A 57,671-nucleotide genomic window follows, 5' to 3' on the forward strand; every position below is an offset into this window, starting at 1 on the left:
AATTAAATTGCAAAAGCCCTGTAGAAGACCTAAATGTCAGTATACTCCAGGAGTACATATTTTCAAGGATACTAGGCATCTCAGACCCTCGTACCGATCCTGCTATTGATTTTATGCCAGGCCCATTACCAATTAATGATCTGATCAGTAAGGTTGATCAGAATGAGTTTGCACTTGCATTTACATTATTCCCAACAAGCATTCAACAATTGATCAGGGTTGCTGACGAAGGTGAGGTAATGCCACCTAAATCAACCTGGTTTGAACCTAAATTTGATGTAGGTCTACTGATACATCAAATCAACTAATACTTTAATCCAGCTGATAAGTTTCTCCTTTTTCAGCGATAACTACAGCATAATTTTCTTCACTTAAGGCCTCTTTCAAAGCTTCCATTGCGTTAATTTCTCCATGTACCAGGAATACCTTTTTAACTTGCCCAGGATTTTGTTGTTTAACGAAATTGACTAAATCTGTATGGTCTCCATGCCCGCTGAAAAGATCGGTTTGTTTAATAGTTGCAAATACTGATAGTTCACGGTGTCTTAGATTAATAACAGGGTCACCACGCAATAGCCGATGACCTAGTGTTCCTTTGGCGCAATAACCAATAAAAAGTATTGTGCAGTAATAATTTGAAATATTGTAATATAAATGATCCTGAATACGACCTCCTTCGAGCATGCCGGCAGAAGAAATAATAATACATGGTTCATAATAATTGGATATGGCCTTGCTGGCATTCATATCCTGAATATAGTCGAGGTTTTCAAATTCAAACTCATCCCCAAGCTGATTATAAAAATCCTGTGCCTCATCATTTAGCAATGCATGATGTTTTCTGAAAATATCGGTGGCATAACCGGCAAGCGGACTGTCTACAAATACCTTTATTCGTGGAAGGAGCCCTTTACTAAATATTCTGTTTAAGGAATATACCAGAGCCTGGGTTCTTCCAACACTGAAAGCTGGTATAATTAGTCTTCCGGAGGATTTAATACAAGCTTCATTAACGGTTTCTGTCAATAATTCTTCGACCGTTTGTGTAGATTTATGATTACGCCCCCCGTATGTTGATTCACAAACCAGATAATCCACTTCCGGAAGGGATTCCGGGTCTTGTAAAACCGGATAATTCTTTCTGCCGATATCACCGCTAAAAGCAATGGTTTTCGTATTCCCATGCTCTTCAATACTTAATACAGCTGCCGCAGCACCTAAAAGATGGCCAACCGGAATAAAAGTGAGACTTATTTGCCCATTGATTCGAAAGGATTTATTAAATCCAATAGTCACAAAACGATCCACAGTCTCCATTACATGTTTCTGAAGATAAAGGGGCTTTGGCCCTTCAGAAAACCCACGTTTCCCTCTGCGTTTTTTTCGCTGTTTACTCAGAAAAATATTTACCGAATCTAACAAGAGTAACTCCGTGAGGTCGGCAGTAGCTGGTGTACATAAAATTTGTCCCTCAAAGCCAAAACGGATCAGGGTTGGCAAATTGCCGGAATGATCAATATGTGCATGAGTGAGAATAACAAGATCAATATCAGTAGGAGAGAATGGGAAAGCCTCATTCTCCTCAAGCCAGGTATCCTTTTCATAATCCAAACCGCAATCTACAAGAATATTATAGTTGTTTGTTTGAAGCAGATGCATACTTCCCGTTACCTGCCGGGCAGCACCCCATATAGTTAATTTCATAAATGTCTAAAAGGCTCGCTCTTTAAAAATAGATTGCAGATTAAATATCAATTTTTTCTTCGGGTTCATGAATCTCAAGTTGCAACTGACTAAGGTAACGATATAGTCCCCCTTCATTTTTCATCAATTCAGAATGCTTTCCACTCTCAATAACTTTGCCCTTCTCCAGAACTATAATTTTATCAGCTTCGCGAATAGTTGAAAGCCTGTGAGCAATTATAATCGAAGTTCGATTCTTCATTAATTCTTCAAGGGCTTCCTGTACCAGACGTTCAGATTCTGAATCAAGTGATGAAGTAGCTTCATCCAGTATTAATAATACCGGATCTTTTAATAGGGCACGTGCTATTGCTATTCGCTGACGTTGTCCGCCAGAAAGTTTAACCCCTCGTTCACCAACTAGTGTATCGTATCTTTCAGGAAATCCGCTAATAAATTCATGCGCATTTGCACGCCTTGCAGCCATCAGTATATCTTCTTCACTCGCATTTAATCGGCCATAAGCAATGTTTTCACGAATGGTACCACCAAATAATAAGACATCCTGAGGAACAATTGCAACCTGATTCCGAATATCAGTCAGCGAAAATTCAGTCGATGGAATACCATCAAACAATAATGAACCCGATTGAGTTTCATAAAAACGCAGGATTAAGCCTGCAATAGTAGATTTTCCTGCACCGCTGGGCCCAATGATGGCTACTTTTTCTCCTTTTTTTGCTTCAAATGATACTCCGTTTAAAACGGTAATTTCTTTCCTGGAAGGATAGGAGAATACAACATTTTGAAAATCCAGATTTCCATGTATCCTTTGATGAATAGCATTTTTCTCCTGATCCATTGAAATAGGTTCATTCTCTTCGGCAAGTATTTCCAAAACCCGCTCACTTGCTCCAAAGGCCTTTTGCATTGTAGCATACAATTCTGGGAAACTTCCCATCGCTGCTCCTACAAAAGTTGAAAGCAAGATAAAGGTAAACATACTTGCGATGCTGATTTCACCAGTCTGAACCAGGTGAGACCCATACCAAACCACTGAAACAATGGTCCCAAACAGACAAAAAACTATAAATGAAGCAAATATACCCCTGAATTTTGCCCCACGCATAGCGATCTTAACAACCTCTCGTACACTTTTATTATATCTGCCTACTTCAAAGGATTCATTTACAAATGCCTTTACATTAGAAATACCCTGTAGTGTTTCTTCGACGATAGTATTTGACTCAGCCAGTTTATCCTGCGCCTGCCTCGAAATTTTCCTGATAAACTTCCCAAAGGTAACTGCAATTACTACCAGGATTGGGAGTACCGCTAAAAGCATAAGCGTCAGTTTACCGGAAACCAGAATCAGAAAAGTAATTCCGCCGATAAAAATGATAATTTGCCTGATCATTTCAGCCAGAGTGGTAGTTATAGCGTCTTGTATTTGAGAAAGATCAGATGAAAGGCGACTATTCAACTCTCCAACTCGCCTCTGAGAGAAAAAATTCATGGGTAGCGTGATGAGCCTATGATAGGTATCCCGGCGAATATCCGCAAGACCTTTTTCTGCCACTTCAACAAACCAATTGATCCTGAAATATGAAAAGATCGCCTGAATAAACAATACTGCCAATAGGGTAAGGGCTACTGTGTTAATATCAGTTGGGAAAACATCCAGAATCTCATTTGGAACCATCTTTCCGCCCTGTTCTGCCTGGGCACCGGTGCCAATCAATCTTCCCATTAATAGTGGAAACAAAAATGAACTGGCACTCGAAAGTATCAGACATGCTAATCCGAGAAAAAATTTTGTTCGATAAGGTTTGAGATAACTTAATAATCTCATTACCTGCTTAATACTTTCTTTGTTGATTTTTGCCTTGGGGAGTTCTTCAGCCTGAGCGTTTCCGCTGTTTAATCGAGCACGTGCCATCTTTTCGTAGTAGTAATTCCTCCTTAAAGAGGATTCGCAAAATTAGCTTTATTTAAGCATTATTTTTGCCGTGCATATCAATCTTAGGTAATTTTTTCAGTTTGAATATATACCATATTGACACAAATAGTGAGATAATAAGTATTAGCAAATAAATAGTTTGCTTTTCATAATCGGCAATATTTTTCTCTGCCTCGGCCCTTAATTTTTCATTTTCATGTTGAAGACCTGTAATTGTGGTTTGAAATCTATCAATGCGTCCCTCAACTGTTTCTGCCCTTGTCTCAACCTGTTGCTTTTCAAAATCCTTATAGTCAAGGAGTATCTTGAGTTCAGAAAAAATATCGTTGTCTGTCAATACTATTTGCCGAAGGATGTCATTTGAAAACTGCATATCCTTCTTGGTTTTTAACCCGAATATTCCGCTTCGTTTTCCCAGACTGCTTTCATATTGCCCAAATCTGCTGCTTCGCTCGTCAAGAAGTTGATTAATTTTTTTTCGTTGTGTTTCATACGCTGAACTATCACTCTGAGCTGAAACCGGAGTAATTCCGAAAGTCAGAATAATTGTGATGAACCAAATAAGCTTCATAATGATTAATATTAACTGGAAATCAAACTCCAGGCTTCTGCTTTTTCAGAAAACAGAGGTTTTACTTTAGACCAGGTGTTCTTAAACAAATAGGATTGTCTGTATGCATTCAGATCCTCCTCACTATTCCAGAAACTCAACGTGAAAAATACACATTCATTATTCAGATCCCTCATTAAATCAACCCGATTACATCCCTCAAACGCACGTATTAGCTTTTGGGAAGCATAGAAAATCTCTTTAAAACCCTGTACGCTTTCAGGCTTAAAAGTCATTTTAACTACTCTGGTAATCATGATTTGAATTCGATTCTGACAATATCATTCAGATTCAGCCCTAGCAAGCCGCTGGCATTTCCCTTGTTGATAGCTATTTCAAGATGGTTACTTATCCCAAAAAGACAAAGCTTTTCACCTTCCGGAACTTCGTTATAGTGCCAGCTTAGTTGAGTGATTGACTCATTTCTTTTAAAATAAAGCGTAAAACCACGATTCTGTTGAACCCTGGTAAATACTTCCTTAGTGATATTGGTAATAATATTTTGAAAAGAGTCGATATAAATCACACTTCCCCGAATGATATCCCTTTCGATTACGGGTTGGAGCGTCATCTTTTCTTCTACACCTGATACCGGGATTCCAATATCCTGCAATTTGCCGCCTTTTGCCAGGTGACTTGCCGCTTTTGGAAAAATATCAGAAAGTGGAAAATGCAGGTACTTTAGATCCTGCATAATATTTAGTTCCACAATTTCTGAAGGCTCCTCATCGAACAGTAATGAAAAAATACCATTGTCAGAACCTACAAAATAATGATCCCGATACTTTAAAGCAAGATATTTTGTCTTTTCGTTAAATACCGAATCTATACCAATCAGGTGTACTGTTCCCTTTGGAAAATAGTGAAATGAATTCTTTAATATGAACGCAGCCTGAGGAATATTAAAGGCTGAAATGTCATGACTGATATCCACAATATTGGCTGTCGCAAACTGGCTAAGTATACTTCCTTTAAGAGCAGCCTGATAAAAATCTTTATACCCTAAATCGGTAGTTAAAGTAATTATTGCCATTTAAAATGTGAATATTTATTGTTATTCTTGCGATAGATAATAACGGTACAAATATTGAATTTTAATCTCAAATAATCACTCTCTGTACTAAAAATAAGCACAACTTGAACGAACTGAATCTGAGCATCGAAAATATTGACCCTGTTGTTATATGGGGAGCAAATAATGAATATTTTGAAATATTCAAAAAGCATTTCCCTAAAATAAAAATTGTAGCAAGAGGCAATGAGGTCAAAGTACTTGGTGACGACAGGGAGTTGAATCTTTTTTCACAAAAGTTCCAGGAGATAATTAATCATGTTGATAAATTCCAAACCCTTACTGTGAGCAATCTTGAACAGCTTTTAGGAACCAGTATTCAGGTCATTTCAGATTCAGAGAATGCAGCAGCAAAAAGCGGTGCTGGTGCTGAGGCTATTGTCTTTGGTCCGAATGGCATTGTGGTTAAAGCAAGAACTGCTAATCAGCGTAAGATGGTTGGTAGTATCAATAAAAATGACATCATTTTTGCAATCGGACCAGCTGGAACCGGGAAAACATATACTGCAGTTGCATTAGCTGTTAGAGCACTTAAAAACAAGGAGATAAAGCGTATTATATTAACAAGACCTGCAGTTGAAGCAGGGGAGAACCTTGGTTTTCTTCCCGGAGACCTAAAGGAAAAAATTGATCCTTATCTGCGTCCGCTTTATGATGCACTTGACGATATGATTCCTGCCGATAAACTAAAAGTTTTTCTCGAAAACAGGACTATTGAGATCGCCCCTCTCGCATTTATGCGCGGTCGGACACTGGATAATTGCTTTGTGATTCTGGATGAAGCTCAAAATGCAACTGATCTTCAATTAAAAATGTTCTTGACCCGTATGGGCCCAACTGCCAAATTCATAGTCACAGGTGACGTAACTCAGATTGATTTACCCAGAAAACAGCAATCTGGTCTTAATACAGCATTGAGGATTCTTGGAGAGATCAAGGGTATAGAAATTATTTATCTTAACGGAGATGATGTGGTAAGGCATAAACTTGTTAAAAACATTCTGAGAGCCTACGGAGATATCCAATAATAATTTTCCTGGCTTAGTTCTATTTTCAGACCTTTACAATCAAATCAAATCAAATAAGCTACCTAAATGAGTGCTATCAAAGAAACACACTTTAATTTGCCTGGTCAAAGCAAATTTTATAAAGGAAAAGTCCGTGATGTTTATACAATCGAAGATAAGTTCCTGGTAATGGTTGTTACCGACAGGATTTCAGCATTCGATGTAGTACTTCCTGAACCTATTCCTTTTAAAGGCCAGGTTCTAAATCAAATTGCAGCTAAATTCCTGACTGCTACTCAGGATATTGTTCCCAACTGGGTGCTTGATGTACCCGATCCCAATGTAACAATTGGGAAAATATGTGATCCATTTAAAGTGGAAATGGTTATAAGAGGTTATCTTGCCGGGCATGCATGGCGTGAATACCAATCAGGTAAGCGTTCTGTTTGCGGGGTTAGTCTTCCGGAAGGACTTAAAGAAAATGATAAATTACCTGCACCAATTATTACGCCCACTACCAAAGCTTCAGTAGGACATGATGAAGATATTTCTAGAGAAGAAATTCTGAGTAGAAATATTGTATCTGAGGAGGACTATATTCAACTTGAAAAATATACCCGTGCATTGTTCCAGAGAGGAACCGAAATGGCTTCAGACCAGGGATTAATACTCGTTGATACAAAATACGAATTTGGTAAGTCGGGTGGTAAAATTCATCTCATCGATGAAATCCATACTCCAGATTCTTCACGTTATTTTTATAGGGAAGGTTACGAAGAACGTCAGAAAAACAATGAACAGCAAAAGCAGTTATCAAAGGAGTTTGTGCGTAAATGGCTGATTGATAATGGTTTTCAAGGTAAAGAAGATCAATTAATCCCAAAAATGACACCTGAGTTTGTTAAATCTATCTCGGATAGATATATTGAACTATACGAACAAATTACCGGCGATAAATTCATTAAACACGATCATTCAAATGCGCTTAAAAGAGTTGAGAACAACATAATTGAAGCCATTAAGCGATTGAGTTAATTATTTATTGTAAATAGCTATTGTTTAATTAACTTTAAGATTATGAAATTCACTGTCGATAAACACGAAAAATACGTTTTAATCAAACTGAATGAGAATAAATTAAACAGTTTAATCTCACCTCAGCTTAAATCTGAGCTTATTCTAAGTAACACCGAAGGTCAGAGAAATATCATTCTGGATCTTTCAAATGTCAAATACTCAGATTCTTCCGGTTTGAGCAGTTTGCTGGTTGGACATAGAATTTGTAAAAACTCAGATGGTATTTTTATTCTGACAGGAATCAATGAAAATATTTCCAGATTAATTGCTATTTCTCAGCTTGAGAATATTCTGAATATCGTTGGATCTGTAGATGAAGGTATTGATCTTATTTTTATGGAGGAGATTGAAAAGGAATTAAAAAGGAACTGAAAGAATACGATCAATAAAACTGCTCATGAAATTTGAAGTCACTATTTTGGGCAGCAGTTCTTCCACACCGATATTCAATCGGAATCCATCAGCCCAATTATTAAATGTTAATGAGAAGTATATTCTCATTGATTGCGGAGAAGCCACACAAAATCAATTACTAAACTTCGGTCTTAAGGCAAATAGAATAGACCAGATTTTTATCAGCCATTTACATGGTGACCATTACCTTGGCCTGGTGGGTCTTTTGTCGTCCCTGCATTTAAACGGGCGTACTAAGCCAATGGATATTTTTGGACCTGCTGAATTAAAGGAAATCATTGATCTGCAATTCAAACATTCTCAGACAACACTCAGATATCCAATAAACTTCAAGCCAACCGCCGATAATAATAGATACAGAATATTTGAAAGTTATGATGTAGTAGTAGACAGCTTTCCATTAGATCATCGGATACCATGTACCGGATTTTTATTTACTGAAAAGCAAAGGCTAAGAAAAATGATCAAATCAAAGATCGAGGATCTGTCGATACCCTCAGATATGATAGCACTGATTAAAAAAGGCCAAAATTTTACTGACAAGAAGGGTAAAGTACATTCAGCAGAAGAATTAACTACTGAAGCTGATCAGCCTAAAACCTATGCTTATTGCTCTGATACAATTTGCAGCTGGAAATATTTGGAATATATTTCCAATGTAGATATGCTATATCACGAAGCAACTTTTATGAATGATATGCTAGAGAGGGCAGAGGAAACATTTCATACAACGGCACTTCAGGCCGGTAAAATTGCGTTAAAAGCAAATGTAAAAAAACTTCTTGTCGGTCATTTTTCAGCACGTTATCGCGAACTGGAACCTATACTGGAAGAAGCTAAAAGCGTATTTCCTGAAACTTTACTCGCAGTTGAAGGACAAACCTTTCAAATTTAATTTCTATTTAATCTTTCTTTCCTCCGAAAACTGAAAAACTCACATAGCGTTTCGGGTTTGCTTTCAGGTCGATCATTAATTTATCCAGATTTGCAGCGGCATTGTTCAGATTATTATACATCCGCTCATCATTGATTAACTGACCTAATGTACCGTTTCCTGAATTTACTTTATTTATAACTGTCTGAAGATCAGCAACTGCTTTATTTGCTTCAGTGATAGTTTGGGCGAAATTAGCCTTGGCAACATCATCTGAAATCCTTTCAAAATTAGTAACAATTTTAGTAATGCTTTCGTTGTTGCTCTTGAAGTTGGAAGAAATAGATTCAAGATTAGTCATAATGCCGGATATTTTCGAACTCTGATTGGTTACCAGACCATCTACCGTACGTGTGGTTTTCTCTAATGTTTCCAGTGTCCTGGCGATACTTGCAAAACTCCGGTCAAAATTCCTTTGAAATTCCGGATTTAGAGTATTGTTAACTGAAGTTAATACCGAATCCATTCTGGCAATGATCTGTTCAGCTTTTTTCTGTACTGGTTCAACCTGATCCATTAAATCCCTTTTGACATTGGCGTTTAGCGTATCTCCATCTGCGGCAAAATCACTACCGCTCCCAAGTTCAAAAACAATTACTTTTCCTCCAAGAAGATCAGTACTCTCTAATTTCGCTATAGTATTTTTTGGGATTGCGTATTCCGGGTTGACTTTAAATTGAACTAGTATTCTCCCGTCAGGCTGCAGCGTCAAATTTGAAACCCGACCAATCTGGTATCCATTTACCAACACAGGCTTTGATACTGTCAAACCGTCAACACGGGTGTAAATGGCATAAAATTCATTCTCACGTGAAAATACATCATTGCCTTTCAGGAAGCTATAACCTACAATTAATACGGTTATGGCTACCGCTGCCAATACACCTACTTTGGTTTCGTTTGTAATTTTCATTAATCTTTTATTGTTTTATCCGGCTCAAATCTTACCAGGATATGTAATAATATTCAGATGACCATCATTTGAATGTACCTGATTTCAAAATATCGATTATTCAAGCTCAGCTTGTTTTTTATACGTCTGAATTGCTTTCAATAAGTTTGCAACAATTTCATTTTGTCCTAATTCAGAATTTATGTATTCTTCCTCCTCAGGATTTGAAACAAAACCAATTTCTGTTAGAACTGCCGGCATTCCAGCCTTGGCCAATACAGCCAGACTTTGCTCCTTAACCCCCCTGTCAATTCTACCACTCAGAATATACTCATCCTGCATAAAAGATGCCAATTTTATACTTTGCTCTCTGAAAGCATTTTTCATCAAAGATAATAGAATTATACTTTCCGGATCTTTCGGGTCATAACCTTCATAATTGTCCTTATAATCTTTCTCGAGAAGAATGGATTCATTTTCACGCATAACAACATCCTGCTCATCCAGACGGCCAAACCCTGAAACAAAAGTTTCTACACCCTTTGTAGATGTACTTTGCACTGTCTTATAAATAGGAATACGGCGACCACGGCTGTCCTTACGGTATCCGCTGATCACTTTTTTTATTGGCATTGAGTTACAGTGAATAGAAATGAACAAATCTGCTTTGTTTCGATTTGCTATACCGATTCGTTCATAAAGAGGAACAAAAACATCGGTAGTACGCGTATATATTACTTTAACGTCTTTTATATTGTCTTCAATTGCTTTACCCAAACGAAGTGCTACCTGAAGGGCAACATCTTTTTCCCTGGAAAAAAGACCTTTAGTTGCACCGTCATGGCCACCATGCCCGGCATCAACAACAATAGTCTTTATCCGATATGGAGTATCACTTACAGAATTAGCAGAAGTAAATTGACCTGAGGAAATAAGGACTGCCAGTAAAACGTTAATGAATCTTATCAATGCTATATTTTTGATTAATTTTGAGCGCATATTATTATCTATCATTGCAAAAATAGTATTCATCACCGAATTTGAAATTTATTAGATCCATTTTTATATATTTTTTTGCAGCCATACTGTTTGCTGTATGCATTAATAGGTCGGTATACGCTCAGCAAACTGTTCTGCGACCTGATAACGCTTCACCCGATACAACATTGCGCGCTGTAGGCTTAAAAACAGATACTGTAACAAAAAAAATAAAGAATTCAGGTTCATTAACATCTAAAGTAACCTATAGTGCAGTAGATTCAACAAACTTCGATCTGATCAACAATATAGTCTTTTTGTATGGGAAAGCCCGCGTTAAGTATGAAGATTTCGAAATAGAAGCAGACTATATCCGCCTTGATCAGAAGAATAACAGCATTTTTGCCAAAGGAAGGACTAATCCCGTTAACAAAAGATATATCGGAAAACCATTGGTTATGCAGGGTGCTGAACCACCATTAAGCACTGATTCTCTGTTTTTTAATTATAAAACCAAAAAAGGTAAGTCTTACGGAGTTTTTACAGATGTTGAAGGTGGCTTTCTACAGGCACAGCAGTTTAAAAAGAATCAATATGACGAAGGTTTTTTCAGGAGAGGCATTTACAGTACCTGTAATTTACCACATCCGCATTTTGGAATTCACATAAGCAGAGGCATTGCAACTGATAAACAGATCATAACCGGTCCGGCTTACCTTGTGATTGAGGATGTACCTTTGCCTCTTGGTGTCCCATTTGGCTTTTTTCCAAAGCCAAATAAAAGATCCGGTGGTTTACTCTTTCCAACTTTCGGAGAAGATACCCGGGGCTTTTTTATGCGTGATCTGGGCTATTATCTTGGCTTAAACGACTATTGGGACCTTTCTACAAGAGGCACTCTATATTCAAAGGGGTCATATGAATTGGGAACTGCTGCTCGATATCGCAAAAATTACAAGTATGATGGAGGATTAAATTTCAGGTTTGCATCTACAAAAAATGGGGTTGAAGGTACTCCATCCTATAAAACACCGAATAAGGATTTTAATTTAACCTGGAGTCATTCTCAAAGCCCATTGGCAAATCCCGGTACTACCTTCAGTGCATCGGTAAATGCAGGAACAGGATCTTATTTCCAGAATACCGGTGCGGCGGGTACCTATAACCCTACAGAGATTGCAAGAAACACACTTTCATCAAGTATAAGTTACGGTAAGGTATTCGCAAATGGTTTGTTTAACTTTTCTTCCAGTCTTTCACATTCACAGGATATACAACAGCAGACTGTATTTCTTGATTTGCCCCGTTTTAGTTTAAATATGACGACACTAAATCCTTTTGATTCAAAAGACAGGGCCGGAGAACAGAAATGGTATCAGAGGTTAAGCGTTGGGTACAGTATGCAGGGAAGCAACTCAATCAATACCAAAGAATACGACCTGTTTAAAAAGGAATCATTAAAAGACTTCAGAAATGGGATACAACATGATATTCCGATTAGTTTATCCCTGAATATTCTGAAGTACTTTCAATTTAATTCCGGAATGCAGTACAGTGAGAAATGGTACTTACAAACCATAAGGAAAAGACTTGACCCGGTTGCCTCAGGTTTTGCACCGGCTACTGATACAATTCAAGGCTTCAGCAGAGTGTACGATTATAATTTAAATACCGGATTAGCTACTAAACTATATGGCAAATTCAATTTTAAAAAGGGAAATTTAATGGCATTGAGGCATGTTATGACTCCTTCAGTCAATTTTAACTACCGCCCCGATTTCGGTGCCGATCGTTATGGATATTTTCGTAATCTTCAGGGAGATACTTCAAGAATAAAAACCAGATATTCAATTTATGATAATGCTGTTTTTGGTTCTCCTTCTGCAGGAAAGGTAGCCGGAATCGGATTCAGTTTTGACAATAATATCGAGGCGAAGGTTAGGTCTACGGCAGACTCAACCAAGAATTCTGTCAATATTCCGATCCTGCAGAGCTTAACCTTTTCAGGTAATTATAATTTTGCTGCCGAAAACTTCAAATTATCGACCATTGGTTTTTCAGGAAGAACGGCCTTTTTCAAAGAAAAGATTGGGATTAATTTCTATGGAACACTAGATCCATATGCAATCGACAAGGATGGTTACAGAATCGATGCATTCGCACTAAAATCCGGAAAACTGGCAAGATTAACCAATTTTGGATTATCAACTGATTTCAGTTTTAACTCGAATGCAGCCAAGAACAGGAATGAAAATTTAAATCAGATAGACAAATCAAAGCAAAATTTGTCTAATGAACAACAGGAAGAGTTGAATGCAATTAGCAGGGATCCCAATGCATTTGTTGATTTTAAAATACCCTGGAATGTCAGCGCAGCTTATAGCTTTAATTATTCAGTTAATGGGCTCCAATCAAGCATATCGAATACACTTAATGTCTTCGGCGATTTTAATGTAACACCGAAATGGAAGGTTCAATATACCTCCGGTTACGATTTTCAGGCAAATAAACTTAGTTTAACCCAATTTTCTATTTATCGTGACCTTCATTGCTGGGATCTTTCATTCAGATGGTCACCAATTGGAACCTACAAATTCTATAGTGTCGATTTGAGAGTTAAAGCCTCGATCCTTCAGGATCTTAAACTCAGCAAACGCCGGGATGCCTACAACAACTTTTAATATGAGAGCAGAAATAATAACAATTGGGGACGAGATTCTGATCGGACAGATAGTTGATACAAACTCTGCCTGGATGGCTCAAAAACTCAATCTGGCTGGTATACGGGTTAAACAGATTTCATCTGTTTCAGACGACCGTATGCATATTCTGGATGCTTTAAATGAGGCTAAGGGTAGGGCAGACCTTATTCTGATTACCGGCGGACTGGGACCTACAAAAGATGACATCACCAAAAACACGCTTGCAGAATACTTCAAAACTGGATTTCGTTTGGATCAGGATGCATTAGAAAACGTAAAACGAATCTTCTCAAAATATAAAGCTCCTTTGCTTGAAACGAATATTAAGCAAGCTGAAGTCCTCGAAAACTGCATTACCCTGCTTAATTTAAATGGTACAGCACCTGGAATGTGGATAGAGAATGAAGATAAAGTATATGTTTCAATGCCGGGAGTTCCATTCGAAATGATGTACATGATGGAAGAACAGGTAATTCCAAAAATCAAGAAAGCATTCAATTTACCGGTAATTCTTCATCATACGATTCTAACCGCGGGGATAGGTGAATCTATCCTTGCAGAGAAGATTGAATCTGTTGAAGACTCACTTCCTGAGCATATTAAACTGGCTTATTTGCCTAAACTGGGTACTGTCCGGATCCGATTAAGCGGAAGCGGAAAGGATGAAGACCAATTAAATAGAGAAATTAATATTTACGCCAAAAAGATTCTTGATCTGGTATCTGAATTTGTAATGGCAGAAAATGATACCCCGATTGAAAAAGTAATTATGGATTTTATGGAGTCCAAAAATCTGACTTTATCACTAGCAGAAAGCTGTACAGGTGGGTATATTTCCCATCAATTCACGCAACATCCAGGCAGTAGTAAGGTATTCTTAGGAGGGGCTGTTTCCTATTCTAATTCATTAAAAATTAGCATGTTGGGGGTTTCAGAGGAGACACTGAGAAATTATGGAGCTGTAAGTGAGGAAACAGTAAAAGAAATGGCTGAAGGTGCACGCTCAGCCTTTCATTCTGATTATTCAATAGCAGTAAGTGGAATTGCCGGTCCGGATGGAGGAACTGAAGAAAAACCCGTTGGAACAATTTGGATCGCCATAACAGGTAAATCGAAGACGATTACCAGAAAATACAATTTTGGCAATAAAAGAATCCAGAATATTGAGAGATCAGCAACTACAGCCCTCATATTACTTTATAAATTAATGAAAGAGGAACAGGTTTATTGAAAAAGTTTAATTTTGCATTTAAATAACCAATTCTCCAAAATACTCTAATATGGCTTTATACGAATTAGTACTTCCAAAAATGGGGGAGAGTGTTGCCGAAGCTACGATCATAAAATGGGTTAAACAGCCTGGCGACCAGATAGATATTGATGAATCTGTATTAGAAATTGCTACTGATAAGGTCGATTCAGAAGTCCCATCTCCGGTATCAGGAAAACTTCTCAAAATATTTTTTAAGGAAGATGACATAGTTCAGGTTGGTGCGGTAATCGCAACAATCGAAACTGAGGCTATTGCAAAACAGGCAGAAAATCCTCCATCAGAGCAAGTATTTACTCCTGTATTACCACTGGAGGTCGAAGAGTACGTTCAAAGAGATGGAATTCCGGATTTAGCGGCTGCCAATCAAGAGGAAAGTATAAAACCAGTCGATTTCAGTAATTCAAGCCGCTTTTATTCTCCGCTGGTGAAAAGCATGGCGGCAGAAGAAGGTATTAGTACTGCCGATTTAGATAAAATTATTGGAACGGGTTCTGAAGGCCGGGTTACCAAGAAAGATATTATCGATTTTATAAATTCAGGCAAAACTGTTCAAACTGAAGTAGCAAGTAAGGAATTACCATTATCTGTTCCTTCACCTGAACCGGTTCAAGAAAGGAAAACTCCTTCAGTTTCTGTTTCAGGTGGGGATGAGATCATAGAAATGGATCGTATGCGCAAGTTGATTGCGGATCATATGGTTATGAGTAAACAGACCTCTGCCCATGTTACCTCATTTGTTGAGGCTGATGTTACAAATCTTGTACAATGGCGTGATCGTATAAAAAATTCATTTGAGAAACGTGAAGGAGAGAAGATTACTTTTACCCCAATTTTTATTGAAGCTGTTGCGAAAGCGATAAAAGATCTTCCGATGATCAATATTTCTGTTAGCGGAACTCAGATTATCAAAAAACGTGATATCAATATTGGAATGGCTGCTGCACTTCCAAGTGGCAATCTGATTGTACCCGTTATAAAAAATGCTGATCAGCTTAATCTTTACGGATTAACAAAAGCAGTGAATGATCTGGCAAGCCGGGCCCGTCTTTCAAAATTAAAACCGGATGAAACACAAGGCGGAACATTCACTATGACCAATTTGGGAACCTTTGGCAATATTATGGGCACACCAATTATCAATCAGCCGCAGGTTGCTGTGTTGGCTGTGGGTGCTATTAAAAAGAAACCTGCTGTAATTGAGACTGAGTTTGGTGATGTGATTGCAATCAGACATATGATGTTTCTTTCACTTTCATACGATCACCGTGTTGTAGATGGTTCCCTTGGAGGTTCATTCGTTCGCAGAGTTGCTGATTATCTTGAATCATGGGATGTAAATCGTGAATTATAAATGCTTGAGGTTCATTTAATTTAATTCAGAAGATTAATATATTGCTGCATGAAAAAGAAAATAGTTTATATACTGGCATTTGTATTATTGTTGACAAATGTAAGTTCTGCGTTTTCGCAGCAAAAATTACCATTTCAAGCACAAATTGAGGCTTTCCTAAAACAGGATAGTTTGGAATTTCCTCCGAAAAATGCAATTCTTTTAGTTGGAAGCTCCTCTTTTACAAACTGGAAAGATGTACAGGAATATTTCCCGGAACACAAAATTATAAATCGTGGATTTGGTGGATCCAGTCTGCCTGATGTAATTCGTTATGCTCCAAACATTATTTATCCCTACAAACCAGCCCAGATATTGATTTATTGTGGTGAAAATGACTTCCCATCCGGATCAAATACAACTGCTGACACTATTTTCAATCGTTTTACCCGCTTGCATGGTATGATCAGATCAGCGCTTCCAAAAACCGAGATCATCTATATCTCAATGAAGCCCAGTATATCAAGGTTAAACTACCTTCCTGAAATGCGTCGTGCGAATGAAATGATTAGAAAATTCCAAAAGAAACATTCAAAATCGGGATTTATAGATGTTTATTCAAAAATGATACTAGCCGACGCAACCCCAATGCCGGACATTTTTCTCAAAGATCAGCTTCATATGAATAAGAATGGATATCTGATTTGGCAAAAGGCTATAAAACCATATCTTAAGAAATAAAAAGATCCTCCATATTGGAGGACCTTTTTATTATAGAATCTAAATCAATTAAGCTTTTTCAAGCCTTAATCGCTTCAATTCCTCAAATTTCTCCGTTAATGCACCTGCCTGAGCTAAAAAAGCTCCATCATTGAGTATATCTTGTTTCTTTGCTATTAATTCACTGATTTTTACGCCACCAAGCACATAGCTAAGTTCAATACTTTTGTGCTGTTCTGCTATAAACTCAAAATGAATATCATTGATCAGGCTCTCATGATTATAACGGATATAAACTGGTATGATATGGTCATTCTGAAGTTTTAATTTCTTATCATGATGATATTTCTTATACTCATAACGGTAATCATATCGCAAGGCTGCAACGTCTGATAGAACGGCAGATCCGGTTGGATGGCCTCCGGCACCTTTTCCGTAAAATAATTGCTGATCTGCAAATGCAGCTTTTACAGACACTGCATTGTATTCATTCTCAACATTATAAAGAAAATCACTTTTAGGAACTAGCTTAGGGATAACATATAATGCAAGCTCCTTATCGTCAAGTTTTTTCGCAGTTGGAACAAGTTTGATTTTTAACTGATGCTCACGGGCAAAATGGAGATCTGCAGCTGAAAAATTCTGGATTCCAATATTTAATACTTGTTCAGGCTTCACAAAAACCCCATAAGCATGGGCTGCGGCAATAACAAGCTTGTACTTTGGATCATACCCTCCAACATCAAGTATCGGATCTTTTTCAGCAAAACCTAGTTCCTGAGCCTGTTTTAGAGCCTCTGCATATTCCAGCCCCTCATTTGCAATCTTAGAAAGAATAAAATTCGAAGATCCGTTAAAAATACCACTGATGGAGTGAAGTAATTCATTATCGTAATACTCCTCAAGATTCCTTATGATTGGAATACTTCCGCAAACAGCGCCTTCATATAATAATGATGTATTGTATTTCTCCTGCAGATTCACTAACTCATCCAAATGCTCAGCAATCATTTTCTTATTCGCAGAAACTACATTTTTTCCACTTTTTAATGCTCTGGTAACGATTTCATAAGCTGCATCAGCATCATTGATTAATTCTATAACCGTATTAATGTTGGGATCATTTAGAATATCATCCGGGTTGGTCGTAAATAAATGCTCAGATAGAATCCGTTCCTTTTCTGGATTTTTGATTGCAATTTTTTTGATTTCAATATTGAGATCCTTGGTACTTATAATATCGTGTAAACCCTGGCCAACTACGCCAAAGCCAAATAATCCGATGGTCAATCTTTTACTCATTTTTAATTATGCTATTTTATGCAGACTTATTACGCTGTTATCAGAATCTGCGGATCTGAAAAAATTTCCTATTTCCTGTGTTAAAATTTCGGTTTCCACTAAAAATCCATCATGACCGTAAAATGAATTTAATTCAGTAAAACGGGCATTTGGAATATGATTTGCAAGAAACTGTTGTTCTTCTATTGGGAAAAGCACATCGTTTTTAATGCCTATAACTAATGTTTTTGCCTGAATTAACTTTAATGCGCCTTCTACCGAATTCCTTTTACGACCAACATGATGACTATCCATTGCCTTAGTCAGATACCAATAACTGTAGGCGTTGAAACGGTTTACCAGTTTCTCTCCCTGATAGTTCTGATAGGAGGATGCCTTAAAATCACTGAGTTTATCAGGATTTACTTCCATCTGGGTTGTTGCATAAGTCCCATAAGTACGGTATGACAATAAGGCAAAACTACGTGCTACTTTAAGTCCCATTTTACCACCATCCGGAGATTGTGCATAAAAGGTACGGTCGGCAGTAATTGCAAGCCGCTGACTTTCATTAAAAGCAATTCCCCAGGCTGAATGTTGTGCATTTGTAGCGATTAGAACCAGTTTTCTAATTCTTTGAGGCTCCAAAATAGCCCATTCCATTGCCTGCTGGCCACCTAATGAACCGCCAATTAATAATCCAATCTGAGGCAGACTCAGATGGTCAGCCAAAAGCTTATGTGCAGCTGCGAGATCACGAACTGTAAAATCAGGGAAAGAAAGAAAATAGGGTAGTCCGGTTGCACTGTTCAGGCTAAGAGGGCTTGTACTACCATAATGTGATCCAATTACATTCGCACAAACAATAAAGTGCTCCTTTGGATTAAACAGACAATTATCCCCAAAAAGTCCTTTCCACCAGTCAAAAACGTCAGAATTTGCAGTCAGAGCATGACAAACCCAAATCACATTATCCTTTTTAGCATTTAAAGCACCAAAAGTGTGATAAGCGATCTCAAGATCCTTTAACTTTTGGCCACTTTCGAGCAGAAAAGGCTTTTTGTGTTTATAAATAGCTTCTGTATTCATATTATATTGACCTCCCCAAGCCAGAACAGATCGGAGAGGTCTTTTTTATTCTTAATTAATAACCTGTTTATTATTTTATAGCTGCAAAAGCCTGTTCCAGATCAGCTTTGATATCATCAATATGCTCAATACCTACCGAAACCCTTAACGATGATGGTTTAACTCCTGCTGCCAATTGTTCGGCATCACTTAATTGCTGATGGGTAGTTGCACTAGGCTGAATGATCAATGTTTTAGTATCACCAACATTGGCCAGGTGACTGATCAGCTTCAGATTATCCACGAATTTAATGGCAGCTTCTTTTCCACCCTTAACTTCAAATGAAAGCACTGCACCAAAGCCATTCTTAAGATATTTTTTAGCTCTTTCATGTGTTGGGCTGCTTGCTAATCCGGGATATTCAACTTTATCAACCTGAGGATGGCTTTCTAACCATTTAGCCAGTTCCAGTGCATTATCAACATGGCGCTGAACACGAAGTGATAATGTTTCCAAACCCTGAAGTAGCAGGAATGAGTTAAATGGTGACTGTGATGGTCCGAAATCACGCAATCCTTCTACTCGTGCACGAATGATAAACTGAATGTTTCCAAAAGGACCACCAATTCCAAATACACTATTGAATACTAAGCCATGATAACCTTCAGATGGCTCAGTGAACTGCGGGAATTTACCATTACCCCAGTTATAATTTCCACCGTCGACAATTACACCACCAATACTTGTTCCGTGTCCGCCAATCCATTTTGTTGCTGATTGTACTACTACATGGGCACCATGCTCAAGTGGACGGAACAGGTATCCTGCTGCACCGAAAGTATTATCTACAATTAATGGAAGATCATGTTTCTTAGCAATCTCTGCGATCTTCTCAAAATCAGGAATGCTGAAACTTGGATTTCCGATCGTTTCAAGATAGATGGCTTTGGTTTTATCATTGATTAAAGAATCAATACTTTGTGAATCATCACCATTGGCAAAGCGGGCTTCAATTCCCAATCGTTTAAAAGCGACTTTGAACTGATTATATGAACCTCCATACAGGAATGAAGAACTTACAAAATTATCACCTGCCTGCAGGATATTATTCAATGCAATGAACTGAGCTGCCTGTCCGGAAGAAACAGCAAGCGCAGCAACACCACCCTCAAGTGCTGCTACCCGTTTTTCGAATACATCAGTGGTTGGATTCATCAAACGGGTATAAATATTTCCAAATTCTTTCAGCGCAAACAGATTTGCACCATGCTCTGAACTATTGAAAACGTAAGAAGTAGTCTGATAGATGGGTACGGCACGTGATCCTGTTGTTGGATCAACTTCCTGGCCTGCATGAATCTGTAGAGTTTCGAATTTTAAATTTTGAGCTGACATAATTATTAAATGTTAGGTTTAATTTTTAATTAAATTAAAATGTTGTAGAAGAGCAATCAAAATAGCTGAATTGTTGTTTTACCTAGTATAAGGCGTTTACCTTAGAAAAAGACTTAACAACAATAATCTAAATTCATACACATAGAACAATACGTTGATGATGCAGAATAATAAGGACTTTGAGATGGGATTGTAAGTTCCGCTTTCGGAAATACAGTAAGTGTAGATTGGTCTTTTTTCATTTTCAATATGAATTTATTTTTCCCTTTCGGGACAGGAATTGGCACCTTCCCCGAAACCGATCGGGGGGTTGTCAGTGGGTCATAGAGCCTGATCTCTCGCCACTTCTGTATAAATCAATAAAGTAAATTTATTGAAGACAGATTGGTATTGCTACCAAATATTATTTCAAATATAGCAGTATGAATATATTTAAACCAAATTAAATTTTTATTGTGTTTATAATTAATTGATTTTCAACTAATTAATTTTATTTTTTTATCCCAATGCCTGATTCAAATCCTGTATCAGATCCTCAGCATTCTCCAAACCAACAGAAACTCGAATAAGATTTTGAGGAGTTTTTGTATCAGGACCCTCAATGGATGCCCGGTGCTCTATCAGACTTTCAACACCGCCCAAACTGGTTGCCTGAGTGAAAATCTTTACTGAGTTCACAAATTTCCGGGCTTCGTCAGCGCCACCTTTTACCAGAAAAGATAACATTCCACCGTAATCACTCATTTGGTTTTTGGCGATATCATGACCCAGATGTGCTTTTAAACCCGGATAAAAGACCTTTTCAACCTGATTATGGGAATCCAAAAACGCTGCAACCTTTGCTGCATTTTGTGCATGTCCGCGCATACGATAAGGAAGCGTCTTAATTCCCCTGACAGTTAAATAGCAATCAAAAGGCGAGGGAACAGCCCCGGTTAATACCTGGACGTTCTTAATTTTCTTCCATAAATCATCATTATTTTTGCATGCCAAAACTCCGCCGATTACATCACTATGTCCCCCAAAATATTTAGTGGATGAATGCATAACCAAATCACAGCCTAAATCCAGTGGTTTCTGAAACACCGGAGTACTGAAAGTATTATCGCAAGCAACAAGAATACCCTTAGATTTAGCCAGTTCGCTTATCGCTTTGAGATCACTGATCTTTAAGAGTGGATTTGAAGGAGTTTCAACCCAAATCAGGCGGGTATTTTGTTTGATAGCATTCTTTATCGCATTAATATTGGCCAGATCAATAAAACTAACTTCTATAATTCCTTCAAAAACCTGTAATAATTGGTTTCTTAAGCCATGATACATATCATCAGGAGCAATGATATGTGCACCAGCACCTAATGCCTGAAAAACTGCAGATCCTGCCGCATTTCCGGATGAAAAGGCTGCTGCATCCTCAGCACCCTCAAGTTTAGCGACGACATTTTCAAGTGATTTCCTGTTAGGATTATCTATCCTTGAATAGATGAATCCTCCCGGATATCCGCCATCTTCACCCCGTTCAAAAGTAGACGATAGGGTAATAGGCTGAATAGCAGCCCCTGTATTTCCATCTATTTTATTACCGGCATGGATAGCTATGGTTTCAATCTTCATATTTTTTCAATAGTTGAATTTGTTTCTCAAATTTTGTTCAAGTTAATTAAAGAATAAAAATTGGACTCAATTTTTCACATTTAATTACAAAGGTGTGTATTTAATTGCCCTGGAAGAATAATAAGGATTTATTTCTAATGCTTTTACCTGCATATGATAATGAATCTATACATTTCCGTATTTTTGCACAAAGAAAATAATGAACACCGAATTAAACCTGAACCTGCTTTTACTGGACAAGAGTCTTTCTGCTGAATTGAGATCAATCGCAGAAAAAGTTAAGTTAGATGAACGGATTTCCTTTGATGAAGGTATTCTGCTTTATGAAAAAGGAGAATTGGGTTATTTGGGCGTTCTCGCCAATTATATCCGTCAAAAACGTCATGGCGATAAAACTTATTTTAACCGCAATTTCCATATAGAGCCCACAAACCTCTGTGTTTACGACTGTAAATTTTGTTCCTATTCTGTGCTGATTAAGGAAAGAGCACAAGGTTGGGAATATACAATGGAAGAGATGATGGAAATTGTTAGGAAATACGATTCTGAACCGGTCACTGAAGTTCACCTGGTTGGTGGAGTATTGCCTCAGTATGATCTTAAATTTTATTCAGAGCTCTTTACAGCAATACATAAACATCGTCCAGGACTCCATGTCAAGGCTTTAACCCCGGTTGAATACCATTATATCTTTAAGAAAGCGAAGATTGATTATGCTACCGGAATGAAATTAATGAAGGAAGCTGGCCTGGATTCTATTCCAGGTGGTGGTGCCGAAATATTTCACCCCGAGATCAGAGAACAGATTGCTAAAGATAAGTGTACCGGTGAACAATGGTTGCAAATCCATGAGGAGTGGCATAAATTAGCGATGCGCTCTAATGCTACGATGCTTTACGGACATATTGAGGAATTTAAACATCGTGTTGACCATTTGGAGCAGTTACGCTCATTACAGGATAAGACTGGTGGATTTCAAACTTTTATACCTTTGAAATTCCGAAATCAGGATAACCAAATGTCCCATGTTGCTGAGGTTTCAGTTATTGAAGATCTTAGGAATTATGCAATCTCGCGCATTTACCTTGATAACTTTGATCACGTTAAAGCTTATTGGGCAATGATCGGTCGTAGTACCGCTCAGTTATCCTTAAATTTTGGTGTAGATGATATTGATGGCACCCTGGATGATACTACAAAGATTTATTCTATGGCAGGTGCTGAAGAGCAAAATCCTACTATGAGCACCCAGGAATTGGTTGAACTGATCAAACAGGTTGGCAGGCATCCGATTGAGCGTGATACACTTTATAATGTGATCACTGATTATAAAGATTATCAGTTCCCGGAAGATGACAAACCTAAATTTTATAAGTTACCCGTTTTGAATTGAAGAAAACAATCTACATTATCCGACATGGTGAAACAGACCTGAACAAGCTGGGAATAGTTCAGGGCAGAGGGATGGACAGCAGTTTGAATGAAAAAGGACTGGAGCAGGCTGAAGCCTTTTATCAGGCCTACAAGCAAATACCGTTCGATAAGATTTATACATCCAGCTTAAAAAGAACCCACCAAACCGTTCAAAAATTTATAGATTCTAAAATACCATGGGTACAATACCCGGGTCTTGATGAACTTGGATGGGGAATTCACGAAGGAAAAGAGAGCACAGAAGAATTAACTTCGCATTTTCATACACTGGTAACTCAATGGCGGGCGGGTGAGCTTCATCATAAATTTGAAAGAGGCGAAAGTCCTTTGGAGGTTAAGGAAAGACAATTAATAGTCCTTGAGCACCTTATCGAAGAGAATAGTGATCAAAACATACTGATTTGTATGCATGGTCGTGCAATGCGTTTATTTCTTTGCCTCCTAACGAATCGTCCGCTTGCCGAAATGGATGAATTTCCGCATTCCAATACCACACTTTATAAATTGGGATATGATGGAAAGGAACTTCATATCCTGGAATTTAATAATACAAACCATTTAAACAAACTATCTGAGTTTTGACTAAAATAAAAGTTTCAGCTGTTAGCTATACAAACTCCAAGCCATTTGTCTATGGAATTATGCATTCCGGCATATTGGATCAAATAGATTTAAGCTTAGATATTCCTTCAGTATGTGCTAATAAATTAATTGAAAATCAAGTAGATATAGGATTAGTTCCTGTTGCAGCATTGCTGCATATCAAGGATTACGAGATCATTTCAAATTACTGCATCGGAGCCAAAGGAAACGTAGATTCTGTCTTTATTTTTAGCAACAAACCTATTCATGAAATAAGTACTTTACAGCTTGATGCCCAATCCCGCACCTCTAACAACCTGTCAAAAGTATTACTGAAATATCATTGGAAAATTAATCCTGAATTGGTTGTAACGGATGTGGCAGATGCATTTGTACAGATAGGCGACCGGACTTTCTCAAACAGGGATCATTATCCATATCAATATGATCTTGCTGCTGAATGGTTTAAATTCACAGGCTTACCCTTTGTTTTTGCTGTTTGGGCGTCCAATAAACCTATTCCTGAAGATTTTAAAATTGCATTTAACGAAGCCCTGAAATATGGTCTGGATCACCGAAAGGAGGTAATTTCAGGTTTGGATAAGGTTGAGAATCTTGACCTTGAGGATTATCTAATGAAAAAAATAGATTTTAACCTCGATGAAGATAAACTCATAGCCTTAACAAAATTTCACGACTTTATCAGGACACTATAATCTGCTCAAAACAAGTTCAATGGCCTGGTTTATGATTTTCGTGGGATTTGGAGCAAACTCAAACTTCAGCCTGCTTGCCAAAATCGCATTTACTGACAAGGCTTTATGTCCCAATACTCTTGAAAGGGCATAAATACCAGCTGTTTCCATCTCAAGATTTGTGATTCTGTGTTTTCCTGCAGAGAATGAACTTATATCATCAATTAAGCCTGGAAAGGAGGCTTTGGCACGAACCTGTCTGCCTTGTGGACCATAAAATCCCGGAGCTGTCACTGTAATCCCACGTTCCAAACCCTTGCCAATAATGTTAATCAAATCAGGATCTGCAGCCGTAATATAAGGCGAAATTCCTTTAAAATGATGGAAATGAGATTTAAAAGCATCCAGAATCATATGCTCATCACCTGAAAGCTGATGCAGATAGTATTGCATCAGGGAGTCTAGACCTATGCCATACACCGAAACCATGATACTGCCAATGGGTAAATCATCCTGAACAGCCCCGGATGTTCCTATGCGAATGATATTCAAGCTTTTAAGAGTCGGCTTTACCGTTCTTGTGCTAAAATCAATGTTTACAAGAGCATCAAGCTCGTTGAACACAATATCAATATTATCTGTGCCGATTCCTGTCGAAAGAACGGTTATCCTGCGGGAACCCAGGTAACCTGTATGGCTAACAAATTCCCGTTTACCTTTCTTTAATTCAATCCGGTCAAAATGTTTACTAACTTCAGAAACCCGATCGGGATCACCAACCGTAATAACGGTATCAGCAATATCTTCAGGTAATAAATTCAAATGGTAAATACTTCCATCCGGATTAATTATCAAATCCGACTCTGAAATTTTGTTCTTCATGGTATTATATTTAATGGTTTATAAGCCATAAATAATAGCTAATTGAGGATCACCACTATTTAAACGTTATAATCTTTTTCCAGTGTGGCTTCATCCACATACTATTTCCACTTCAAACCCTCAATTTTTTCGAGCTTTCCAAGCACCTTATTTACCTGAGATTGCCTGATTTCCAACAAAAATGAACAATTCAGATCAAAATTTTGACTACTTATTTTGAGATCTTCTTCTTTTACAACTTTCATCACTTCATTCATTTGGGGATGTCCAAATTCTATCCTGAATACTGAATTCACAGTTTTCTCTATGACTTTAGCATTTTTAACAGCCTCAACTGTCGCCGATTTATAGGCATTGATCAGGCCGGGCACCCCAAGTAATGTCCCACCAAAATACCTGACAACTACTGCCATAACATTGGTTAATTCATTGGATAATAAAGTATTAAGAATTGGTCTGCCTGCCGTACCCGATGGTTCGCCATCATCATTTAAACGAAATACAGTTCTGTCGGGACTCAGGCGCATAGCCCAGCAATGATGTCTGGCTTTAGGATGCTCAGCTTTTAAGGCAATTATAATATCCTTCATATCATTTTCAGAACTAAGAGGGTAAAGATATGCTATAAATTTACTACCCTTATCACGGTAGACACCTTTAGATAGCTCCCGGATCGTTTTATAAGTATCGTCAAAAAGCATTATTGTGCCAGGGTAAGGACCAAAATTGAAATCAGTGCCAGAACAATTCCGGCATAGTTTAAGCGGCTTAGTTTTTCCCCGAAAATAAGAACACCAACTGCTGATCCAAGCAGGATTACACCAATATTCATTGAAGAAAACACCACAGAAGGTTGATTGCTTAGGGTTTGATGAGCCTTCAGATAGAATACAATATTTCCGAAATTGGCAATTCCCAGAATCCAGCCACAAATTAAATTGATTATGGTCAGCTTTAATCCATTTACCAGAATCTGATATAAGAGATATAAGATTGAAATAATAAATGCTAAAGTAAAAACTACAAGGAGGGAAGATGTGAAGGGAATATTTTCAGTTCTGGCAATCTGTTTAAATAGTATATCGATAATTCCCATTCCAATGAATACAATCAAAGGGTAAATCCAATAGGAATGTGAAGTTTCAGTTTGTTTTTGCCATGGTACAGAAAAAATTATAGCGATAAAGGCAATTACGATTCCTACAATTTTCATCAGGGAATATGGTTCTCCAAATACCATAAATGCTGCAAGCACGGGAATAAAAAGTGATAAACGCTGGGCTACATCAGTTTTTACAATCCCTGTATACCTAACAGATAGAGCTAATACTACAAATAGTGATGGTAATAATAGCCCAAGAGCAATGTAAACCGGATATATTGTTTCAGTAAACTGCGGAATTTCAGGTTTAAAAATGAACCAGGTAAGAACACCAGCTATGGAATAATTCCATGCAATAGCCTGTCGGGTATCTATCTCATAACGCTTTGCCAGTTTCAGTAAGACCGATACAAATACACTGCAACAAACACTCAGGAAGATATAAATCATATTATTCTTTATTAAACCAAATGTTTAGTGCATCCGGTCCGACGGTTTGTGTTTCACCTGGCTTTCCAAAGAGTTTTGGAGCTGGGATACCTGAATTCCAGTTTTGGGGACTAGTAAAAACACGTGCTTCATCCCATAAACCAGCTTTTATGAACAGATTTAGTGTTTCAGCGCCACCTTCAACAATTAGTGATTGAATATCCATCAGATAAAGCTGGTAAGCAATTAATTGAGGGAGTAAATTATCAAAATCTTCAAGTTCCAGATATTTAATTCTGTCAACCAGATCGGTTTTTTGCTCATTAAAGATGATGGTATCCTGACTCTGATCAAAAACATTCAGATCCTCCGGCAGTTCCAATCGTCTGTCAATTACTATTCGTGTTGGATCTCTTCCGGGCCATTCACGGCTATTCAACCTGGGATTATCGGCTAATGCCGTATTCTTTCCTACTAATACCGCGTCTTCTTCAGTCCTCCAGCGATGAACTAATTGCTTTGCATTTTGTGAACTTATCCATTTCTGGGACTTGTCGGCTGGTGCAAAAAATCCATCAGACGTTTGCGCCCATTTTAGAATAATATAGGGTCTTTGCTTTTGAATACGGGTAAAGAATCGTTTGTTGAGATCGATGCATTGCTCCGTTAAGACACCTTCCACAACATCAATTCCGGCATTCCTGAGTTTTTCGATTCCTTTACCATTTATTTGATCAAAGGGATCACGACAACCTATTACAGCTCTTGGAATTTCGTTTGAAATAATGAGATCTGCACATGGAGGAGTCTTGCCAAAATGGGAACAAGGCTCGAGATTAACATAAATGGTCGATCGTTTTAAAAGCTCTTTAGCGTTATCATGTGTTTCAAAAACCTGATTAATTGCATTTACCTCGGCATGTGCCTGTCCATAAACTCTGTGATAGCCTTCTCCGATAATTTTATCATCACAAACTATAACAGATCCCACCATTGGGTTCGGACTAACAGAACCGGCTCCAAGACGGGCAAGATCAATACAACGCTGGAGGTAGTTTTGATGGGAGTACATAGTACAAAAATAGCTATGAATTGCTTAAAATCATTCATGGCCAGTTTATTTATATTCAATCGTACAGAAAGCCTTCATTCTGTTTATTTTTCAGCTGAATTGGTTTACTTTGCGGCATGACTTTTAGAGAAGCCGAACGGATTTTTACTGACAGCCTAAACCCTGTTTACGATAGGCGGGAAGCTGGTAGTCTTGCCTGGTTAAGTATCAGCCATATTTGCAAAATTGAACGGGCAGAATACCTGAATTTAAAGGATACAGAAATTCCTGCTGATAAATATGAATCATTATTAAAAATACTGGAAGAATTAAAAACCGGAAAACCGCTTCAATACATTATTGGTGAAACAGAATTTTATGGACTAACCTTTAAGGTATATCCCTCAGTACTCATTCCAAGACCCGAGACAGAAGAACTGGTTGAATGGATACTCTCAGACGTCCCTAACTCCAAAATATCGATAGGGGGACTAAAAATCATTGATATCGGAACAGGAAGTGGCTGTATTCCAATATCCCTGAAAAAAAATCTTCCTGAAGCTCAGCTTTATGCGCTTGATATTTCTCCTGAAGCATTGGGTGTTTCAAAGCAAAATGCAGCTTTAAATAAAACCAGGATACATTTTATTCATGATGATATATTGAATCCAATAAGCAGAGAACTAATAGATGAGAAATTCGGGATTATCGTAAGTAATCCACCATATGTTACAGAGGCAGAAAAGCAACAAATGCTGCCTAATGTACTAGAGCATGAACCACATCTGGCATTATTCGTCCCCAATGATGATCCGCTTATTTTCTACAGGGCGATTGCTGATTTCGCAATAAAACATTCAGATACAAATGGGTCTTTATATCTGGAGATCAATGAAAACCTGGGAGGGGAGACTGTTCAATTATTAAAACAAAAGGGGTTTAAAAATATTGAATTAAGACAGGATCTGAGCGGAAAATACAGAATGATCAGGAGCCAATATATTAACTAAAGATTTATATTAATTAATATAATAATCTTATTATAAACACATTATGATTTCATTTTTCAAAGCTTCATTAGATTTGATTTCCGTCCATAGGGTTGGAAATAAGGTTCAGGATGAATTTTATATTTTGTCTGAGCAACCACTAAATATTGCTGATGAAGTTTTAAGGGGCTTGCTGATAAAGTATTTTTTGTCGCCATTTGAAAAGGCAAATGAGGTATACAGGTTTACTCACTCAAGCGGCGATCTTAATCTTAATGAGTTGTTCCATTTCAGTTCCCTGATGTTTTCAGATGAAGTCAGCTTTCATGAACTAAGCGGAAACATAGCAAAATACCTGTATGAAAGCTCAGATCATCCCAAAATTAAGGCAGGGGAGCTGTATATTGCCTCATTTAAAGATTTACAACTGGAAGGTGAATTGCTTGATGCCATTGGAATTTTTAAATCCGAGAGCAAAGAAAGTTATCTGAAAGTTAGTCCGGAACAAGGTGGTTTTGCACTTAGCTATGAAGAAGATGCCATCAACATCCAGAAACTGGACAAAGGCTGCCTCATCTTCAATACTGAAAAGGAGGAGGGATACAGGGTGATGCTTATTGATCAGACTAACAGAAGCGATGCAGCTTACTGGAAGGATGACTTTTTACAATTAAAGATCAGAAATGATAGTTTCAACAAGACAAATACAACATTGGGAGTTTATAAAAACTTCATTACCAGCAAAATAGATGATGAGTTTGATATCTCAAAAGCTGATAAGATTGACTTGTTGAACCGTTCTATGAAATATTTCAAGGAGAAAGATAGTTTCGATCTGGATGAATTCTCTGAGGAAGTGATCGAAAATCCCAAAGCAATTGAATCATTCAAAAAATTTAGCCGGGAATACAATGAGGAATTTGATGCAGGCATTGATCAGCCATTTGATATTTCGGGGGCCGCAGTAAAGAAACAATCCAGGGTGTTTAAAAGCGTTTTAAAACTCGATAAGAACTTTCATATTTATATTCATGGAAACAAGGAGCTGATTGAAAAGGGCTTTGATGATGATAAATCGATGAATTACTACAAGGTTTATTTTAGGGAAGAACAATAAGATCAGCTTCTGGGATGAAACTGAATAATGGTATCCCGCAAATAATCACGGTCCAGATGAGTGTAGATCTCGGTGGTGGTAATACTTTCATGACCTAACATTTCCTGAACGGCTCTGAGGTCGGCGCCACCTTCAATCAAATGGGTTGCAAAGGAGTGTCTGAAGGTATGCGGACTTATACTTTTATTGATACCGGCTTTTTTTGCGAGATCTTTAATAATAAGAAATACCATTACCCTTGAAATGGGATTTCCACGCATGTTTAAAAACACAAAATCCTCTTTTCCGGGCTTCACAGCTATATGAACCCGAACTTCCTCAATAAATATCCTAAGAAATTTTATAGCCTCTGATCCAATCGGAACCAAACGCTCCTTATCTCCCTTTCCCAAAATCTTAATGAAGTCAATATCCAAAAACAGATTCGAAATTTTAAGGCTTGTGAGTTCTGATACTCTTAATCCACAGCCATACAAAATTTCAAGCATGGCCTTGTTACGCATTCCCTCGGCTTTTGAAAGATCAATGGCTTCAATCAATTTATTGATTTCTACTATACTGAGTGTGTCGGGTAATTTCCTGCTGGTTTTAGGACTCTCAATTAGCGCAGATGGATCAATTTTAATCTGATTATCTAGAAGCAGGTATTTAAAAAAGGCTTTTAAGCCTGATAAAACCCTTGCCTGAGTGGGAGGAAGCATTCCAAGTTCATTTATCCAAACTAAGAAATCCTTCAAATCACTACCTGATACTTCGGATACCTCTTTTTTTAGAGATTTGCCTTTAAAAAACTGCATCAGCATATCCACATCATGTAAATATGCCTCGATAGTATTCGCCGATAATGAACGCTCTAATCTTAAATATGATTTAAAGCCAATAAGTACTGTTTGCCAGTCCAATTTATTTTTTATGTTTGATCAATGAAACGCCAATGGTATTCATAATTTTGAGATCATAAATCACGAATAATCGATGAAAATACAAATAATTAACGGACCAAACTTAAATTTACTGGGTGTACGAGAGAAATCTATCTATGGTGATAGCAGCTTTGATACTTATTTTGAAGAATTAAAATCTAAATACAGTTCAGTCCAGCTCGATTATTTTCAGAGTAATGTTGAAGGCGAAATTATCAACAAATTACATGAGGTTGGATTTAGTTATGATGGTATTATATTGAATGGTGGTGGCTATACACACACTTCTGTAGCTATTTCCGACGCCATCGCAGCTATCAAAACCCCTGTTGTTGAAGTACATATCTCCAATATTTATTCACGTGAAGAATACCGGCATATATCACTTACAGGGAAAAACTGCAAGGGAGTTTTGACCGGTTTCGGTCTGCCCGGATACAAAATGGCTTTAGATAGTTTTCTTTAAACTGCTGAATATTTTTTTCTTCCGGATAAAGTACTGCCAAACAATACTTCCCTTATAGAGGCCGGAAGCATTAAATTTTGAAACATTTATCTTACGGGCCTTTATAGTATTCTTAAAAAGATGTCCAATGAAATAGAAATGAGCTTTGCTTATCGCCATTGCGTTTCCAGGTTTACCATCAATAAGATATTTAATTAATGAGAGCAGATCAAGCCAGAAACGGATAAAAATCACTAGAAATGCTTTGCCAAAGGACAGATTTTTTTGAAGTAACACGAGATTATTTCTAAAATTCAGATAGGTCTTAAAAGTGCTTTCTGCTTTCAGTGTTCCACCTCCAACATGATATACTTTTGATTTCGGACAAAATACAATCATGTAACCCTTATTCTTGAGCCGCCAGCAAAGATCAATTTCTTCCATGTGGGCAAAGAAATCCGGATCAAGACCCCCAATTTCAATCCAATATTTACGTTTTATAAATAAAGCAGCACCGGAGGCCCAGAAGATTTCAGACTGATCATCATACTGCCCATGGTCTTGTTCAACTGTGTCAAATATTCTGCCCCTGCAAAAAGGATAACCCAAAGAATCCAGGTAGCCCCCGGCAGCACCGGCATATTCAAAATGGTCTTTTTGAGAATAGGATAGAATCTTTGGTTGCGCGGCAGCAATATACATTTCAGATTCCATCAAATGAATCACTGGTTCTATCCAGCCAGGTGAAACTTCAACATCTGAATTAAGCAAAATAAAATACTCAGTATCAAGCTGTTCAAGTATCCTGTTATAACCTCCGGCAAAACCATAATTCTTATCATTTTGAATAATTCTTATAGTCGGATATTTCTTTTTCAGGAATTCAATGGAACTATCTGTGGACGCATTATCCCCAACAACAATTTCAAGACCCGGAAAGGTGCTGGCTACAACAGATGGTAAAAACTTTTCAAGAAAGTTTTTACCATTCCAGTTCAGGATTACAGCCGCTACTTTTGGAACCTTAGTCATTTTTTAAATTCTCCGGACTAAATTTCCATCTTTTATGGGACCATAACCAATATTCCGGTTGTAAAAGGATATTTTTTTCAAGTTCTTTAGTATGAGCTTCAGTAATTTCATGTTCCTTGGTGTGCTCAGGATTATCAATTAAAGATTTAACTACACACTCATAATAACCTCTTTTAATTCGATTTATACTAAAATAAACAATTGGATTTTTTAGCTTGAAGGCTATTTTTTCCACACCCAGAAACACGGCTGTCTGCTGATTCAAAAAATTGGTAAAATACTGAGACTCTTCCCGGGTCGGAGTTTGATCACCCACAAGCACCAGCACATTTGGCTCATTTTTATACTCAATCACTTTCCTGAGCGTCAGTTTCATAGGAACCATAACAGATCCAAAACGGGAACGCATCGAATTCATCAGTCCCTCAAATCGTTTATCTGATAAGGGCTTATAAACTACCAGTACTTTTTCTTTCAGTTCAAGGCCAATTGCGACCGGTCCCCATTCCCAGTTACCATAATGTCCGGAAACAGCAATCACCGATCTGCCATTTTGAAAGTTTTTTGTCAATAGTTCCAGATTTTTAAACACAAATCTTTTTTTAATATCATTAGCACTAATTGAAATTGTTTTGACAGATTCAAGCATCAAATCTGCCAGATAGCGGTAAAATCGCTCTTCTATCTGCTCAAGCTCAGATTTTGTTTTTTCAGGAAATGAGTTTAACAGATTCTTTGAAACAACCTTTCTTCTGTATTTAATAATGTAAAACAAGAATAAAAACAGAATATCTGAAAGGCAATATAAAACAGGGAATGGGAGAAGGGATATAAGATATAATATAGCAGAAATAATCCGGAATGTAAATCGATTCATTAAGATTTGAATATGCAGATTAGGATGAAATATTCATTCCCCGGCTTATTATTAACTCCTTGCAGCGTGGCCGTTTAATTGCTAATTTCGGCTTCTGGTTTACAAACTTAACTTATACGATGGAAAAAGGTGCAGTATTCCCTTTATTTTATCTTCCTTCCATTGAGTATTTTAGTAAAATACTTAAGCATAAGGATAACTTACTAATAGAGAATGCAGAAAATTTCCGGAAACAAAGCTACAGGAACAGAGCAATAATCCATTCCCCAAACGGAGCTTTAAATCTTATTGTGCCTGTAATCAAGGGTTCCAAAAACCATACTCTTGTCAAAGACGTCAGAATAAGCTACGACTTTAAGTGGCAAAGACAGCACTTGATGAGCTTGCAAACATCATATAGTAGCTCAGCATATTTTGAATACTACGAAGATGATCTGACCAATTTTTATGAAAAGAAATGGGATTTTCTTTTCGATTATAATGAGGATTTATTGCGTCTGCTAAACCGCATTTTGAAAATCAATATCAGATACAATTATACCAATAGCTTTGAAACAACTTATCCGGAACTGGATGATTACCGGGAAAGTTTACATCCAAAGTATCCTTCTGATATCAGTTTGAAACCATATTTTCAGGTTTTTGAAGAAAGAAATGGGTTTTTACCTAACTTGAGCATTGTGGACCTTCTTTTTAATCAGGGCCCCCAGAGCATAAAATATTTATAATATGGCAAAGATTCGGCGCATCAGATTAAAATCACAAAAATATATACCTATTGAAGGCACTAGTCCTGGTTCTATACAATTTTATGAAGGGGTATTGAAACCCGAGATAACAGTGCATTCCTATAATGAAGACGAGTATTACACCGAAAAAATAAAGTCGGTTGATGAACTCGCTATTCATCTTGACCTGCTTCCTGATCTTAATCGCTGGATAGACATCAGGGGAATTGGGGATGCTAATCTTCTGGAGTATCTTGAAAAAAAATTCAGCGTCAATAAACTGGTTATAGAGGATATAGCCGATACTCGTCAAAGGCCAAAGGTTGATGAATATGATGATTATATCTTTGCTGTGAGCAGGATGCTTTATGTGAACCCGGAATTGGAGATTGAGAATGAACAGGTCTCTTTTTTAGTATTCCCTAAATTATTGATCAGTTTTCAGGAAAATTATTCGAAGACCATTGAACCTGTCATCCACAGGCTGAAAGGGGGAAAAGGGAATATCAGGGTAGGGGGTACATCATATCTGATGTATGCACTTATGGACATAATAGTTGATAATTACTTCACTCTGATTTATAAACTGGGTGATGAACTCGAAACTATTGAAGAGCTCTTGTACCGTAAAGCGGATAAAACGCTCATGTTCCAAACACAGAATATTAAAAGGGAGATGATCATGATACGCAGGACAGCCTGGCCTGAGCGCGATAAAATCAATGATATGATCAGAAGTGATTCTAAACTAATCAGTAAATCATCGAAATCTTTCCTTAAGGATACGTATGATCATTGTATGCAGATCATAGATCTGGTAGAAAGTTATAAAGATATAACAACCAGTTTGTTAGATATGAATTTATCATTTATCAGCAACAGGATGAATGAAATCATGAAAGTACTAACCATTATTTCATCCATCTTTATTCCTCTGACTTTTATTGCAGGTGTATATGGAATGAACTTCGCCTTTCAGGATCCAAAAACAGGGAAAATTTTATATAATAATATGCCTGAACTTTATGCAGAGAATGGATACATGTACACTATTGGGGGGATGTTAGTGATTGCCATTGCTCAAATGATCTATTTCTGGAGAAAAGGCTGGCTTAATAAAAGTTGATTTTAATAAGGCTTCAATTAAATATTGCTCCGACGCAATATTCTCATATCTAATGAGACAAAATCGGGGCAATTCTCATCTCTATTACCTACTTTTATAGTATGCAATCTTTCGAATTGGATAAATCAGATCTTTTAAAAATCAAGCGTGCGCTTGAAGGAGATGACTATGTCTTAAAAGAACTGGTGTCAGAATACCATCCTTCGGAAATTGCGATCCTTTTTGAGAATTTATCTCAGGAATCAAGAGAGCGAATAATCAGCATTTTACCTGCAGAACTTGCCTCTGAAGTTATTTCTGAGATGGATGCTGAGTTTCACCCTGAGAAGTTATTAGAAAATCTGCACCCCGAAAGGCGTTCAGAGATCGTAGAAGAACTGGATTATGATGATGCCACAGATATCATCAGTCAACTACCCGAACAACAACAGCTTGAGATTCTGGAGGAACTCGATGAAGAGGATGCATCTAATATTCGTTCATTATTAAAATACGAAGAGGATACTGCCGGGGGCTTAATGAACACCCAGGTGATCAAGATCAATGAAAATTTTCTGAAAAAGGAGGCATTGGAAGAAATTATCCGCCAGTCTGAAGAGATGGAGGAATTTTACACAATTAATGTAATCGATCATCATAATACACTCAAAGGGATAGTTTCACTGAAAGATATTATTAAATCCCGCAACAATGTCAGGATCCTGGAACTGATCAAATCTGACTTTGTTTATGTAAAGGCAGATACGGATCAGGAAGAAGTAGCAAAATTAATTTCTCAATATAACCTCACCAGTATCCCGGTTGTGGATGATCAGATGCATCTGCTGGGACGGATCACATTTGATGATGTGATCGATGTTATGGAAGAGGAAAACACGGAAGATATCTTAAAGATTTCGGGGGTATCAGAGGATGAAGAGCTGGCAGGTAACTGGAAAGAGGCTGTTAAAAGCCGATTACCATGGCTGGTATTGAATCTGGGCACTGCATTCTTAGCGGCTTCAGTTATTCGCCATTTTGATAGCACCCTTGCCAGCATGGGTATACTTGCAGGCTATATGGTAATCATAGCAGGGATGGGAGGAAATGCAGCAACACAGGCCCTGGCCGTTACGGTTCGTCGTATTTCGCTGAATGATCTTACTGATAATCAGGCATACCGAACAGTTTTGAAAGAATTTACTGTGGGATTAATTAATGGTGCAACCATTGGCTGTATTGTTTTTCTGTTTGCCTTATTTTATGATCATAACCCCATGCTGGGACTTGTGATTTTTACCGCCATGACCGGAAATTTGATCATTGCTGGAGTCGCAGGATCATCTATACCATTGATGCTCAAAAGAGTAGGTATTGATCCTGCAATTGCCTCGTCTATAATAATAACCACATTTACAGACGTATGTGGATTTTTACTGTTATTAGGATTAGCAAGTAGCTTGTTACTATAGCCATTGTAATACATTTTCCATTTTTATGCTGCTGTTTTTATTTTAAATTTGTTCATCCCAATTTAACATGGGGAACATTTTATGACCGAGATTAGAAATAACTGGACAAAAGAAGAAATAGCAGAGATATATCACAGTCCGCTACTCGATTTAATTTATCGTGCAGCAACAGTCCACAGAGAAAACAAAGATTATTCTGAAGTCCAGATCAGCAGTCTCTTATCGATCAAAACAGGAGGTTGTCCTGAGGACTGTGCCTATTGTCCCCAGGCTGCCAGGTATCAGACTGATCTCGAAGTTCAGGCTCTTATGTCTGTTGAACAGGTAACAGAAGCAGCAAAAAAAGCCAAAGATGCCGGAGCATCCCGTTTATGTATGGGTGCAGCCTGGAGGGAGGTAAGGGATAACCGGGATTTTGATCGCGTTATCGAGATGGTCAGTTCAGTAAATGCCCTTGATATGGAAGTTTGCTGTACTCTTGGAATGCTTTCCGAAACGCAGGCACAGCGTTTGGCTGATGCAGGTCTTTATGCCTATAATCACAATTTGGATACTTCTGAGGACGATTATAAGCGTATTATCACTACAAGAACTTACGATGATCGTTTAAAAACGATTGATAATGCGCGTAAAGCTAAGCTCACCGTTTGTAGTGGTGGAATAATTGGTCTTGGCGAAACGGTCAACGATCGTATTGCAATGCTAAAAACATTATCAAATATGTCTAAACACCCCGAGTCGGTACCAGTTAATGCACTTGTACCTGTAAAGGGAACACCCTTGGCTGATCAACCCAGAGTTTCAGTTTGGGAAATGGTTCGAATGATTGCTACAGCACGTATTATTATGCCTAAAACTGTGGTACGTTTATCGGCAGGAAGAACAGAAATGAGCTTAACTGATCAGGCTTTATGTTTTATGGCGGGAGCAAATTCAATATTTGCCGGCGATAAGTTACTGACCACACCAAACCCGGCATTTAATGAAGACATGGAAATGTTTGAATTACTAGGCCTAAGGCCACGTGAAGCCTTCAAAAATGGTCGAAAAGAAAAACAGACTGAACAGCTAATTCAAGAGGACTGATTGGTTAGTTCCTCTGTTGAAATTTGATTCTGAATAAGCTTTTGAAGATCAAGGATTAATTTATTGACCAGTTCAAGCTGCTCTGATAATAAATCTGATTCATTTGAGCTTTTGCTAAAAGATTTTGAGTCGGGTATATTGATCTCAATTTCTTCCAGTTCGACATCTTTCATACTTTTAATTACTTCAGATAGAGTATATAAAGACCTTCTAATCAATTTAATATGTAAATCGTTTACAATTAAGGGGTTAATCTGCTGGAGGTTAGTTATCAGTGTTGCTGTATAAGATGAAAGCATGTGATTCAATACCACAATTTTATGAAGCTCCTTACTGTTTTGCTGTTTACTTTTTGGTTCTGAGAGCATTCTCTGAAATGCACTGCCCAGATTGGCTGAATTTACATACACGTTCTTACGGGCCAGTTTATAGGCAGTGATATCAACGGTACTTCCTGAAAGAATAATGGCAACTTTTTGCAGATATTGATAATTAGCAATTAATACCTCCCGCATAAAGTCCTTAAATTGGCGTGACTCCCAGTTAGGAAGTACAAGATAGCTGGCAGACAATGCTATAAATGATCCAATAAAAGTATCTATGATTCTTTCCTGAGCTATATTGAGATTGCTTTCACCCAGAAAACTAAATAAAATGAGAATATAGGGTGTCATGAACAGGACACTTACAATATAATTTAGTCTCTGAAAACTATAGGCCGCAACCATGAAGAGAAGCAGAAATATGAACAGGGCGGTTTGATCCTTAATAAAAATTAAGATAAGTGCCCCGGCTACTCCTCCAATAATGGTACCGATCAGCCGTTCGATGTTTCTTTGCTTAGTTAGGCTATATGCCGGTTTAAGCAGAACAAGAATTGTTAGTAGGATCCAATAACTATGGTAACCAACAGGAAACAATTTGGAAACCAGAAAACCGATAAAACACATAAGCGCCACTCTTATTGAATGGCGAAAGATGGATGATTTCAGACTGAGATTCTCCTTCAATATCTTGAAGTCAAAATTCTGGTGGGAAACAAACTTGCTTAAATCGACCTCGTTTTTTATTTCCTGCCCGGTCAATTGTTTCTGATTGAAGTAAGTATATATTTTATCTACGCGACTGACCATGTTTCTAACGTTGATCAGAATTTTTTTTAGGACAAAGGCGTTGGTGCCTGATTCTTCAACCTGGTCAATACACTTTTTTAACCTTTCCAACTCGTATTTGAAGTCATTCAGACGCTGCGGTATTTCATTACTGATGATATAATAACTTAGATTTTCGAGTTCCTTCGAAAGTTTAATGATGATTGATTTAAACTCCTTTAATGAATTCGACTTCCCAAAGGTTTTATGGAGGGTCAGGTAATCATAATGAGTTGCCATAGTTTGTTCAAACAAATCTACAATGTCAACAAATACTAGAATAAGCAGCCTACCCGCTAACGTTGACTCTTTAACCATCAACCTGGTTTTGAATAATAATTCCCTGACAGAGTCCTGTTGCTCATGGACAACAACCTGCTGAGAAATCAGTTTTTTGTAATTTTGGTCAAAATTTGTTTCCTGATCATAGAAATCAGCCTTTAGCCTCACATACTGTGCTACCTCCCGGATACATTCTCCCATTGCCTGCTGCGCAAGCCTGTAAGGTCTGATCTGTGAAAGGGAAAGACTTAGCATCATATACCACATACCACCTGCTAAAATATACAGAGCATGCCCCATCGCACCCTTAGAAGCTGTAACATCATGATCTATGGAAAGAATCATAACAAGCAATGCTGCGGTTCCGATAGAGGATGCACGGTTCCCATAAACAGAGAACATCGAATAAAAAAAACATAAAATAATAATTTCCAAACCCAGGAGGACTGGATACTTATTTATAAGGCCGGTTAAAAGGGTGGTAAGAAAAACGAAAATACTGCAAAAAAGCATTCCATTACGCTTATGATTAATTGGTCCCTGATTATCTGCAATGCTTACACAAACTGCTCCTAATGAGATAGTTAAACCGACTTCAAGCTGATCTAAATGAAAGAAAACCAAAGAGGGGAGAAGTACACCGAACGTAATACGCAATCCTTCTGAAAAGTACTGGCTGAAAATAAATGTTTTAATCTCCCGGGATTGCCTCATTAATTTAAACACTGAATGCTAAACAAAAATACCTAATCTGAACGATTAAAGATTACTGAATGGAATTTATTGAGCATGATATGGAACAAAAAATGATATAATATTTGTAATTAAATCAAGAAAAATTTATGCCCGGAATCAAAAAACAAGAAAATAATTCATGTTCCCAAATTCAATAAAATCCTAAATTGTGGAATACCAACAATTTAACTTATGTTAAGTATTTAGCCATTTTACATTAAGATGTAGTCTCCATTCTGTAAATGCAGATAATGATAATACCTGGCTGTTAATAACATTTGATTTTATGTTAAAACCCTGTTCATAAATAAAATCATATTTATTTGCTTTAAGTTCAAATGGTAACTACATTGATATCAATAAGAACGAAGTACTTTGACAGCCTGATAAAAATCCTTAAAATCTATTAGTCTTCGGACTTCTAAAGATTCTGGATTAAATAAACGAAGACCGGACAGCTAAATATCGAAAGATATAAAGCTTAAAGACTGAGTTCCAAAAGACAGGCATTAATTCATTTAGCATACAATCCACGGATTGCATGCAAATAAATTAAGAAGCTACGGGTACCAAAGTTTGAAAAGACAATGGACAACGAGCTGGTTAAAATTCTGAAAGCTTATGCTTTTGAGTGACTACGGTTGCAAAAAAAGTGGAAACGGGAGCCCAAATCGCAAGAAGAAGGTTCCCGTTTTCTTTTGGCTTTTTTCTTAGACAATCTTCGATTGGTCCGATTTACTATCCTTTCAATATCAGATCCAAAGATCATCACAATTTTATCCAACTAATGTTCAGTCTTAAGAATTCAAAATCTGCTATCAATAGCTCATTTGTTAATAAAATTGCTAAATGGACTATGTCAATAAGCAAACAAATCTTTTCATAATAACCTGAAATTTAATTAATTAGTGGATTAAACAATGTTGAAAACCAGCCTGAAAAAGTTAATAAAGTGTGGGTAATTTGAAGCGTATTTTACTTGACAAGAGCAGTTTTATACCTATATTGGTATTGTTAAGTCAGAAGTACTTTGATAGCCTGAAACAATATCCTTCAAAATCCGAAGCCCCCGGGCTTCATCAGATTTCGGATAATTTAATTTTCAATTCAGACCGGAAATCGTGAGATCATGGCTGGAGGGTAAGATCGAAAAGACAGGCATTACCTATTTTACAAACGTTCTACGGAACGGATGTGATGACAAAGTAATAAGTTTCGGATGCTGAAAGTTTGAAAAGACTGAAGAGACGGACTGATTATTGTAATGAAAACTTAATACTTTTGAGCAGTTACGATTGCAAAAAAGTGAAAACGGAGATCCGAATCGCAAGAAGAAGGTCTCCGTTTTCGTTTTTACACGAATTTGATTTCTCCAGGCATCTTCGGGGCAATTTTTCTTTATTTTTGATCAATGGCGAAAGATAATAGTACGGTTTCTGATAAAAAGATCTTTGTTCTGGATACCTCGGTAATTCTATATGACCATAATGCGTTTCAAAATTTCCAGGAGCACGATGTAGCTATTCCTATCCAGGTTCTGGAAGAACTTGACAATCTCAAGAGTGGAAATGATACCCGGAATTATGAAGCAAGAAGCTTTATAAGACTTATGGATGAACTTTCCAAAAACAAGCTGATCAACGAATGGTCACCGTTAAAAGGAAAGGGCAGAGGAAGCTACAAGGTTGTAATGGACGATATACCAAACCGTGTTGATGCTGAAAAGATCTTTGGAGAAGGAAAATTTGACCACCGTATCCTGAATTCAGCACTTAATTTACAGGAACAATTCCCTCAAAAAAAGATTATTCTTGTGTCAAAAGACATCTGTCTGCGTTTAAAGGCCAAAGCTCTCAATCTCTATTCTGAAGATTATGAAACGGGTAAGATCAAAAATGTTGAAGAATTATATACCGGTAAGACCGTTGAGGAAAAGGTACCCAATAAGCTGATAGACGAATTAATAAGAAAAAAAAATCTTTCTATTTCAGTTTCTGAGATTAAAACCAATCATGAGAATCACTTTTTCATATTAAATGGAAGAAATAAAACTGCTGCAGCTTATTATAATCCAAGAAATAAAGAACTGGAATATATACCACATCAATCCGTCTATAATATTGAACCAAGAAATCCCGAGCAGGCCTTTGCCATTCATGCTTTATTAAATCCGGAGATTAAATTGGTGACTATCCAGGGGAATGCTGGTACCGGAAAAACATTACTGGCTCTGGCAAGCGCACTTGAGCAAAGAAAAAATTATCGGCAGATATTTGTCACCAGACCAATAGTTCCATTAAGCAACAAAGATATTGGCTTTTTGCCTGGTGATATAAAATCAAAAATAGATCCCTATATGGCTCCGATATGGGATAATTTAAAGTTTATAAAGGATCAGCTTGGCGATGAAAAAGCTCAGGACAAAATTGATGAGCTGGTTCTAAATGAAAAGATTTCAATTGCACCCTTGGCCTATATACGTGGAAGAACATTAACAAAAATCTTTTTTATTGTTGATGAAGCTCAAAATTTGACCCCACATGAGATTAAGACCATTATCTCAAGAGCGGGAGAAGATACAAAGATTGTTTTTACAGGAGATATTTATCAGATCGATACACCGTATTTGGATGCAGAGAGCAATGGCTTATCTTATCTGATTGATAAGGCTAAGAACCATCCATTGTATGCGCATATTACTCTTCAGAAAGGTGAGCGGAGTGAATTGGCTAATCTTGCCAACGATTTACTATAATTGATTTCAGAATTGTCATAAAACAGGAAAAGCATATCTCACGACATGCTTTTCTTTGTTAAAATGGTTTATGTTGATTTAGTAAACAACTTTCACATTAACAGCGTTTAGGCCTTTTTTGCCACGCTCAACTTCGTATTGAACTTTATCGTTTTCACGAATTTGATCAATTAGACCAGATGAATGAACGAATACATCCTCATCACCTGATTCTGCGGGTACGATAAACCCGAATCCTTTAGTTTCATTAAAAAACTTTACTGTACCTTCTTTTTGCATTGTGTTATTTATTAATATAATGTCAAAGGTACTCAAATAGATTGAAAACAAATAAATTATTTTCAGTACTGGCCATTCAGTATTCTTATAGATAACATTAAATGTAAAGATCTCCCGCTTATTTCATTTGAATTGATTGTCTTATAATTAATATTATGTTAAGTATATAAATGTATATCCCTCTCTACTAAAATAGGTTAAATAAAAAAAGCCTAAACAGAATCCTGCTTAGGCTTAAATAAAAATTGTTTATGATCTTAAAGGTTCTCTAGTTTAGCAGAGATTTCAGTTACCTTTTCCTGGTTCTTCTTAATGATATAATATGTCTTAAGGTTTTCCAGTGCAATTCGTGATTTAGGATCAAGCTCACTTGACTTAATTAAAAAAGGATAAGCTTTTTCAAGCTCGGCTTCACCAAGTTTGATTGTTGCTTCATACTCCTTTTGTTGATTTTGAGGGAGTTGGTTTGCCTGGTTAAACAAATTAATGCCTTTATTTAAAATTATACCTCCAATATTTGTACTTGCATCTGCAAAGTTAGGATCAATCTTCAAAGCATTTAAATAAGCTTCTTCTGCTTTGGCAGATTCTCCAATTGTACTGTAAGCTATACCCAGATAATATGGATATAATTTATTTTCAGGGTTTTTTTGTGCCTGATCAGAAATTTTAGTTATTACTTCCTTTTGTTTACCTGACATTAGGCTCAACTCTATCTCTTGTGTTGCTAACTGTGTGTCATTAAACTTCGTTGCTCCTTCAGATGCAACTGCAATTGCTCTTGTAGTATCACCTTCCATAGTATACAGACGGGATAAATCAAGATATATTTGATTATTAGCTGAAAAATTGGTTTTAATCAAGGCCTCATAACTTTGAATCCCTGCTTTATAATTTTTTGAATTAATGGCAGATAAGCCGGCGTAATAAGTTATCGTTGTATCTCCCGGGCGATAGTTCAAGGCATTGTTGAATGCAGTGTAAGCATCAGCAAAATTACTTGTTTGATAAGCCTTAACACCTTGATTTAGTTCATACTGACTAAAAATTGTACCATTTGCATTTTCAAGATTTGCCTTATTCTCGCCAGCTTTGTCAAGCTCAGTTGCTTTTTTATGTGCAGCCTTTGCCTCATCAATTAATGGTTTTGATGTTGCCGGAACAGAATCCAATAAGGCCATTTCGCCATAAATAAGAGCTTTATAGGTCCATGCGGCAGGATCTTCAAGAGTTTTGGCGTGCACTACTGCCTTATCAATAGATGCTTTTGCAGTTTTAAGATTTGGGAGAGCCAGTAACATTGAATTGGCATCCTTTAATCCCAAAAACTTTTCATAACTAGTTCTGGCACTTGCTACTTCCCCCTTCTGTGCAAAAACCATAAGGGTTGAAGCTGAAAATACAGCTGCCAAAATGAAAGATTTAATTTTCATGTTTTTAATTTAATTTGAGTTGGTTTATTCTGTTGTTAATTTTTTGTAATTCTGTTTTGTCACCAGTATTCTTGTATAATATTGATAATGATGTAAGCGTCTTTAATTCATTCGGATCAATTTCATTCGCTTTAGTAAGGTAGTATTTCGAAATATACATCATACCACTTTGCTCTTTATCTTTAAGATACAGATTAAGATAAAGCAATCCTAACGCAAAATTCGCTTCATAATTATTCGGGTTAATGGTTAAAATTACTTTATAGTACTCTTCGGCTTTTGTCACATCACCCGTCATTTCATGAGAAAACCCAGCCAGATAGTTCAAATTGATGTTATTTTCATCTAATTTAAGAGCCTGACTCGTAAATTTAATTATTTCCTGATAATCATTTCTAATCAACAAAATATTCAGCAGTTTAAAAACAAGATCGCGATTAGCAGGATATTGCCTGCTTCCTTCAGAAAGCACTCTAATCGTATTTTTTTCATCATTTAGCGATTCATAGAGATTCGCCAGTACCATAAAATACTCTGGCTTTGGCTTTTTGGCAATTAATTTCTCATAATATCCCACTGATCTAAGATAATTACCTGTTTCCTGACAAAGAAGAGCAAGATTATGTGTAACAGAAATGTTGTCCTTATCTATTGTATCAAGAATACTAAAGTATTTCAGTGCCTCAGCAAAGTTTCGATTTTTGAATGTGGTATTTGCTCTGTATAAATAGGTTAGCTTTAACTGATTTTCGATGTATGAAATCTGATCCTTTACGTCTTCTGCAAATTTGGATCCATACACTCTTTTCATTGAGAACAGAGTTTCCTCCAATGGATCCTTCTTATAAGTATACTTTAAGTTTGAATCTACTCTGGCAAGCGTAGCATATACTAGACTTCTTACCAGGTTATTCCTGAAAGCTGCAGAGTCGGATCTGGTCTTAAAACTATTATCTATCAGCTTACGGGCATTCTCCAGTTTTTTAATATCCTTAGTATCAGAATATTGGACAAAACTATTCATTGCCTCCTTGATTACAAGAGCCTGATTCTGGGTCTGCGCATTTATACTAACCAGCACCAGAAAGATATTAAACATTAAAAGTATAAATACCTTATACATGCACCTATTCTTCAGTTTTAGATTCCTGATCGTCTGAATTCAAATCTATTCCTGTTTCATTCTCTGCAGATTCTGTTTCATCAGCTTCTTCATCTTCGTGTTCAACTTTTGCAATAGATGCAATAGAATCATCGCCTTTAAATGTAATCAGACGAACACCCTGTGTAGCACGACCCATTACACGCAAATCACTCACTCCAATTCTAATCACAATACCAGATTTGTTTATGATCATCAAATCATCAATATCCGTAACATCCTTAATAGCAACCAGTTCACCAGTTTTTTCAGTTACATTGATTGTTTTAACACCTTTTCCTCCCCTATTGGTTACGCGATAATCATCGATATCGGTACGTTTACCATATCCCTTTTCAGAAACAACCAAAACAGTTACCTCCGGATTGTTAACACTAATCATACCAACAACTTCATCATTCACATTTGCCAATGTAATTCCGCGAACCCCCGTAGCTGTACGACCCATCGGGCGAACAGTAGATTCATTGAATCTGATTGCACGGCCAGAACGCAAAGCCATCACAATTTCACTTGTTCCGGTTGTTAAACAAGCTTCAAGCAGCTGATCACCTTCATTAATATTAATGGCATTAATTCCGTTTGCCCTTGGACGTGAATAGGCTTCCAGAGAAGTCTTCTTAATCGTTCCCTTCTTAGTACACATGATTATAAAGTTGTTCTCTAAATAATCCTGATCTTTCAGGTTAACAACTTTAATATATGCTTTTATATTCTCCTCTTTCGGAATATTGATTACATTCTGTATTGCCCTACCCTTACTGGTTCGGGTTCCTTCAGGAATCTCAAACACCCTTAACCAGAAACATTTACCAGTTTCTGTGAAGAAGAGCATATAATTATGATTTGTAGCGATCAGTATATGTTCGATAAAATCCTTATCTCTTGATTGAGAACCCATAGAACCTTTTCCGCCTCTGCCCTGCTTGCGGTATTCTGTTAAAGGTGTTCTTTTAATATATCCTTCATGGGATATGGTAATAACAACCTCTTCATCTACAATAAAGTCCTCCATCCGCATATCCTCAGCAGAATGTGTGATTGAAGTACGTCGCTCATCCCCGAATTTATCGCGTATTTCGGTTAATTCATCAGTAATAATCTGCATACGTAAACCTTCATCAGCCAAAACTGACTTCAAATACTCTATGGTATTCATTAATTCAGCATACTCTTCTTTAATCTTATCGCGTTCGAGACCTGTTAAACGACGAAGCGTCATATCCAGAATAGCTCTTGCCTGAATATCCGAGAGACTGAAGCTCTCCATCAAGCTGACACGTGCATCGTCAGGACTATTTGAAGCGCGGATTAATTTAATAACCTCGTCCAAATGATCTAGTGCAATTAATAATCCCTCAAGGATATGAGCTCTTTTTTCAGCTTCGGAAAGGTCAAATTTAGTTCTGCGAATAACTACCTCGTGACGATGATCAACAAAGTGTCTGATCAGATCTTTGAGATTTAACATCATCGGGCGACCATGCACCAGAGCAATATTGTTGACACTAAATGATGTTTGAAGTGCGGTATATTTAAACAGATTATTCAGTACTACTGAAGCATTAGCATCACGTTTAATTTCATAAACGATACGCATTCCATCTCTGTCAGACTCATCCCTGATCTCAGAAATCCCCTCTATTTTTTTATCATTAACAAGACCGGCAGTTTGCTCGATCATATTTGCTTTATTAACCTGATATGGAATCTCGTTCACAATTATCCGTTCACGATCGCCCTTATATACTTCAATTTCGGCTTTAGCTCGCATAACGATTCTGCCTCTGCCTGTCTCAAATGCTTCCTGGACTCCGGAATAACCATAGATAATTCCTCCTGTTGGGAAATCCGGAGCTTTAACATGCTGCATCAGATCAAGAACAGTTACATCTCTATTTTCAATGTAGGCTATTGTGGCATTTACAACCTCAGTTAAATTGTGGGGAGGCATATTAGTAGCCATACCTACTGCGATGCCCGAAGCACCATTAACCAGTAAGTTTGGTATGCGTGAAGGAAGAACTGTTGGCTCTTCCAAAGTATCATCAAAATTAAGCTGGAAATCGACAGTTTCCTTATTGATATCAGCTAGCATTTCTTCAGCAATCTTTTTCAATCTTGCCTCAGTATAACGCATTGCTGCCGGGGAATCTCCATCAATAGATCCAAAGTTACCTTGCCCGTCAACCATTGGATAACGTAAACTCCAGTCCTGCGCCATACGAACCATCGCAAAATAAACTGAAGAATCACCATGCGGATGGTATTTACCTAAAACATCCCCGACGATACGTGCTGATTTCTTATGAGGCTTAGTACTGGTTACACCAAGATCAAGCATCCCATAGAGCACACGGCGGTGTACAGGCTTAAGACCATCACGAACATCCGGCAAGGCACGGGAAACAATAACAGACATCGAATAATCGATGTATGCAGACTTCATTTCCTCTTCTATATTTATTGGAATTATTCTATCGTTCTGGGGTACCAAATTATCGTTTTCTGTATCTTCAGCCATGTTATACCTAAGTTCTGATTAATTAATTTTAATATTAAAACAGTAATAATTATCTGTTAAAATAAAACCGCTTTTCAGCCTTGCGAAGTTAATAAATTTCACGGTTTAAAGAGGCAGTTTCAAAAAATATTACATTCAGATATGTGCCTTTAGCAAGGCGGCAAGGGAAATCAAAATAAAGATGTAGATTATTAAAAAGATGAATTAATGAAGCATCAGAAAACTATGAAGAGAACAAAATTACTTCACAAATGCCTCGTTAAGAGCAGCTTTGTACCTCTCTAAGGCACGTTTTCTTGCAAATTCATGCTGGACAATCGGGATCAGATAGTCCACTTTGAAATCCCTGATCCAGGTTTTAATATAGATTAGTTTGGGATCAAATTTAAGAGTTTGAGCCGTAGGGTTGAATATCCTGAAATAAGGAGCTGAATCACAACCGCTGCCTGAAGCCCATTGCCAGTTGCCATTATTGGAAGAAAGCTCAAAATCAAGGAGTTTCCTTGCAAAATAAGCCTCTCCCCATCTCCAGTCTATTAACAGATGTTTACAAAGAAAACTTGCAACAATCATTCGAACCCGGTTATGCATCAGCCCTGTTTCATTTAACTGTCTCATGCCGGCATCCACAATAGGATAACCCGTTTCTCCCCTGCACCAGGCTTCAAATTCCCGTTCATCATTTCTCCATTCTATCTGATCATACTTTTTCTTGAAACTATTATGTATAACATGAGGATAATGATAAAGTATCATCATAAAAAACTCCCTCCAGATCAGTTCATTTAACCACTGTTCATTCCACTGAACCGCAAGTTTTATCAGATAGCGAACACTTAACGTTCCGAAACGTAAAGCTGTACTGATCTGACTTGTACCATTTACCGAGGGTAGATTTCGTGTTGAATGATAATTCCGTATAAGATCTTCTGATATATTGATTGATGGTAAATTAAACTCAGGAACTACAAAACCAATATCTTCAAGATCGGGCACTGATAAAGGGCCAATCTGAAGGCACTTTGATAAATAACTTTCCGATGGATACTCCGGAAGGCTTAATTTGGAAAAAGCCTCCTTCCATCGTCTGGAATATGGAGTAAAAACGGTATAGGGTGTCCCGTCGGACTTCATGATATCCGACTTCTCGAAAACTACCTGATCCTTGAAAGTATGGAATGGAATACCTGTACCTGATAGAAATTCAGCAACTTTTGAATCCCGATTTATTGCGTAGGGCTCATAGTCATGATTAGTATAAACCTCTTTTACGTCAAATTGCTCCTTCAGCTTCTCAAGAGCAGGTATAACCTCATCATGAATTACCAATAGTGATGAACCATAAGTTTTAAGTTTATCATTAAGCTTTTTGAGCTGATTATGAATAAAAAGTATTCTTTTATCATCCCTGTCTGTAAGTTTCTTAAGAATTCCAGGATCAAAAATAAAGACCGATAGTACAGGATAATTACTCATTAATGCATGGTACAATGCCGCTTGATCATTTAGTCGTAAATCCCTTCTTAACCAGCAAATACTTATCTCTTTCTTCATCAATCAAATAGAATTTTCAGGAATTTAATGAGAGTAGATTTCTGATAAAGCGGCATCCAGGCCCTGATAACGGAAATGAAAGCCCATATCCATCAGTTTCTGAGGTGAAGTCCTTGTGCTATTGAGAATCAAAGTACTCATTTCACCAAGCATGGTCTTCAGCATGAACTCGGGAACATTTACAGGCCATACCGGTCTGAAAAGTTTCTTTGCCAATATTTTGGTAAACTCATAATTAGTAACCGGATAAGGAGTACAAGCATTAAAAGTTCCTGAATAGTGAGGATTTTCGATTGCTTTTTCAAAAATTGACGCTAAATCGGTCAGATGTATCCAGGGCATCCATTGCTTTCCGGTTCCCAGAGGGGTCCCAACAAAAAAACTTACCGGCCTTGCTAGTTCTGAAAGCGCCCCACCCTGTTTTGAAAGTACGATGCCGATTCTCAACTTAACTACTCTGATACCGGATTTAACTCCTTCGTCTACAACGGCCTCCCATTGTTTACAACAATCTGCTAAAAACCCCGTACCACTTGCACTTTGTTCATAAAGTATTTCATCGTTTCGGTCACCATAATATCCTACTGCAGAGGCAGATATAAATGTTTTAATAGGAGCTTTAATAGCATTTATTGTATTATATAGTAACTGGGTTGACCTAATCCTGCTATCGACAATTTCCTGCTTACGTTGTTTGGTCCAACGCTTATCAGCAATACCTGCACCAGCAAGATGAATGATGGTATCTATCCCCTCAAAAGCTTTCAGATCAATCAATTGTTTATCTATATCCCAATTATAAGTGCTTACACCTTTTAAATTTGAACTTTGTCTGGAAAGCACAAAGACTCTATGACCCTTTTCCAGCAGGTTTTTTATAAGTCTCGTACCTATCAGGCCACTAGCACCGGTTATTAGTATATTTCTGTTTGAATTAATATCAGAGTTCATGTTGCGATAATAAGAGTCAATTATGTAGGATAAGACTGATTAAAATTATTTAATAATCCAGAAAAAACAGAACCCTGTTTTGAAGTCCCAAAGATTTTATCAAGGGCCTTTTCGCGAAACCGAAAGATATCCTTAACCTTTTCCCTCACAAATAAACTATGAGCTATTTGCCCGATTATACCGAAAGGAATCTGATATTTTATTTCATCCTGCATTAAGATCCCATTTCCCTGCTGAATAAAAGTGTGCGTATGCTCCCATATTTTGTAAGGTCCTTTCAATTGCTTGTCTGCGAAGCTATGTGGCTTATTTACATTAATAATCTCAGTTTGCCATTTCAAAGGAATTCCAAATGCAGGTTTTACAATATAATCTATTATCATGCCTTCATAAATCTCCTTTTCATCAAGATTACTCAAAATTTTAAAATCCATTTCAGGCGGAGTAATACGAGCGAGATTTTTTGCGGATGAAAAAAAATCCCATGCCTCATCAATACTTACAGGTAAAAGATGTTCAGTTTTAAAATAATATATCATGATTTGATTTAATAAGATTGGGTATGGTCGACTAGCTTAAGAAAGCAAATTTTAAGCCATTCTGTAAACTTTTCAGGATACGACTCAATTTCTTTTCCGAGTTCAATGAGATTAATGTATTTCCATTCCTTTACTTCAACATAATTCAATACCGGTAAATCGTCAGTATACCCTACATAAACATGATCAAATTCATGCTCGGTGAGTCCATTGGAAAATTTACACTTATACATAAAACTAAAACTAAACTCCAGATTACAGTCCATACCCATCTCTTCCATTAATCTGCGTTTACAAGCATCAATTGTCTTCTCACCAGGTTTCGGGTGGCTACAACAGGTATTTGTCCAAAGCCCGGGAGAATGATATTTCCCATCGGCTCTTTGCTGCAGAATAAGTTCATTTTTAGAGTTAAATACAAAAACCGAAAATGCCCTGTGCAGGAGTCCGAGTTGATGCACTGATAGCTTATCATGAATACCTGTCTCATTATCCTGATTATCCACAAGAATCACTAACTCGTCAGCTCCTTCGAAGGTATCTTTCATTATTAGCTTGCTTTTTTAAGATAAGTACTGATTATATTCTTAAGCTTTTGATCATTCAACCTGTTCAGTGACTGAAGCAAAAACACTCTGTCATGTTCCTTATTATCACTATAATTTAGGAATGAGGGCACATTGGTTTGAATCGTATACCTAAGGAATCTCAACTCTATATTCTTTTGGTCAAATTGAATAGCCTTTTCAAGCATCAGCTTACCTTTTTTAAAATATGATAATTTACTAAAGGGGTTAATCAAATGTTTGGCCATCAGCATAGTAGTACTTGCTCTGTATCCTAAAAAAAGTGCATTATTCTTATCATTATAAGGTTCCAGGAGTTTAATCAGTTCAACGCATACCTTTTGAGATGATTCTGCTTTATAAAATAGTACCCGTATATCTTCAATCTCAGGAGTTTTTGCTGAGCTCAAAAGACTCTGGATCAGAAAAAAACAAAGCAGATAAGCCTTCATACCCAGTTTAATTTGTTCTGAACCATACAATTGACCATGATTCCAAGTTTCTTACCGTTATTTATTCTAACCCTTTCAGTTAATATTTTTTTAGGTGGAAGTTTTTTGATCTTATTAAACAAAGCTTTATAATAAACATAAGCCAGATAAACCCCTCCTCTCGAGGTACTTGGAAGTAATTTTATACCTTTCAATGCTATCCGAAAATCGTTTTCTATATCTTTCTCGATCTGTTCTTTGGCAGCCGATGTGAATTCAGAAATATCCACATCCGGAAAATAGGTTCTACCTAAAACCTGGTAATCATCTTTCATATCTCTCAGGAAATTCACTTTTTGAAAGGCAGCCCCAAGCTTCATGGCATAAGGTTTAAGCTCATTAAATTGGTTCAGATTACCACCTGTAAACACATGAAGACACATCAGTCCTACTACTTCTGCAGAGCCTAAAATATACTGCTGATACTTTTCAGCGGTATAATCAACCTTATCCAGGTCCATCTCCATACTTTGTAAAAAGGTTTCAATAAGATCTAAGTCCATATTGTGCTCATGAACCGCATTTTGGAAGGAATTCAGGATCGGATTGAGTGAAATCCGGTTCTCTATAGCCTCATAAGTTTCAATCTTAAATTTTGCAAGCAGAAGTTTCTTATCAAAACCCTCAAAGCTGTCTACAATCTCATCTGCAAGACGTACAAAGCCATAAATAGAATAAACAGAATCTCTAAGGCTGTTATTCAGACAGTAAATTCCGAATGAAAAGCTAGTGCTATAAGCCCTTGTGGTCATTTTACTGACTTTAATAGAAAGATTATCAAACAGAATTTTCATCTATTTTTGATTTAAATGTTTAATCATCTGTCCGGCAGCTACTTTCCCCGAAATAATTGAAGGCGGTACCCCCGGACCAGGAACCGTTAGTTGCCCGGTATAAAAGAGATTTTTCACCTTCTTATTTCTGATACTGGGTTTAAGATTTGCCGTTTGCAATAAGGTATTAGCCAATCCGTAAGCATTTCCTTTATATGCATTATAATCAGTTATAAAATCACTGGTACAATAGGATTTCTTATACTCAATGGCCGTACTAATATCTTCCTGTATATGTTTGTTCAATCGTGTGATCATTAAATTAAAATATTTTTCACGAAACTCTTCCGTATCCGTAAGTCCCGGAGCCAATGGCATTAAAAGAAACAAATTCTCATTGCCTTCTGGTGCAATATTATCATCTGTTTTGGAAGGACAACAGACATAAAAAAGTGGTTTTGCAGGCCATTGTGGTTTTTTATAAATCTCCATAGCATGCTGCTCCAGGTCTTCATCAAAGAAAAGAGTGTGATGACTAAGTTTTTTAATCCTTTTGCTCAAGCCGATATAGTAAATAAGGCACGAGGGAGCAAAAACCTTGTTCTTCCAATACTTATCATCGTAATTTCTATGTTTCTCATCCAGTAGCTTACTTTCCACATGATGGTAATCGGCTGATGCAATTATCGCATCACAATCAATCTTATTGCCATTAACTAGTATTCCCGTTGCCAGATTATTTTCAATTATTATTTGTTCAACAGGAGAATTCAAATGAATCTTCGTACCATTTCGTTTGGCAACCTCCAGAAAACCATCAATTACTTTTCCAAAACCTCCATCAGGATACCATGTACCTAGTTTAAGCCCTGCATAATTCATTAAACTGTATAATGCAGGGGTATCCTGTGGCATGGCGCCAAGAAAAAGCACCGGAAATTCCATCAAGGCAATCAATCTGGGATCATTGAAGAACTTTCTGACATGTTTTCTGAACGAGCTGAAAACCTGAAGACGGAAAGTACCCTTGATAAGATCAAGGTCAGCAAACTCCATCAAAGACAATCCCGGTTTGTAAACCAAACTGCCCATACCCGTATCATATTTGAACTGGGCCTCCCTCATAAACCTATCAAGTTGCAGAGCACTACCCTTTTCAATAGACTCAAACATTTGGGAGAGCTCAACATAGTTTTCAGGAACCCTCATAATCTCAGATTGAGGGAATACAATATCAAAAGATGGGTTTAGGAGCTTTAGTTGATAAAAATCAGAGACCTTATAACCGAAATCAGAGAAAAATTTTTCAAAAACATCGGGCATCCAGTACCAGCTCGGACCCATGTCAAAAACATATCCATTTTCTTTTAACTGCCTTGCCCGACCACCTGGCTGTGGATTTTTTTCATAAACATGTACCTCATGCCCCGCTGCCGACAAATAAGAAGCTGCGCTTAAACCTGAAAAACCTGATCCGATGACAATAATTTTTGCCATTATCTACTTAAATTATTGCTTAAAATTTCATTCAAACCAAGTGTTCTTTCAATATCTACCACTGAAGACAGGTATTCTGCATTCTGCGGATATTTTATGCTTGAAATCAATTTATGATTACCAGCCAGGTATATTTTATCACCTGAAAAGTACTCATTTATACCTTCGATATCTTTTTGAATCTGGTCTGGCAGATCAAAATGAATCAGAAACATCAATAAATAATCGGGTTTTGTATCAATAACAGCTGATTTTAACGATTTTATTGGAACATTACTACCTAAATAAATCACTTTATGGCCTGAAAGTCTGATTAAAAAATTAGCATATAATAATGGTAATTCGTGAAATTCATTTTCAGGAAGGAAAAGCAACCAGGTTTTCTTGGTTGAATCAGGTAAGGGCAGTGAATCAATAGCGGCTGATAATTTTTGATGAAAAATATTGCTTATAAAATGTTCACTGATAGTAGGCAGGATATCACTAGCCCAAAGCAAACCTATTCGGTTCATTAAAGGATATATTACCGTTTTATAGGTGTCTCTAATTCCGTAGGCTGAAAAACTTAAAGAAAGTATATGTTCAAAATGGCCAGAATCAAAAGACATCCCGGCAGCAATCAGCTGATTTATATAGTATTCTGCAGTATCACTTGAGTCAATTCGTCCTGAATCATGAATCATTTGGAATAATGTATCATCACTCATAGAACATAATTGGGACACTTTATGCCCTTGTTCCATCAGACTAACAATATTAAGAAGACGCCTTAACTGTTTATCGTCATAATACCTTGTATTTCCCTCAGAACGCTCAGGCTTTAAAGCATCATACCTCTGCTCCCATATTCTGATTGTATGGGGCTTGATTCCTGAAAATTGAGCTAATTGAGAAATGGAGAATAAATTCATTGTTTAAATTTAAAACAAAAAATTTAAACAAAATGATTTTACACAGCAATATTACAATTAAATGAAATTTAATTGCAAACCAAAACTAAAGGACTACTTAATTTTTTTCCAGTACTCCTCGACAATCATTCCATTGGGTAAAACGCCATTTATTGTCAGTTTGTCTTGATCCACTATAAATTTATAGGCAATGGTAACATCCGTATTTTGCGAGGGTCGACTACTAAACGTACTTGTAATCAGCACACTATCTCCTTTTATTTCATAAATACCTGAATTATATAATTCGGGAGGATTATTGCCTTCAAGCATAAAAGCTTCGTAGGTATTAGCAGCATAGGTTCTTTGCATTTGAAATTCGTCAGAAGCTTTCTGGGTTCTGCCATTGTAAATACCCCCATCATACTGCCATGTTCCCTTCAGGGAACCAGTGCTGCATGATGAAATTAGAACCAGGCACATCAAAACAGACGAAATATTAAAAAGTTTTTTCATGATTTTAATTATATCAGGAAACCCAATTTATCTCCTTTTTTAGAAATTGCATAGTCTTTTCTTCCTCAGAATCTGCTGTTGCGATAAAATCATAGACCCAATTTGCCTGAGGCGGCAGACTCATCAAAATGGATTCAATTCTACCATTGGTTTCCAGGCCGAACTTGGTTCCTGAGTCATAAACCAGATTGAATTCCACATATCGGCTCCGGCGCTGGAATTGCCAGAGTTTTTGTTCTTCAGTAAACGATTTGTTTCTGTTTCTTTGAATAAGTTCAGTATAGGCAGGCAAAAAAGTCTTGCCAACTGCCTTGGAAAATTCGAAAATATCCGCCCATTCAAGACCTGTTGATTGTGGGGTTAAACGGTCATAAAATATTCCCCCAACACCCCTGGTCTCCTGACGGTGTTTAATATAAAAATAATCATCAGCCCACTTTTTAAACTTGGTATAGAATTCAGACTGAAATCGATCACAGGTTTGTTTTAGTTTGGTATGAAAAAAACGCGCGTCGTCCTCAATCACATAATGTGGAGTGAGGTCAATTCCGCCCCCAAACCATCGCAAGTCCTTACCTGATTCGCCGGTCATTTCAAAGTATCGGATATTCATGTGAATAATCGGCACCCAGGGATGATTTGGATGGATGACAATTGACACACCTGTTGCAAAAAAATCATCATCGGTAACTCCAAAAGCTTTCTTTATATTTCCAGGAAGTTTGCCATAGACAGCAGAAAAATTTACACCACCCTTTTCAATGATGCTTCCGCCTTGAATTATACGCGTACGACCGCCACCACCTCCATCCCTTTGCCATAACTCCTCCTGAAATTTAGCTGAACCATCAGCGAGTTCAAGTCCGGCACATATTTCATCCTGAATCAGCTGATAAGCTTCAGCTATCTTCTCTTTCGTAATCATCCCTCAAAAATGATGTTTTTTTAATTAGATCCTGAAAGCAATTCTCAACATGCTCAATTCTGATCAGCTTATTTCAAGATAATCCAGATCCTTACCAAAGGTTTCCTTAAGTTGATATAAAGCAATTAAGGCTATAGCTAAGGATACGAACCCAACAACTAATGCACTGTTAATTATGCCCAAACTACCTTTTAAAGCTGTAAATGAAAGAGTTGCCAGTACCAGAGATCCTCTTACAAAATTAGGTACAGTAGTGGTTACGGTTGCTCTTAGATTTGTTCCAAACTGCTCTGATGCAATCGTTACAAAGGTTGCCCAATAGCCGGATGAAAAACCAAGGAATAATACAAGCCATATAAACTGTTGCGAATTCATTCCCTCAGCATTCAGGTAAACTACAATGCTTACCCCTGTAAGCAATAGAAAAACAAGCATAACTTTTTTTCTTGAACGCCACATCTGGCTCATAAAGCCGGCAACTATATCTCCGATGGCGATACCTATATAGCAGTACATAATACCAGTTCCTGCAGAAAGTGGCTCCGTTGCATTTAATTCCTTACCAAATTCAGGCGAGAAAGTAACAAGCACTCCTACTACAAACCATAGCGGAATCCCAATTAATATGCAACTCAGATACTTTTTAAACCGTTTTCCATCCGAAAAGAGCATAAAAATATTCCCTCTG

54 protein-coding genes and 1 riboswitch (2 of these 55 cut by a window edge) are annotated in these 57,671 nt (G+C 37.2%); of the genes, 20 read left to right on the forward strand and 34 right to left on the reverse strand.

The window, feature by feature from the left end; translation table 11 throughout:
- Window positions 1-308: the final stretch of a DUF1015 domain-containing protein gene (locus Q8M41_RS06785; RefSeq protein WP_305364490.1), read on the forward strand. It extends 925 nt beyond the left edge of the window; the window shows 308 of its 1,233 coding nt (coding positions 926-1,233); its start codon lies beyond the left edge, outside the window; its stop codon occupies window positions 306-308.
- Window positions 309-312: 4 nt separating this feature from the next.
- On the opposite strand, the gene Q8M41_RS06790 is transcribed toward Q8M41_RS06785, so the two are convergent.
- The 5 genes from Q8M41_RS06790 to Q8M41_RS06810 are packed head-to-tail and all read right to left on the reverse strand — an operon-like array spanning window position 313 to window position 5,286.
- The gene (locus tag Q8M41_RS06790; RefSeq protein WP_305364491.1) at window positions 313-1,704 is read right to left on the reverse strand and encodes an MBL fold metallo-hydrolase; all 1,392 of its coding nucleotides are present in this window, start codon (window positions 1,702-1,704) and stop codon (window positions 313-315) included.
- Between the two features lie 40 nt (window positions 1,705-1,744).
- Window positions 1,745-3,622, reverse strand: a complete 1,878-nt coding sequence (locus tag Q8M41_RS06795) for an ABC transporter ATP-binding protein (RefSeq protein ID WP_305364492.1) — start codon at window positions 3,620-3,622, stop codon at window positions 1,745-1,747.
- A 52-nt stretch (window positions 3,623-3,674) separates the two neighbouring features.
- Window positions 3,675-4,214 (reverse strand): hypothetical protein, encoded by a 540-nt coding sequence (locus Q8M41_RS06800; protein WP_305364493.1) that lies wholly within the window; start codon window positions 4,212-4,214, stop codon window positions 3,675-3,677.
- Window positions 4,215-4,225: 11 nt separating this feature from the next.
- Window positions 4,226-4,510, reverse strand: coding sequence for a putative quinol monooxygenase (locus tag Q8M41_RS06805; RefSeq protein ID WP_305364494.1), 285 nt, complete (start codon window positions 4,508-4,510; stop codon window positions 4,226-4,228).
- Window positions 4,507-5,286 (reverse strand): S-adenosyl-l-methionine hydroxide adenosyltransferase family protein, encoded by a 780-nt coding sequence (locus Q8M41_RS06810; protein WP_305364495.1) that lies wholly within the window; start codon window positions 5,284-5,286, stop codon window positions 4,507-4,509. The genes Q8M41_RS06805 and Q8M41_RS06810 overlap by 4 nt, the downstream gene beginning before the upstream one ends.
- A gap of 104 nt (window positions 5,287-5,390) precedes the next feature.
- Here Q8M41_RS06810 and Q8M41_RS06815 point away from each other — a divergent pair, with 104 nt between their 5' ends.
- The 4 genes from Q8M41_RS06815 to Q8M41_RS06830 all read left to right on the forward strand — a co-directional run bounded on the left by Q8M41_RS06815 (window position 5,391) and on the right by Q8M41_RS06830 (window position 8,718).
- The gene (locus tag Q8M41_RS06815; RefSeq protein WP_305364496.1) at window positions 5,391-6,353 is read left to right on the forward strand and encodes a PhoH family protein; all 963 of its coding nucleotides are present in this window, start codon (window positions 5,391-5,393) and stop codon (window positions 6,351-6,353) included.
- Window positions 6,354-6,419: 66 nt separating this feature from the next.
- On the forward strand, window positions 6,420-7,367 hold the full coding sequence (locus Q8M41_RS06820; protein ID WP_305364497.1) for a phosphoribosylaminoimidazolesuccinocarboxamide synthase: 948 nt from the start codon (window positions 6,420-6,422) through the stop codon (window positions 7,365-7,367).
- 42 nt (window positions 7,368-7,409) lie between these two features.
- On the forward strand, window positions 7,410-7,781 hold the full coding sequence (locus Q8M41_RS06825; protein ID WP_305364498.1) for an STAS domain-containing protein: 372 nt from the start codon (window positions 7,410-7,412) through the stop codon (window positions 7,779-7,781).
- A gap of 25 nt (window positions 7,782-7,806) precedes the next feature.
- Window positions 7,807-8,718 (forward strand): ribonuclease Z, encoded by a 912-nt coding sequence (locus Q8M41_RS06830; RefSeq protein WP_305364499.1) that lies wholly within the window; start codon window positions 7,807-7,809, stop codon window positions 8,716-8,718.
- Between the two features lie 7 nt (window positions 8,719-8,725).
- Here the strand turns inward: Q8M41_RS06830 and Q8M41_RS06835 are convergent, their stop codons facing one another.
- Both Q8M41_RS06835 and Q8M41_RS06840 read right to left on the reverse strand, forming a co-directional pair.
- Window positions 8,726-9,670: an MlaD family protein gene (locus tag Q8M41_RS06835; RefSeq protein ID WP_305364500.1), complete on the reverse strand. Its 945-nt coding sequence runs from the start codon at window positions 9,668-9,670 to the stop codon at window positions 8,726-8,728.
- Between the two features lie 96 nt (window positions 9,671-9,766).
- Complete coding sequence (locus tag Q8M41_RS06840; RefSeq protein WP_305364501.1) at window positions 9,767-10,681, reverse strand: N-acetylmuramoyl-L-alanine amidase; 915 nt, start codon at window positions 10,679-10,681, stop codon at window positions 9,767-9,769.
- Window positions 10,682-10,689: 8 nt separating this feature from the next.
- On the opposite strand from Q8M41_RS06840, the gene Q8M41_RS06845 reads away from it, so the two are divergent.
- The 4 genes from Q8M41_RS06845 to Q8M41_RS06860 are packed head-to-tail and all read left to right on the forward strand — an operon-like array spanning window position 10,690 to window position 16,673.
- Window positions 10,690-13,308, forward strand: a complete 2,619-nt coding sequence (locus Q8M41_RS06845; RefSeq protein ID WP_305364502.1) for a putative LPS assembly protein LptD — start codon at window positions 10,690-10,692, stop codon at window positions 13,306-13,308.
- 1 nt (window position 13,309) lies between these two features.
- Window positions 13,310-14,560 (forward strand): competence/damage-inducible protein A, encoded by a 1,251-nt coding sequence (locus Q8M41_RS06850; RefSeq protein ID WP_305364503.1) that lies wholly within the window; start codon window positions 13,310-13,312, stop codon window positions 14,558-14,560.
- A gap of 49 nt (window positions 14,561-14,609) precedes the next feature.
- Window positions 14,610-15,953, forward strand: coding sequence for a dihydrolipoamide acetyltransferase family protein (locus tag Q8M41_RS06855; RefSeq protein WP_305364504.1), 1,344 nt, complete (start codon window positions 14,610-14,612; stop codon window positions 15,951-15,953).
- Window positions 15,954-16,001: 48 nt separating this feature from the next.
- On the forward strand, window positions 16,002-16,673 hold the full coding sequence (locus Q8M41_RS06860) for a GDSL-type esterase/lipase family protein (RefSeq protein ID WP_305364505.1): 672 nt from the start codon (window positions 16,002-16,004) through the stop codon (window positions 16,671-16,673).
- Between the two features lie 48 nt (window positions 16,674-16,721).
- On the opposite strand, the gene Q8M41_RS06865 is transcribed toward Q8M41_RS06860, so the two are convergent.
- From Q8M41_RS06865 to Q8M41_RS06880, 4 genes are all read right to left on the reverse strand, one after another.
- Window positions 16,722-17,954 carry a homoserine dehydrogenase gene (locus tag Q8M41_RS06865; protein ID WP_305364506.1) on the reverse strand — a complete coding sequence of 411 codons (1,233 nt, stop codon included), beginning with the start codon at window positions 17,952-17,954 and terminating at the stop codon, window positions 16,722-16,724.
- Window positions 17,955-17,960: 6 nt separating this feature from the next.
- Entirely contained in the window at window positions 17,961-19,022 is a 1,062-nt protein-coding gene (gene metX / locus Q8M41_RS06870; RefSeq protein WP_305364507.1) for a homoserine O-acetyltransferase, read from the reverse strand.
- A 70-nt stretch (window positions 19,023-19,092) separates the two neighbouring features.
- Window positions 19,093-20,397: an O-acetylhomoserine aminocarboxypropyltransferase/cysteine synthase family protein gene (locus tag Q8M41_RS06875; protein ID WP_305364508.1), complete on the reverse strand. Its 1,305-nt coding sequence runs from the start codon at window positions 20,395-20,397 to the stop codon at window positions 19,093-19,095.
- A 252-nt stretch (window positions 20,398-20,649) separates the two neighbouring features.
- Window positions 20,650-20,755, reverse strand: a riboswitch (SAM riboswitch).
- A gap of 140 nt (window positions 20,756-20,895) precedes the next feature.
- The gene (locus Q8M41_RS06880) at window positions 20,896-22,011 is read right to left on the reverse strand and encodes a PLP-dependent aspartate aminotransferase family protein (RefSeq protein ID WP_305364509.1); all 1,116 of its coding nucleotides are present in this window, start codon (window positions 22,009-22,011) and stop codon (window positions 20,896-20,898) included.
- Window positions 22,012-22,210: 199 nt separating this feature from the next.
- Between Q8M41_RS06880 and mqnE the strand changes: the two genes are divergently transcribed.
- Genes mqnE through Q8M41_RS06895 form a run of 3 tightly spaced genes read left to right on the forward strand, consistent with a single transcriptional unit; the run spans window position 22,211 to window position 24,743 of the window.
- The gene (gene mqnE / locus Q8M41_RS06885; RefSeq protein ID WP_305364510.1) at window positions 22,211-23,404 is read left to right on the forward strand and encodes an aminofutalosine synthase MqnE; all 1,194 of its coding nucleotides are present in this window, start codon (window positions 22,211-22,213) and stop codon (window positions 23,402-23,404) included.
- A complete protein-coding gene (locus tag Q8M41_RS06890; protein ID WP_305364511.1) occupies window positions 23,401-24,027 on the forward strand; it encodes a histidine phosphatase family protein in 627 nt (208 codons plus the stop codon). The genes mqnE and Q8M41_RS06890 overlap by 4 nt, the downstream gene beginning before the upstream one ends.
- A complete protein-coding gene (locus tag Q8M41_RS06895; RefSeq protein WP_305364512.1) occupies window positions 24,024-24,743 on the forward strand; it encodes a menaquinone biosynthetic enzyme MqnA/MqnD family protein in 720 nt (239 codons plus the stop codon). The genes Q8M41_RS06890 and Q8M41_RS06895 overlap by 4 nt, the downstream gene beginning before the upstream one ends.
- On the opposite strand, the gene Q8M41_RS06900 is transcribed toward Q8M41_RS06895, so the two are convergent.
- From Q8M41_RS06900 to ribD, 4 genes are all read right to left on the reverse strand, one after another.
- On the reverse strand, window positions 24,738-25,604 hold the full coding sequence (locus tag Q8M41_RS06900) for a nucleoside phosphorylase (protein ID WP_305364513.1): 867 nt from the start codon (window positions 25,602-25,604) through the stop codon (window positions 24,738-24,740). The genes Q8M41_RS06895 and Q8M41_RS06900 overlap by 6 nt on opposite strands.
- 101 nt (window positions 25,605-25,705) lie before the next feature.
- Window positions 25,706-26,305, reverse strand: coding sequence for a YigZ family protein (locus tag Q8M41_RS06905; protein WP_305364514.1), 600 nt, complete (start codon window positions 26,303-26,305; stop codon window positions 25,706-25,708).
- Complete coding sequence (locus tag Q8M41_RS06910) at window positions 26,305-27,156, reverse strand: EamA/RhaT family transporter (protein ID WP_305364515.1); 852 nt, start codon at window positions 27,154-27,156, stop codon at window positions 26,305-26,307. Before Q8M41_RS06910 ends, Q8M41_RS06905 begins: the two co-directional genes overlap by 1 nt.
- A gap of 1 nt (window position 27,157) precedes the next feature.
- On the reverse strand, window positions 27,158-28,207 hold the full coding sequence (gene ribD, locus Q8M41_RS06915) for a bifunctional diaminohydroxyphosphoribosylaminopyrimidine deaminase/5-amino-6-(5-phosphoribosylamino)uracil reductase RibD (RefSeq protein ID WP_305364516.1): 1,050 nt from the start codon (window positions 28,205-28,207) through the stop codon (window positions 27,158-27,160).
- 116 nt (window positions 28,208-28,323) lie between these two features.
- On the opposite strand from ribD, the gene prmC reads away from it, so the two are divergent.
- A complete protein-coding gene (gene prmC / locus Q8M41_RS06920) occupies window positions 28,324-29,196 on the forward strand; it encodes a peptide chain release factor N(5)-glutamine methyltransferase (protein WP_305364517.1) in 873 nt (290 codons plus the stop codon).
- A 43-nt stretch (window positions 29,197-29,239) separates the two neighbouring features.
- Window positions 29,240-30,292 carry a nucleoid-associated protein gene (locus tag Q8M41_RS06925; RefSeq protein WP_305364518.1) on the forward strand — a complete coding sequence of 351 codons (1,053 nt, stop codon included), beginning with the start codon at window positions 29,240-29,242 and terminating at the stop codon, window positions 30,290-30,292.
- 2 nt (window positions 30,293-30,294) lie between these two features.
- Here the strand turns inward: Q8M41_RS06925 and xerD are convergent, their stop codons facing one another.
- A complete protein-coding gene (gene xerD, locus Q8M41_RS06930; protein WP_305364519.1) occupies window positions 30,295-31,194 on the reverse strand; it encodes a site-specific tyrosine recombinase XerD in 900 nt (299 codons plus the stop codon).
- 73 nt (window positions 31,195-31,267) lie between these two features.
- Here xerD and aroQ point away from each other — a divergent pair, with 73 nt between their 5' ends.
- Window positions 31,268-31,681, forward strand: coding sequence for a type II 3-dehydroquinate dehydratase (aroQ, locus tag Q8M41_RS06935; protein WP_305364520.1), 414 nt, complete (start codon window positions 31,268-31,270; stop codon window positions 31,679-31,681).
- On the opposite strand, the gene Q8M41_RS06940 is transcribed toward aroQ, so the two are convergent.
- On the reverse strand, window positions 31,664-32,692 hold the full coding sequence (locus Q8M41_RS06940; RefSeq protein WP_305364521.1) for a glycosyltransferase family 2 protein: 1,029 nt from the start codon (window positions 32,690-32,692) through the stop codon (window positions 31,664-31,666). The genes aroQ and Q8M41_RS06940 overlap by 18 nt on opposite strands.
- Window positions 32,685-33,569, reverse strand: coding sequence for a lysophospholipid acyltransferase family protein (locus tag Q8M41_RS06945; RefSeq protein WP_305364522.1), 885 nt, complete (start codon window positions 33,567-33,569; stop codon window positions 32,685-32,687). Before Q8M41_RS06945 ends, Q8M41_RS06940 begins: the two co-directional genes overlap by 8 nt.
- Window positions 33,570-33,688: 119 nt before the next feature.
- Here Q8M41_RS06945 and Q8M41_RS06950 point away from each other — a divergent pair, with 119 nt between their 5' ends.
- The 4 genes from Q8M41_RS06950 (at window position 33,689) to bioB (ending at window position 37,960) form a co-directional block, all read left to right on the forward strand.
- Window positions 33,689-34,297: a WbqC family protein gene (locus Q8M41_RS06950; protein WP_305364523.1), complete on the forward strand. Its 609-nt coding sequence runs from the start codon at window positions 33,689-33,691 to the stop codon at window positions 34,295-34,297.
- 1 nt (window position 34,298) lies between these two features.
- Window positions 34,299-35,423, forward strand: coding sequence for a magnesium/cobalt transporter CorA (gene corA, locus Q8M41_RS06955; protein WP_305364524.1), 1,125 nt, complete (start codon window positions 34,299-34,301; stop codon window positions 35,421-35,423).
- Window positions 35,424-35,524: 101 nt separating this feature from the next.
- Window positions 35,525-36,874 (forward strand): magnesium transporter, encoded by a 1,350-nt coding sequence (gene mgtE / locus Q8M41_RS06960; protein ID WP_305364525.1) that lies wholly within the window; start codon window positions 35,525-35,527, stop codon window positions 36,872-36,874.
- A gap of 81 nt (window positions 36,875-36,955) precedes the next feature.
- The gene (gene bioB, locus Q8M41_RS06965; protein WP_305364526.1) at window positions 36,956-37,960 is read left to right on the forward strand and encodes a biotin synthase BioB; all 1,005 of its coding nucleotides are present in this window, start codon (window positions 36,956-36,958) and stop codon (window positions 37,958-37,960) included.
- On the opposite strand, the gene Q8M41_RS06970 is transcribed toward bioB, so the two are convergent.
- The gene (locus tag Q8M41_RS06970; protein ID WP_305364527.1) at window positions 37,948-40,107 is read right to left on the reverse strand and encodes an FUSC family membrane protein; all 2,160 of its coding nucleotides are present in this window, start codon (window positions 40,105-40,107) and stop codon (window positions 37,948-37,950) included. The genes bioB and Q8M41_RS06970 overlap by 13 nt on opposite strands.
- Before the next feature lie 1,432 nt (window positions 40,108-41,539).
- Here Q8M41_RS06970 and Q8M41_RS06975 point away from each other — a divergent pair.
- Window positions 41,540-42,883, forward strand: coding sequence for a PhoH family protein (locus tag Q8M41_RS06975; protein ID WP_305364528.1), 1,344 nt, complete (start codon window positions 41,540-41,542; stop codon window positions 42,881-42,883).
- Between the two features lie 78 nt (window positions 42,884-42,961).
- Here Q8M41_RS06975 and Q8M41_RS06980 read toward each other — a convergent pair whose 3' ends face one another.
- The 15 genes from Q8M41_RS06980 to Q8M41_RS07050 all read right to left on the reverse strand — a co-directional run.
- The gene (locus tag Q8M41_RS06980; RefSeq protein ID WP_276362073.1) at window positions 42,962-43,162 is read right to left on the reverse strand and encodes a cold-shock protein; all 201 of its coding nucleotides are present in this window, start codon (window positions 43,160-43,162) and stop codon (window positions 42,962-42,964) included.
- A 257-nt stretch (window positions 43,163-43,419) separates the two neighbouring features.
- A complete protein-coding gene (locus Q8M41_RS06985) occupies window positions 43,420-44,595 on the reverse strand; it encodes a lipopolysaccharide assembly protein LapB (RefSeq protein WP_305364529.1) in 1,176 nt (391 codons plus the stop codon).
- Window positions 44,596-44,599: 4 nt separating this feature from the next.
- Window positions 44,600-45,718, reverse strand: a complete 1,119-nt coding sequence (locus tag Q8M41_RS06990; protein ID WP_305364530.1) for a lipopolysaccharide assembly protein LapB — start codon at window positions 45,716-45,718, stop codon at window positions 44,600-44,602.
- A 4-nt stretch (window positions 45,719-45,722) separates the two neighbouring features.
- Window positions 45,723-48,281: a DNA gyrase subunit A gene (gyrA, locus tag Q8M41_RS06995; RefSeq protein ID WP_305364531.1), complete on the reverse strand. Its 2,559-nt coding sequence runs from the start codon at window positions 48,279-48,281 to the stop codon at window positions 45,723-45,725.
- A gap of 240 nt (window positions 48,282-48,521) precedes the next feature.
- Window positions 48,522-49,835 (reverse strand): deoxyribodipyrimidine photo-lyase, encoded by a 1,314-nt coding sequence (locus tag Q8M41_RS07000; protein ID WP_305364532.1) that lies wholly within the window; start codon window positions 49,833-49,835, stop codon window positions 48,522-48,524.
- Between the two features lie 24 nt (window positions 49,836-49,859).
- Window positions 49,860-50,786: a TIGR01777 family oxidoreductase gene (locus Q8M41_RS07005; RefSeq protein ID WP_305364533.1), complete on the reverse strand. Its 927-nt coding sequence runs from the start codon at window positions 50,784-50,786 to the stop codon at window positions 49,860-49,862.
- A gap of 20 nt (window positions 50,787-50,806) precedes the next feature.
- Window positions 50,807-51,325: an SRPBCC family protein gene (locus tag Q8M41_RS07010; RefSeq protein ID WP_305364534.1), complete on the reverse strand. Its 519-nt coding sequence runs from the start codon at window positions 51,323-51,325 to the stop codon at window positions 50,807-50,809.
- Between the two features lie 8 nt (window positions 51,326-51,333).
- Window positions 51,334-51,873, reverse strand: coding sequence for an isopentenyl-diphosphate Delta-isomerase (gene idi, locus Q8M41_RS07015; RefSeq protein ID WP_305364535.1), 540 nt, complete (start codon window positions 51,871-51,873; stop codon window positions 51,334-51,336).
- Between the two features lie 2 nt (window positions 51,874-51,875).
- Window positions 51,876-52,343: a hypothetical protein gene (locus tag Q8M41_RS07020; protein WP_305364536.1), complete on the reverse strand. Its 468-nt coding sequence runs from the start codon at window positions 52,341-52,343 to the stop codon at window positions 51,876-51,878.
- Window positions 52,340-53,176 carry a squalene/phytoene synthase family protein gene (locus Q8M41_RS07025; RefSeq protein ID WP_305364537.1) on the reverse strand — a complete coding sequence of 279 codons (837 nt, stop codon included), beginning with the start codon at window positions 53,174-53,176 and terminating at the stop codon, window positions 52,340-52,342. Before Q8M41_RS07025 ends, Q8M41_RS07020 begins: the two co-directional genes overlap by 4 nt.
- Entirely contained in the window at window positions 53,177-54,652 is a 1,476-nt protein-coding gene (locus Q8M41_RS07030) for an NAD(P)/FAD-dependent oxidoreductase (RefSeq protein ID WP_305364538.1), read from the reverse strand.
- On the reverse strand, window positions 54,652-55,563 hold the full coding sequence (locus tag Q8M41_RS07035; protein WP_305364539.1) for a MerR family transcriptional regulator: 912 nt from the start codon (window positions 55,561-55,563) through the stop codon (window positions 54,652-54,654). Before Q8M41_RS07035 ends, Q8M41_RS07030 begins: the two co-directional genes overlap by 1 nt.
- A 93-nt stretch (window positions 55,564-55,656) precedes the next feature.
- Window positions 55,657-56,058, reverse strand: a complete 402-nt coding sequence (locus tag Q8M41_RS07040; RefSeq protein WP_305364540.1) for a hypothetical protein — start codon at window positions 56,056-56,058, stop codon at window positions 55,657-55,659.
- A 13-nt stretch (window positions 56,059-56,071) separates the two neighbouring features.
- Window positions 56,072-56,983: an oxygen-dependent coproporphyrinogen oxidase gene (gene hemF / locus Q8M41_RS07045; protein WP_305364541.1), complete on the reverse strand. Its 912-nt coding sequence runs from the start codon at window positions 56,981-56,983 to the stop codon at window positions 56,072-56,074.
- A 63-nt stretch (window positions 56,984-57,046) separates the two neighbouring features.
- Window positions 57,047-57,671 carry the 3' portion of an MFS transporter gene (locus Q8M41_RS07050; protein WP_305364542.1) on the reverse strand. It continues 605 nt past the right edge of the window, so the window shows 625 of its 1,230 coding nt (coding positions 606-1,230); the start codon falls outside the window, past its right edge — the gene reads right to left on this strand; it ends in the stop codon at window positions 57,047-57,049.

This window comes from Daejeonella sp. (assembly GCF_030684675.1).
Classification (GTDB): Bacteria; Bacteroidota; Bacteroidia; order Sphingobacteriales; family Sphingobacteriaceae; genus Daejeonella.

Excerpts from the sequence above, each read along its gene's own strand:
- Q8M41_RS06790 (WP_305364491.1), bottom strand. The coding sequence starts at position 1,704 with ATGAAATTAACTATATGGGGTGCTGCCCGGCAGGTAACGGGAAGTATG.
- Q8M41_RS06795 (WP_305364492.1), bottom strand. The coding sequence starts at position 3,622 with ATGGCACGTGCTCGATTAAACAGCGGAAACGCTCAGGCTGAAGAACTC.
- Q8M41_RS06800 (WP_305364493.1), bottom strand. The coding sequence starts at position 4,214 with ATGAAGCTTATTTGGTTCATCACAATTATTCTGACTTTCGGAATTACT.
- Q8M41_RS06805 (WP_305364494.1), bottom strand. The coding sequence starts at position 4,510 with ATGATTACCAGAGTAGTTAAAATGACTTTTAAGCCTGAAAGCGTACAG.
- Q8M41_RS06810 (WP_305364495.1), bottom strand. The coding sequence starts at position 5,286 with ATGGCAATAATTACTTTAACTACCGATTTAGGGTATAAAGATTTTTAT.
- Q8M41_RS06820 (WP_305364497.1), top strand. The coding sequence starts at position 6,420 with ATGAGTGCTATCAAAGAAACACACTTTAATTTGCCTGGTCAAAGCAAA.
- Q8M41_RS06825 (WP_305364498.1), top strand. The coding sequence starts at position 7,410 with ATGAAATTCACTGTCGATAAACACGAAAAATACGTTTTAATCAAACTG.
- Q8M41_RS06830 (WP_305364499.1), top strand. The coding sequence starts at position 7,807 with ATGAAATTTGAAGTCACTATTTTGGGCAGCAGTTCTTCCACACCGATA.
- Q8M41_RS06835 (WP_305364500.1), bottom strand. The coding sequence starts at position 9,670 with ATGAAAATTACAAACGAAACCAAAGTAGGTGTATTGGCAGCGGTAGCC.
- Q8M41_RS06840 (WP_305364501.1), bottom strand. The coding sequence starts at position 10,681 with ATGAATACTATTTTTGCAATGATAGATAATAATATGCGCTCAAAATTA.
- Q8M41_RS06850 (WP_305364503.1), top strand. The coding sequence starts at position 13,310 with ATGAGAGCAGAAATAATAACAATTGGGGACGAGATTCTGATCGGACAG.
- Q8M41_RS06855 (WP_305364504.1), top strand. The coding sequence starts at position 14,610 with ATGGCTTTATACGAATTAGTACTTCCAAAAATGGGGGAGAGTGTTGCC.
- Q8M41_RS06860 (WP_305364505.1), top strand. The coding sequence starts at position 16,002 with ATGAAAAAGAAAATAGTTTATATACTGGCATTTGTATTATTGTTGACA.
- Q8M41_RS06865 (WP_305364506.1), bottom strand. The coding sequence starts at position 17,954 with ATGAGTAAAAGATTGACCATCGGATTATTTGGCTTTGGCGTAGTTGGC.
- metX (WP_305364507.1), bottom strand. The coding sequence starts at position 19,022 with ATGAATACAGAAGCTATTTATAAACACAAAAAGCCTTTTCTGCTCGAA.
- Q8M41_RS06875 (WP_305364508.1), bottom strand. The coding sequence starts at position 20,397 with ATGTCAGCTCAAAATTTAAAATTCGAAACTCTACAGATTCATGCAGGC.
- Q8M41_RS06880 (WP_305364509.1), bottom strand. The coding sequence starts at position 22,011 with ATGAAGATTGAAACCATAGCTATCCATGCCGGTAATAAAATAGATGGA.
- mqnE (WP_305364510.1), top strand. The coding sequence starts at position 22,211 with ATGAACACCGAATTAAACCTGAACCTGCTTTTACTGGACAAGAGTCTT.
- Q8M41_RS06900 (WP_305364513.1), bottom strand. The coding sequence starts at position 25,604 with ATGAAGAACAAAATTTCAGAGTCGGATTTGATAATTAATCCGGATGGA.
- Q8M41_RS06905 (WP_305364514.1), bottom strand. The coding sequence starts at position 26,305 with ATGCTTTTTGACGATACTTATAAAACGATCCGGGAGCTATCTAAAGGT.
- Q8M41_RS06910 (WP_305364515.1), bottom strand. The coding sequence starts at position 27,156 with ATGATTTATATCTTCCTGAGTGTTTGTTGCAGTGTATTTGTATCGGTC.
- ribD (WP_305364516.1), bottom strand. The coding sequence starts at position 28,207 with ATGTACTCCCATCAAAACTACCTCCAGCGTTGTATTGATCTTGCCCGT.
- prmC (WP_305364517.1), top strand. The coding sequence starts at position 28,324 with ATGACTTTTAGAGAAGCCGAACGGATTTTTACTGACAGCCTAAACCCT.
- Q8M41_RS06925 (WP_305364518.1), top strand. The coding sequence starts at position 29,240 with ATGATTTCATTTTTCAAAGCTTCATTAGATTTGATTTCCGTCCATAGG.
- aroQ (WP_305364520.1), top strand. The coding sequence starts at position 31,268 with ATGAAAATACAAATAATTAACGGACCAAACTTAAATTTACTGGGTGTA.
- Q8M41_RS06940 (WP_305364521.1), bottom strand. The coding sequence starts at position 32,692 with ATGACTAAGGTTCCAAAAGTAGCGGCTGTAATCCTGAACTGGAATGGT.
- Q8M41_RS06945 (WP_305364522.1), bottom strand. The coding sequence starts at position 33,569 with ATGAATCGATTTACATTCCGGATTATTTCTGCTATATTATATCTTATA.
- Q8M41_RS06950 (WP_305364523.1), top strand. The coding sequence starts at position 33,689 with ATGGAAAAAGGTGCAGTATTCCCTTTATTTTATCTTCCTTCCATTGAG.
- corA (WP_305364524.1), top strand. The coding sequence starts at position 34,299 with ATGGCAAAGATTCGGCGCATCAGATTAAAATCACAAAAATATATACCT.
- mgtE (WP_305364525.1), top strand. The coding sequence starts at position 35,525 with ATGCAATCTTTCGAATTGGATAAATCAGATCTTTTAAAAATCAAGCGT.
- bioB (WP_305364526.1), top strand. The coding sequence starts at position 36,956 with ATGACCGAGATTAGAAATAACTGGACAAAAGAAGAAATAGCAGAGATA.
- Q8M41_RS06970 (WP_305364527.1), bottom strand. The coding sequence starts at position 40,107 with ATGAGGCAATCCCGGGAGATTAAAACATTTATTTTCAGCCAGTACTTT.
- Q8M41_RS06975 (WP_305364528.1), top strand. The coding sequence starts at position 41,540 with ATGGCGAAAGATAATAGTACGGTTTCTGATAAAAAGATCTTTGTTCTG.
- Q8M41_RS06980 (WP_276362073.1), bottom strand. The coding sequence starts at position 43,162 with ATGCAAAAAGAAGGTACAGTAAAGTTTTTTAATGAAACTAAAGGATTC.
- Q8M41_RS06985 (WP_305364529.1), bottom strand. The coding sequence starts at position 44,595 with ATGAAAATTAAATCTTTCATTTTGGCAGCTGTATTTTCAGCTTCAACC.
- Q8M41_RS06990 (WP_305364530.1), bottom strand. The coding sequence starts at position 45,718 with ATGTATAAGGTATTTATACTTTTAATGTTTAATATCTTTCTGGTGCTG.
- gyrA (WP_305364531.1), bottom strand. The coding sequence starts at position 48,281 with ATGGCTGAAGATACAGAAAACGATAATTTGGTACCCCAGAACGATAGA.
- Q8M41_RS07000 (WP_305364532.1), bottom strand. The coding sequence starts at position 49,835 with ATGAAGAAAGAGATAAGTATTTGCTGGTTAAGAAGGGATTTACGACTA.
- Q8M41_RS07005 (WP_305364533.1), bottom strand. The coding sequence starts at position 50,786 with ATGAACTCTGATATTAATTCAAACAGAAATATACTAATAACCGGTGCT.
- Q8M41_RS07010 (WP_305364534.1), bottom strand. The coding sequence starts at position 51,325 with ATGATATATTATTTTAAAACTGAACATCTTTTACCTGTAAGTATTGAT.
- idi (WP_305364535.1), bottom strand. The coding sequence starts at position 51,873 with ATGAAAGATACCTTCGAAGGAGCTGACGAGTTAGTGATTCTTGTGGAT.
- Q8M41_RS07020 (WP_305364536.1), bottom strand. The coding sequence starts at position 52,343 with ATGAAGGCTTATCTGCTTTGTTTTTTTCTGATCCAGAGTCTTTTGAGC.
- Q8M41_RS07025 (WP_305364537.1), bottom strand. The coding sequence starts at position 53,176 with ATGAAAATTCTGTTTGATAATCTTTCTATTAAAGTCAGTAAAATGACC.
- Q8M41_RS07030 (WP_305364538.1), bottom strand. The coding sequence starts at position 54,652 with ATGGCAAAAATTATTGTCATCGGATCAGGTTTTTCAGGTTTAAGCGCA.
- Q8M41_RS07035 (WP_305364539.1), bottom strand. The coding sequence starts at position 55,563 with ATGAATTTATTCTCCATTTCTCAATTAGCTCAATTTTCAGGAATCAAG.
- Q8M41_RS07040 (WP_305364540.1), bottom strand. The coding sequence starts at position 56,058 with ATGAAAAAACTTTTTAATATTTCGTCTGTTTTGATGTGCCTGGTTCTA.
- hemF (WP_305364541.1), bottom strand. The coding sequence starts at position 56,983 with ATGATTACGAAAGAGAAGATAGCTGAAGCTTATCAGCTGATTCAGGAT.